Here is a 56483-nt window from a genome sequence, read left to right as displayed (position 1 = left end):
CCCGGTCGACGGGTGCGCGGCGGACCTGGGAGAGGAACTCCTCGGTCGTCTCCCCGCGCGTGACGAGGGCGGCGAGGCGGCGCAGGCCCGCCTGGGCGTTCTCGCCGGCACCGTCCAGCGCCTTCAGGCTGGCGCTGGTGGCGGGGTCGAGGCTGACCCGGACCTCGCTCCCGGCGAGCTCGGCCGCGAGGAGCACCCGGACCAGCTCGACGACGGACGCGCCCGGCACGGTGCGCACCGTCACCGCAGCGGGGCGGTACCGGAACCGGTTCGCCTCGACGCTCAGGCCGCTCTCGTCCTTCTCCACGCCCAGGTCCGCGGCCCACGCGGCGGCGTCGGAGGCGACGGCGGAGCGCAGCCAGGACCGGTCGGCCTGGGAGGTGACCAGGCCGGTGTAGTCGGCCAGGGCGGCCCGCACGGCAGCGGTGGCCTCCGCCTGCCGGGCGGGGACGCCGTCGGGCGCCCACGTGCCGAGCTGGGCGACGTAGTTGGGGCCGCCGGCCTTGGCGCCCGGGCCCACCGAGGAGGACTTCCAGCCGCCGAACGACTGGCGGCGCACGATCGCGCCGGTGATGTGGCGGTTGACGTACGCGTTGCCCACCTCGACGCGGGAGAGCCAGTGCTCGATCTCGCCCTCGTCCAGGGAGTGCAGGCCCCCCGTGAGGCCGAAGTCGGTGGCGTTCTGCAGCTCGATGGCCTCGTCCAGGTCGTCGGCGTACATGAGGCCCAGCACCGGGCCGAAGGCCTCGGTGCGATGGAAGAAGGAACCGGGGGCGACGTTGTCCTTCAGGCCCGGCGACCACAGCCGGCCGGTGTCGTCCAGCTGGCGGGGCTCGACGAGCCAGGTCTCGCCCGGCTCCAGGCGCGTGAGCGAGCGCTCGAGCTTGCCGGTCGGCGGCTCGATGACCGGACCCATCGTCGTCGTCAGGTCCGTGGGCCAGCCCACGCGCAGCGACCGCACGGCGTCGACGAGCTGGCGGCGCAGGCGCTCGGACCTCCCGGCCGAGCCCACCAGGATGGCCAGCGACGCGGCGGAGCACTTCTGCCCGGCGTGCCCGAAGGCGCTCTTGACCAGGTCGGCGACAGCGAGGTCGTAGTCGGCGGACGGGGTGATGACCAGGGCGTTCTTGCCCGAGGTCTCCCCCAGCACCCGCGGCCCGTGGGGGCGGCCGTGACGCCAGGAGATGAACAGCTCGGCCGTCTCGGCGGCGCCGGTGAGGATGACGGTGTCGACGCCCTCGTGGGAGACCAGCGCCCGTCCGGCCTCGCCCTCGTCGGAACGGACCACCTGGGCCACGTCGCCCGGGACACCGGCGGCGTGCAGTGCCGCCATGGCGATCTCGGTGCAGCCCGGCACGGCGGGGGCGGGCTTGATGACGACGGCGGAGCCTGCGGCGAGGGCGGCGAGGACGCCGCCGATCGGGATCGCGACCGGGAAGTTCCACGGCGGGGTGACGAGGGTGAGCACGTCCGGGGTGAAGCGGGCGCCGTCGGTGTGGAGGGAGGCACCCGGATCGAGCTCGAGCGCCCGGTCGGCGTAGTAGCGGGCGAAGTCGATCGCCTCGGAGACCTCCGGGTCGGCCTGGTCGATCGTCTTGCCGCCCTCGTGGATCATCTGCGTGATGAGCTCGCCGCGGCGTGCCTCGAGCTCGTCGGCGGCCCGGCGCAGCACGGCGGCGCGCTCGGCGGCCGGGCGGGCGGCCCACGCCGGCTGGGCGGCCCGGCCCGTCGCGACGACCTCGTCCACCTCTGCCACGGTGCCGAGCACCCGCGAGGTCAACGGCGCCGGCGAGGCCGCGACCACCTCGTGGGCCCACTCGCGCACCTGCGGCAGGGCGGGGTCGGAGTCGACGGCGTTGGTGAACGTCTCCCCCGCCGGCTCCCGCTCGTCCGAACGGCGCGGCGCGGTCGGCGTGGTCGGGATGTCTGCCACGGAGTCGCGGAAGCGGCGCTCCTGGTCGTTCATCGCCTCCTCGCCGCCGGCGAAGAGGCCGTGGAGGAAGTTCTGGGACTGGGCGTTCTCCTCCAGGCGGCGGATGAGGTAGGAGACCGCGACGTCGAAGTCCTCCGGTGCCACGACCGGGGTGTAGAGGATCACCGTGCCGACGGTGTCGCGCACCGCCCGGGCCTGGGAGGGGGCCATGCCCTGGAGCATCTCCACGTCCAGCGACGCCCCGACCCCGCGGTGCTCGGCCAGCAGGTGTGCCAGCGCCACGTCGTAGAGGTTGTGCGAGGCGACGCCGAGGCGCACGACCCCGGCCAGCTCCGGGCGCAGGACGCGCTCGACCAGGCGCAGGTAGTTCGCGTCGACCTCGGCCTTGGTGGTGTACGGGGCCTGCTCCCACGCGTGGAGCTCGGCCTCGACCTTCTCCATCGAGAGGTTCGCACCCTTGACCAGCCGGATCTTGACAGGCGCCCCGCCGTCGGCGACCCGCTGCCGGGCGAACTCGAGGAGCTCGTCCATCCCGCGGTTCGAGTCCGGGAGGTAGGCCTGGAGGACGATCCCCGCCTCGAGGTCCTTGAACTCCGGCTCGGAGAGCAGCGAGGTGAACACCGCGATGGTGAGGTCCAGGTCGCGGTACTCCTCCATGTCCATGTTCACGAAGGCGTGCGGCGACCGTGCCTTGGCCGCCCGGTAGATCGGCCGGAGCCGCTCGGTCACGCGGGCGACCGTGCCCTCGGTGTCCCAGGTGGAGATCTGGGAGACGAGCGAGGAGTCCTTGATCGAGACGTAGTCGACGTCGTCGCGCGCGAGCAGCGCCGTGGTCCGCTCCACCCGAGACCTCGCCTCGGCCTCGCCGAGCACCGCCTCGCCGAGCAGGTTGATGTTCAGCCGGAACCCCTCCTCGCGGGCCTTCGCGAGGTGCTGGGTCAGGGCGGCGTCGTGGGCGTCGACCACCAGGTGGCCCACCAGCTGGCGCAGCCGTCGGCGCGCCAGCGGCACGACGACACCCGGCGCGAGCGGCGCCACCTTCGCGCCCACGGCGAGCAGCGCACGGTCCGACGGCGAGAGGAAGCCGGCCGCACCGGCCGAGAGTCCGGCGAGCTCGCGCGCAGCGACCCGCGAGTCCTCCGGGCGGGCGACCCGGTCCACGAACCGCACCGCGAGGTCGAGCCCCTCCGGGTCCCCCACCAGGCCCGCGAGCTGCTGCGAGGTGGCGCGCTCCTTGTCCGACTGACCTGCCTCGGTGGCCCTGAGCCACGCGTCGGCGAGGGCCACCGCGTCGTCCACCAGGGCGGAGACGTCCTCGGGGACGCCGTTCCGGGCGGCGGGCTCGTCGCGGCGGTGGGTGGTGCTGGTGGCCATGGGGATCTCCTGACGCCGGCGGTCCGTCGGTCGTCGACGCGAGCAGGCGTCGGCGCCCGATGGGTGATTGATCACCTGTTACTTGTAGGGCGAACGTAGGCGTGCCGCCTGTCGCCGTCAAGCGGGGTCAGGCCGCGTGGCGCCCGGTCCACGACAGGAGCTCGTCGACCTCCATCGCGTTGACGATGCGCTCCCGCGACAGCCCCAGCTTCTCGGCCCGTTCGCAGCCGAGGTCGAGGAAGTCGAGCTGGCCCGGGGCGTGGGCGTCGGTGTCGATCGAGAACAGGCAGCCGGCGTCGTCGGCGAGCTCGAGCAGGCGGGTCGGCGGGTCCCGGCGCTCGGGCCGGGAGTTGATCTCGACGGCCACCCCCGCAGGCCGGCACGCCTCGAACACCTCCCCCGCGTCGAAGGTCGACTCGGGCCGGGTGCCGCGACCGCCGGTGATGAGCCGGCCCGTGCAGTGCCCGAGGACGTCCACGTGGGGGTTCTCGACGGCGGCGACCATCCGGCGGGTCATCTGCCGCGTCTCCATCCTCAGCTTCGAGTGGACGCTGGCGACGACGACGTCGAGGGAGGCCAGCAGCTCCTCCTCCTGGTCGAGCGAGCCGTCCTCGAGGATGTCGACCTCGATGCCGGTGAGGATCCGGAACGGTGCCAGCTCGGCGTTGAGGCGTGCCACGACGTCGAGCTGCTCGCGCAGCCGCTCGGGGCTGAGGCCGCGGGCGACGGTCAGCCGCGGGGAGTGGTCGGTGAGCGCCAGGTAGGAATGGCCGACGGCGACCGCGGTCTCGGCCATCTCGCGGACCGGGCTGCCGCCGTCGGACCAGTCGGAGTGGGAGTGCAGGTCCCCGCGGAGCCAGCCGCGGACGGTCTCGCCGCCGGCGACGAGCGGGAACGCGGCGCGGGCCTCGAGATCGGCGAGGTAATCGGGGACCCGCCCGTCGGCGGCCTGGGTGGCGACCGCGGCGGTCTTCGGGCCGACGTCGGGCAGCGCGGTCAGCGTGCCCGCGCGCAGCCGCTCCTCGAGCTCTCCGGCGGGCAGGGCCTCCAGGCGCCAGGCGGCCCTGCGGAAGGCGCGGACGCGATGGTTCTCGGCGAGCTCGCGCTCCAGCAGGAACGCTACGCGCTTGAGCGCCGCCACCGGGTCCACGACGCCGAGGCTACTGAGTCAGCCCCGCGGCGTCGCGCCGGCGTCGGCGAGCCAGCGCCGGGCGCGGGCGTCCCAGCCCTCGCCGGCGGCGTCCGGGGTGCCGAGGACCGCGGCGAGCAGGAGCCGCGCCTGCCAGTGGGAGAGGTCGCCGGCCATGACGGCGCCGGCCGCCGCGAGGTCGGCTCCTCCCCCGGCGTAGAGGCCCGCGACGGCGCCCGAGCCGGTCCGCGAGGTGACCATGACCGGCAGACCGCGTCCCAGGAGGTCGACGAGGGCCTCCGTCACGGGTGGGGTGGTGTTCCCGGCACCGAACCCGGCGACGACGAGCCCGCGGGCACCGGCGCGCACTGCGGCCTCGACGTCCGTGGCGTCGGCGCCGAGGTACTGGGGCACCACGGCGACCCGCGGCAGATCGGTCACGTCGGCCGCCAGGAGAGCCTCGGGGATCTCGGGGCGGGCGTGGCGGCGGACACCGGTCTCGTCGACGTGCCCGATGGGCCCGCGGGTCGGGGCGGCGAACGCCTCCAGGCCGAGCGTCCGGGCCTTGCGCACGCCGATCGCGGGCAGCACGGCGTCGGCGAAGGTGATGGTCACGCCGGTCCCGGCGGCCGCGGGAGCCGCGACCCACGCGAGGGCGGCGGCGAGGTTGCGTGGGCCGTCCGGTGCGGCGTCGTCGAACGGCCGTTGTGCGCCGGTCAGGGTGACCGGGGCGGAGGGGCCCAGGGCGAGCGCGAGGAGGAAGGCGGTCTCCTCCATCGTGTCGGTGCCGTGCGTGACGACGACACCGTCGGAGCCGGCCAGGGCCTCACGTACGGCCCGGGCGAGGCCGAGCGCCTTCGGCACCGTCAGGGCGGAGGAGACGAGGCCGGCCACGTCCACGACGTCGACCTCACCGTCGAAGCCCCAGACGTCCCGGGCGCGTGCGAGCAGCTCGGCGCCCGTGGCTCCCACGACGCGCCCCGCGGCGCCGGCCCGTGTGGCGATGGTGCCGCCGGTGGCGAGCAGGGTCAGGCGTGGCACGGGTCCTCCGATCCGGGCGCGACGGTCGCGCGCGTCCGGCCCATTATCCGGACGGAGCCGCCCCGCGCCCGGTGACCCGTCAGAACGAGCCCACCCGCACCTCCCCCGCCCTGCCGTAGGTGTTGAAGAGCGCACCCGAGCTGGTGCGCCGGGAGTCGGTCAGCCGCAGCGTGCGACCGGGGACGCCCTCCTCGAAGAGCCTCTTGCCGCGCCCCAGGACGACGGGGTAGATGCCGACCACGAGCTCGTCGACGAGATCGTGGGCGAACAGCGTCTGGAACAGCCGGCTGCTGCCCTGGACGAGGATGTCACCGCCGTCCTGCTCCTTCAGCTCGGCGACCCGCTCGGGCACGTGGTCGCGGATGACGGTGGTCGACCCCCAGGCCGGGTCGGTGAGGGTGGTGGAGACGACGTACTTCGGCAGCCTGTTCAGTCCTCCTGCCACCGGGCTGTCGGGGTCGTCATGGTCCGGCCAGTAGCCGGCGAAGATGTCGTACGTGCGCCGGCCGAGAAGGAAGGCGCCGGTTCGGGTGAACAGGGCGTCGACGATCTGCCCCAGCTCCACGTCGGCGAACGGGAACTGCCACCCGCCGTACGGGAACCCGTCCTCAGGGTCCTCCTCCGGACCGCCCGGCGCCTGCATCACGCCGTCGAGCGAGACGAACGCCCCCATCACGAGCTTGCGCATGAGTTTCTCCTCGGGCCGTGGGCGCGACCTCTCCGCGCCCCTCACCCGTTCAACGATCGACGACGGGCGTTCTCGACACCCGGAGAACCTGCCATGTCATGCCGTGCTCTGGCGCAGCCGGGACAATCTGGTCACACTGGGTCTGCTCATCCCTGCCCCCGGTGAGAAGGTCGTCCCGCTGTGCACCTGCACCTCAACCGCCTGTCCGGCCCCGACGCCGACGACATCGGCGAGATCGTCGAGGCCGACGGGCACTCGCTGACCTCGTCGCCCGAAGAGGCTGACCTCGTCGTGACCGGCTGCCCGGACGTCGCCGGAGCCGTCGCGCCCGGTGCCAGCATCGTGCAGCTCGGCGGGCCGGTGCGGCTCTCGTGCGGCAGCCACCGGCCCACCCCCGTGCTGGGTCGTTCCTCCTTCAGGACCACGGCAGCGGCCCGGGCACTCGGGGTAGACCTTCTCGCGACGGCGACCCTGCTCATCGACACGCCGCGGACCGCGATCGTGGGCGCGCGCAGCGGCGGTGTGGTGCCGCTCGTGACGAACGCGCACGACCAGCACCTCGCCCTGCTCTTCCCGCACGACCGGGACGGCTGGCACTGGTGGGTCCACGAGGACACCCTCGACCCCCTGCCGTGGATCGACGCCGCGATCGAGCACCACCTGACCGTCCAGCCGGCGCGCCAGCGCATCGGCGCCTGACGCCAGCCCCCCCCCAGCACCTCAGCCCACCCGGCACCTCAAGTACCGCGGCACGGTCCGCAGCGCCCGACACCCGGTGGCACGCCGGGGCGTCACCCACGCCCCCGCTGTCCGAGGAGGTCGGTGGCGTCCTCGGTGACCGGCACGGTGAGCTGCGGCCGGGTGGCGTCGCGCACCACGCGGTGCCCCAGCGGCGCCGCGAGGCGCACGGTCTGGAGCATCGGCACGCCCTCGTCGTCGCAGGAGGCGGTCAGGCGCGTGCCGTGACGCACCACGACATACGCCGCCAGGACCACCTCGTCCTCGCTCTCGCTGACCTCGACCCGGTGCGGGTCGCCGCACCCGGGGCTGCCCCCGACGTACTCGACCAGCAGGCCCCGGGGCGCGACCTCCGCCACGCGGGAGACCGGGGCCGGGTCGACCTTGTCGAACCCGACGACGAGGGCGTAGAGCCCGACGGCGACCCCCGCCAGCACGATCGCCGTCACGAGCCACAGACTCATGGCTCGTACCCGGTCCCGCGACTCGCCCGTCAGGCCGTCCATCCGAGCATCGTGGCCGTTCGCGGCGCCCCGCGCCAGGAGTCCCGCCCAGGGACCCGGGTGAAATATCGGCCGTACCACCGCCGTTGGCGATAGGTGATGGCCCTGCTCGACGTACCCCTGTCCCTGCTGGACCGCTCGCGCACGCGCGCCGGCGAGCCCGACGCCCTCGCGCTGCTCTCCACGATCGAGCGGGCGCGGCTGGCCGAGGAGCTCGGCTACCACCGGTTCTGGGTGGCCGAGCACCACGCCGTGCCCGGCATCGCCAGCGGCAGCCCCGCGGTGCTCGCGGCGGCCGTGGCTGCCCGGACCTCGCAGATCCGGGTCGGCTCGGGCGGGGTCATGCTGCCCAACCACGCGCCGATCGTCGTCGCGGAGCAGTTCGCGGTGCTCGAGAGCCTCCATCCCGGCCGCATCGATCTCGGGATCGGACGTTCGCTCGGCTTCAGCGCACCGATGCGTGAGGAGCTGCGCGCGCACGACGCCGACCCCGAGCGCTTCCTCGACGACGTCGCCGCGGTCCGCGCGTTCCTCGACGGCCGCGGGCGCGTCACCGCGACACCCCGCCTCGCCACGCCCCCGCCGGTCTTCCTGCTCGCCGGCGGTCGCGGGCTCTCCCTCGCCGCCCGGGCCGGTCTGCCGGTCGCCGTCGGCGGACCGGTGCTCGACGACCCGGGACCTCTGGACGAGTACCGCCGTGAGGTCGCGGCGGCCGGCGGCGAGCCCTACGTCATCGCCAGCGTGACGGTGATGATCGCGGACACCGAGGAGGCGGCGCGGGACCTGCTGCTGCCGGAGGCGTGGGCGCTGGCTGCCTCGAGGTCCACCGGTGCGTTCCCGCCGCTGGAGGACGTCGGGTCCGTCAGGGAGAGGACCCTGACGCCGAAGCAGCGCACCGCGGTCGAGCGGTTCCTCTCGAGCGCCGTGCACGGCACCGCCGAGCAGGTGGCGGAGCGGCTGACCGACCTGGTCCGACGGACGCGCGCCGACGAGGTCATGGCGACGACGGCGACCTTCGACCGCGCCGAGCAGTCCCGCGCCGACACCGCGCTGGCCTCGCTCTTCGCGCCCAGCTCGCGGAACCGGGTCCCGGTCCCCCGCTGACCCGGTGTGATTCGCCTCGACGGCCGGGGCGCCCGGGGGTGCCGTCACACGCCGGCGCGGGTGAGCAGCCCGCGCGCCGCCCGGGAGTGCTCCGCGATGAGGGCGGGCACGTCCAGCCCCTCGATCGCGCCGTCGACCACGCGCCACCGACCAGCCACCATGACGCGGTCGGCCCGGTCGGCACCGCACAGCAGCAACGCGGCCAGCGGGTCGTGGCTCCCGGAGAACCGCAGTTCGTCCAGGCGGAAGAGCGCGAGGTCTGCCTGCTTGCCGACGGCGATCTCACCGAGGTCCTCCCGGCCCAGCACACGGGCCGAGCCCGCCGTCGCCCACCGCAGCGCACGCTCGGGCGGGACCTCTGCCCCGTACCTCAGCCGCTGCAGGTAGAGCGCCTGCCGGGCCTCGAGCACGAGGTTGGAGCCGTCGTTCGACGCGGAGCCGTCCACGCCGAGACCGACGGCGGCACCCGCGTCCTCGAGCTCGACGGCACGGCACGTCCCCGACGCGAGCCGCATGTTCGACGTCGGGCAGTGCGCGACCCCGACACCGGCGGCACCGAGGCGGGCGACCTCGCCGTCGTCGAAGTGGATCCCGTGGGCGAGCCAGGCGCGCGGACCGAGCCAGCCGACCGACTCGAGGTAGTCCACGGTGCGCATCCCGAACCGCTCGAGGCAGAAGCGCTCCTCGTCGACGGTCTCGGCGAGGTGGGTGTGCAGGCGGACGTCGAGCTCCTCGGCGAGCGCGGCGCTGTCGCGCATCGCCTCGCGGGTGACCGAGAACGGTGAGCACGGGGCCAGGGCGATCTGGATCTGCGCGCCCGGCCCGCGCTCGTGGTACGACTCCACGAGACGGCGGCTGTCGCTGAGGATCGTGTCGAGGTCCTGGACAACGTCCTGGGGCGGGAGCCCGCCGTCGTCCGTCCCGAGAGTCATGGAGCCGCGGGTGAGGACGGCCCGCATGCCGAGGCGACGGGCGGCGTCGACCTGGATGTCGATCGCGTCCTCGAGCCCACCGGGGAAGAGGTAGTGGTGGTCGGCGGCAGTGGTGCAGCCGGACAGCAGCAGCTCGGCCAGCGCGGCGGTCGTCGCGAGCTCCAGGTCCCGCGGCGTCAGGCCCGCCCACACGGGGTAGAGGTTCACGAGCCAGGGGAAGAGTTCCGCGCTGGCCACCGGCGCCCAGGCGCGGGTGAGCGTCTGGTAGAAGTGGTGATGAGTGTTGATCAGGCCGGGCACGACCACGTGCTCCCGGGCGTCGAAGGTCGTCTCGTACGGGATGGTCGGCTCCTCGCCGGCCGCCAGCACCTCGACGATGCGGTCTCCCTCGACGACGACGCCGCCGGTCGCGTCGAGCCCCTCGGCGGCGAGGATCGCGAGGGGGTCCTTGATCCACGTGGTCGTGTGCGGGGTGGGCGCTGCAGCGCTCATCTGTCACCTTCTCGGTCGGCTGAACGGGTGGCAGGAGGGGGTCCTCCTGGGGGCCAGGGCGTGATGCGGGGAACCAGGGCGTGATGCGGGGAACCAGGGCGTCATGCGGCGAACCAGGGCGTGATGCGGGGAACCAGAGCGTGCTGCGGGGAACCGGGGCGTGATGCGGGCAACCGGGGCGTGCTGTGGCGGGGACCCAGGCGTTGCCGGACGCGGGTGGGATGGCGCGACCGGATCAGGCCCTGGATCCGCGCGGGATCCCGACGCCCGGGTCCGTCACGCTCGGGCCCGTCACGCTCGCGGGCTCACGCCGGCTGGTGCGGTGCGTCGGCCGAGCCACGCACGGCTGCCGGCGGGGGTGCTGCCGTGCCGTCCCCCGGGCCGGGCACCGACGTGCTCGCCGGCCCGCCCGCCGGGCCGGGCCCCGTCCTGCCCTGCGACGCTCTTGCCGCACGGAGGGCCGGTTGCCGCGCCGTGCCACCCGAGCCGACCGACGCCTGCTCCCGCTCAAGCAGCTGCACCAGCTCGGCGGCGGCGCTCACCGCGATCACGGCCGGCGTCTTCCCGATGATCCCCTCCACACCGATCGGGCTCGTGATGGTGGAGATCGCCGCGTCGTCGTGCCCCGCCTCGCCCAGCCGCTTCCGGAACCGCACCCACTTCGCGTGCGAGCCGATGAGGCCGACGTAGGCGAGGTCGCCACGGTTGAGGGCGGCGTCGCAGAGGATGAAGTCCTCAGCGTGGTCGTGGGTCATCACGAACACGTACGAGCCGGCGGGGAGGTTGCGCAGCACCACCTCGGGCGCGGGCGCGTGGTGGACGTGCACGTCGGCGGGACCGCTGACCTCGGTGAGCCGGTCGGGCGACACCTGGTCGGACCGGCTGTCGACCAGGTGGAGCGTGACGGGCAGCCGGGCGACGATGCGCCCGAGCTCCAGGCCGACGTGCCCGACCCCGAACACGGCGACCGTGGAGCGGGTGAGCAGCGGCTCCAGGAGCACGCTCACCTCTCCCCCGCAGCACTGGTTGCCGTGGCGGTTGGCGACGTGCTCGTTCAGCGCGAACGTCATCCGCTCGGGGACGTGGGCCCCGCCGGCCAGGAGCTCGCGGGCGCGGTCGACGACGGTGGCCTCCAGGTTGCCACCGCCGATGCTGTCCCACGTGCTCTCGGCACCGACGACCATCTTGGCGCCCGCGTCCCGCGGGGCGTGGCCCCGCACGTCGGTCACCGTGACCAGGACGCCCGGCAGGCCGTCGGCCCGCAGGTGGGTCAGGGCGGCGAGCCAGTCCATCAGATCCCCACCGTCTCCTCCGTGTCCGCGCCTGCCGACGCGGTCGGAGTCTCGCGCGACTCGCCGTTGCCGGCGGACGAGGCCCCGCCGTGGGCGGCGCCGCGGCGGATCGTCCCGTTCGCGGCGGCGACCTCCCGGGCGCCGTCGTGGGACGCGGCGACGTCCCGGGCGCCGTTCTGGGACGCAGCAACCTCCGGGGCGCCGTTCTCGGACGCGGCGACCTCCTGGTCGCCGTTGTGGGACGCCGCAACCCGCCGGGCCCCGTCGTCGTGGGACGCAGCAGTTTCCCGGGAGCCGTCGTCGGAGGCCGCAACCCGCCGGCCGCCGTCGCCGGAGGCGTCCACCTGCTCGGCCGGCGCGGCCGCGGACCGTGCGCCGTCGAGGGCCCAGAAGACCGCCTCGGGCGTGGCCGGGCTGGGGAGCTCGACGACCGTGCCCTCCGGCCCGAAGGCCGCGGCGGCGGCGCGCAGGGCCTCGCGGACGCTGAACGCCAGCATCAGCGGCGGCTCACCCACGGCCTTGGAGCCGTAGACGACGCCGGTCTCGGTGGCGCGCTCGTAGAGGTGGACGTTCAGCTCCTCCGGCATCTCGGAGAAGCTCGGCAGCTTGTAGGTGCTCGCCGCCTGGGTGGCGAGCCGGCCGCGCCCCTTGCCGTCGGAGGTGTCCCAGCGCAGCTCCTCGAGGGTGAGCCAGCCGGCGCCCTGCACGAAGCCGCCCTCGATCTGGCCCACGTCGATCAGCGGGGAGAGCGAGTCGCCGACGTCGTGGACGATGTCGGTGCGCAGGAACCGGTAGGCGCCGGTGAAGCCGTCCACCTCGACCTCGGAGACGGACGCCCCGTAGGAGAAGTACTTGAACGGCTCGCCCTGCATGCGGGCGGAGTCCCAGTGGAGGCCCGGGGTGCGGTAGTACCCGGCGGCGAACAGGGGGATGCGCTGGAAGTACGCGGCGCTGGCGACCTCCTCGAAGGACAGGTCGCTGTCGTGGAAGCCGATGCCGGTGACGCGCCCGTCGACGAACCGCACGTCGTCGGGGTGGATGTTCAGCTTCCGCGCGGCGACCTCGGCGAGCCGGGCACGGATCTGGTCGCAGGCGTTCTTAATGGCACCGCCGTTGAGGTCCGCCCCGGAGCTCGCGGCCGTGGCCGAGGTGTTCGGAACCTTGTCCGTGCGGGTCGGTGCCAGGCGCACGTGGTCGAGCGTCACCCCGAGGGCGGTGGCCGCGACCTGCCGCATCTTGGTGTGCAGGCCCTGGCCCATCTCCGTGCCGCCGTGGTTGATGAGGACGGATCCGTCCTTGTACACGTGCACGAGCGCGCCGGCCTGGTTGAAGGCGGTGAAGTTGAACGAGATGCCGAACTTCACCGGGGTGACCGCGATCCCCCGCTTCAGGTGGGGGTGGCGCGCGTTGAACTCGGCGACCGCCTTCCGACGGTCCTCGTAGTCCGACCTGGCGACGACCTGGTCCCACACGTCGCGCAGCCGTTCGGCGTGCCGCACCGGCTGCCCGTAGGGGGTGGTCTGGCCGGGCTCGTAGAAGTTCCGACGGCGCAGCTCGCCCGGGTCGATCCCCAGCACCGGCGCGCACCGCCCGAGGATGTCCTCGATGACGAGCATGCCCTGCGGTCCGCCGAACCCCCGGAAAGCGGTCTGGGAGGTCTTGTTGGTCCTGGCGATCCGCCCGTGCACCTCGACGTTCGGGATGAAGTACGCGTTGTCGATGTGGCACAGGGCGCGGGCCAGGACCGGCTCGGACAGGTCCAGGCTCCATCCGCCGTCGGCCGTGATGGTGGCCTGCAGGGCGAGAAGGTGACCGTCGTCGTCGAAGCCCACCTCCCAGCGCGCGTGGAAGGGGTGCCGTTTGCCCGTCATGGTCATGTCCTGCGTCCGGTTCAGGCGCATGCGCACCGGACGGCCGGTGAGGACCGCGCCGAGGGCGGCGACGGCCGCGAGGCCGTGCGGCTGCATCTCCTTGCCCCCGAAGCCGCCGCCCATGCGGAGGCACTGGACGGTGACGTCGTGGGAGTGCAGGCCGAGGACGTGGGCGACGATCTCCTGGGTCTCCGAGGGGTGCTGCGTGGACGACTGGATGAAGATCTGCCCGGACTCGTCCACGTGGGCGAGAGAGGCGTGGGTCTCGAGGTAGAAGTGCTCCTGCCCGCCCAGCTCGAACTCCCCGCTGAGCCGGCGCGGCGCGGCGGCGAGTGCGGCTGCGGCGTCGCCCCGGGAGACGGTGGGCTGGTTGCCCTGGAAGCTGTTGGCCTCGATCGCCTCGGTGAGGGTCAGGATCGAGGGCAGCGGCTCGTACTCGACCTCGACGGCCTCGGCACCGAGCCGCGCCGCCTCGAGCGTCTCACCCAGCACCCAGCACACGGCGTGGCCGTAGTACATGACCTCGGTGGGGAAGAGCGGCTCGTCGTGCTTGGTCCCGGCGTCGTTGACGCCGGGGACGTCGTCCGCGGTCAGCACCCGCACCACGCCGGGGACCTGCAGAGCGGGGGCGGGGCGCAGGGCGGTGACCCGGGCGTGCGCGTGCGGCGCCTGGACCGGCCAGGCGTGGAGCACCCCGGCGGCGCGGAAGGCGAGGTCGTCGGTGTAGAGCGCGGTGCCCGTGACGTGCGGGGCGGCGCTCTCGTGGGTGACGGACTCCCCGACCTTGGGGTTCACAGGGCGTTCGGCGAGCGAGGTCATCGGGCCATCTCCAGGGTCGGCTGGGGCTGGGTCTGGGCGAAGAACCGCACCAACGCCTGCTCGAGCATCGCGCGGCGGTACCGGGCGCTCGCCCGGTGGTCGTCGAGCGGGGTGCCCTCCTCGCCCATGACGGCGGCGGCTGCGGCGGCGGTCTCGTAGGTCCAGGGCCGGCCGCGCAGGGCGTCCTCCGTGGCACGTGCGCGGACGGGCGTGGCGGCCACACCGCCGAGACCGATGCGGACGTCCGCGACCACGCCGTCGTCGATGCGGGCTGCGACGGCGACCGCGACGGAGGAGATGTCGTCGAACCGGCGCTTGGCGATCTTGTAGAACGCGGTCGACTCCGCCAACGGCAGCGGGATGCGGACCGCGCGGATGATCTCGCCGGCCTCACGGACCGAGGTGCGGTAGCCGGTGAAGTACTCCGCGAGCGGGACCTGGCGCTCACCGCCGCGGGAGGCGAGGACGAGCGAGGCCTCCAGGGCGAGAAGGACCGGGGCGGCGTCGCCGATGGGGGACCCGGTCCCGAGGTTTCCGCCGAGGGTGGCGGAGTTGCGGATGAGGCGGGAGGCGAACTGCGGGAAGAGAGCCGCCAGCAGCGGCACCCGCCCGTCCAGCGCCGACTCGATCTCGGTGAGGGTCAGCGCCGCGCCGATCTCGATGCCGTCCTCGCCGGCGTGCAGGGTGCGCAGCGCGGACAGGCGGTCGATCGCGAGCACGAGCCGCGGACGGGTGTGCCGGATGTTGCGCTCGACACCGGTGTCGGTGGCGCCGGCGACGAGCACCGCGTCGGGGTGCTGCTCGAGCTCGTCGAAGAGCTCCTCCAGGCTGCCGGGGCGGACGAACTCGCCTGCATCGTCGTGGACGCGGGTGTGGCGGGGAGCGGGGGCGGGGTCCTCACGACGGCGGGCGAGCGGGTCCGTCTCCTCGGGCGTGCCGAGCGCGTAGGCGGCGTCGCGGATGGGACGGTAGCCCGTGCAGCGGCACAGGTTGCCGCTCAGGGCGTGCAGGTCGAACCCGTTGGGGCCCACCTCGTGGTCGGCCGCGTGCGCCTGACCGGCGGCAGACGTGCCGGTCTGGTCCGCCGGGCTGGCCTCGGCGGGCGTGCGCCCGGGCCGGTAGTACTCGGCGGCCATGGCGCAGACGAAGCCAGGCGTGCAGTAGCCGCACTGGGAGCCCCCGCGGTCCGCCATCTCCCGCTGGACGGGGTGGAGATCCTCGACGGCGCACGCACCGGAGGCGGTTCCGAGCCCTTCGGCGGTCATGATCTCCTGGCCGTCGAACGCCAGGGCAGGCGGCAGGCAGGCGTTCACCGCGGTCCAGCGGGTGCCGTCCGGGCCGTCCGGCCGGGCGACGAGCACCGCGCAGGCGCCGCACTCCCCCTCGGCGCATCCTTCCTTCGCGCCGGTCAGCCCTTGTCCCCGCAGCCAGTCGAGGAGACTGGTGTGGGGGCCGGCCGTCGCGCCGTCCAGGGTGCGGCCGTTGACGGTGACCTGGATGGGCTCCATCGCTCACGCTCCTCGACCCGCCGACGATGGCGGGTGCGGGTCATGGCATGGTTTCAATCTCGATCCGCGGTCGCAGGTTATCCATGCCGGAACAACGCCCACGGTGTGAGGAGGACTTTAGTCCTTGACGACGGTCGGGACAAGAAATCGGAACTGTGTTTCCGGCATGCGGACTATTGGGCCCTCTGGGCCACCGGCAGGTGCGTGCGTAGCGGCATGCGGGCGCCCCGTCTCGGGCGGCGGATCCCCGCGAGCTCGACGAGCCGCTGCACCCGGTAACGGTGCGGGCGGAACGGCTCGAGCAGCTCGGCGAGACCGTCGTCGTCGACGCCGTCCTTGCCCGTCAGGGCCCATCCGACGTCGCGGGCGACGTTGTAGTCGCCGAAGCTGACGGCGTCCGCGTCACCGTGGGATCGCATGCGAGTCTCCGCGCTGGTCCAGACCCCGATGCCGGGGAGCGACCGGAGACGGAGGTCCGCGTCGGCGGCGGACACGCCGGCGGCCCTCTCGAGGGACGGCGCGACGCGGGCCGCACCGACGATCGTGCGTGAGCGTGCGGGGTCGATGCCGAGGCGCAGCCACTGCCAGGAGGGGATCGCGGCCAACGTCTGAGGGGTCGGCGGCACCCACAGGCGAAGGTCCGCGCCGGGGCCAGGGGCCCGCTCGCCGTAGAAGTGGACCAGTCGCCGGTGGCCGGCGAACGCTTCCGTGCCGGTGACGCGCTGCTCGATGATCGCCGGGACGAGCGACTCCATGACGAGTCCGGTGCGCGGCAGCCGGAGGTGCGGGAAGTGGTGCGCCAGCCGGGCGACCTGCGGATGTCGGTCGGGCCGGAAGCCGGAGGGGTCGTCCTCGGCGCCGAGCATGGCGGGGACCGCGCCCACCGCCCACGCAGCACCCGCGCCCCAGGCCGCCGCGCGGATCCCACCGTCGGCTGCGCTCACCTCGAGACGGAGGGTGGCCGGCCCCGCCGGCGTGCGCATGCCGCGCCAGTAGACGCCGGCGCCGAACCGTACCGTCGGGTCCGCGGGGCCGTGGCGGAGGACCGCGAGCGTCTGGCCGACCGCGCACGGCCACGCCGGCACCCAGGTCCGCTCCACCACCTGCACCCCCTCAGCCTACGAGCCGCACCGGCCACTGCCCCCGCCCGAGGCAGACGGTGCAGGTCGCCGAGGACGTGCTTCCATTCGGCGGGCGGCGCCGTCGTGCGGCCACGTCATCGACGCGCGTCAGCGTGCGTGGTGCGCTCGATCTCGGTGCCGTCGCGGCGGAGAAAGACCCACCGCCGTCTCCGCCGCTCGATGCTGATGCGGTGCTGATGCACGTGGTCATGATGCTGCCAGCAGAGCAGGACGCCGAGCTTGACGCTGGTGGAACCGAAATGCTCCCACCACCAGACGCTGTGATGGACCTCGCCCTCCCCGGGCGGGGCGTCGCAGTTGGGGAACTGGCAGTGCTTGTCCCTCGCGATGATCGCCCTGGTCTGCGCGGCGGCGAAGATGCGCTGCTCACGGCCGACATCCAGAACCTCGGAATCAGGTCCGAAGACAACCCGATGGAGCCCGCTTGAACACGCGAGCCTGGCCAGCAACGTCGGCGGCAGCGGAGTGCCGTCCTCGAACGTCGCAGGGGGGACCGCGCCCATCGAGGCGGCGTCCAGGTCCGCCCCGATCACCGAGTCGGGCAGCTCCTGCCCGCAGTTGCACAGCCCGACGCCGGAGCCGCCGTCGACCGAATGATCACCATCAGGGAGTCCGACCTCTCCGACGTCGAGGCCGACGCCGGCGCGGTCACGACTGTTCGCCACCGGGCCGGTGAGGCCGAACGCCGAGCCGCGATGCTCTGCGGAACTGGGGGTGTCAGCGGAAGCGGATCTGGAGGTGTCACCGGAGAGTGAGCAGCCGGAGTGCCGGCGCGCGGGTGCTGAAGCGGCGATGAGCCGCTGAAGTGTCTCGAACGGCACGTGCACGCTGACATGGGGCCGGATGCGTGCTCCCGGTCGCAGCGTGCCTGAGTCCAGCCCGAGATGCGCGAGCCCAAGGAGGGACTTCGCGAGCCGCTGAGCCGGTGACCGTCGATCACCCTTGGCAGGCGTGCCGGTCCGGGCCTTCAGCGCGGTGAGAAGCACCTGACCGCTCGACCGGGACAGCCACCCGCCCGGCACGTAACCGTCGGTCGTCTCGGCGAGGTAGAACTCCTCGCGGTCGCTGTCCTCGACGTACGCCCGGTCGGAGGCCTCAGGGTCCGCCCGCAGCCCCCAGTGCTTCACCGCTGTGTCGAAGGCCGATGCGTCAAGCTCCTTGGCGTGCGTCAGCAGGAAGTCCTCACCGACCTCTTCGTCACGTAGCCGTTCGCGCCGCGCCTCCGTGTTGGTGGTGTGACGCACGATCGCAGCGACGTGGTCCGTGCTGATCTCGCCGGCCGCGAGCGCCTTGGCGGTTCCTGGCAGATGGTCGCGGAGCGCTCTTGCCTGCCGGACGTCCCGCGCGGCACTCGACCGGTGCCGCCCGGTCCGCGCCCGGTACCAAGCCGCCATTGAGCGCGCCCCGTCCACCGCCCACCGACCGTCCGCCTCTACGGTTGCCAGCACCCTGGCGGCGAGCGCGTCACCTCTCCGACGGATCTGCTCGACGCCGTCCAGCGCGCTCATCAGTGCGTCGCCCTCGAGCTCGTGCAGGTCGACGTCCGCCAGCGCGTCGAGCGCGTCCCGCATCTGCGCCAGCCGGGAGGCGACGATCTGCCCAGCGGTGGCGGCAGCAGAGCTCCCCGTCATCACACTCGCCCCCGTCGCTCGAATCGGCCCGTTCCAATACGGACAAACTATCGAACGCCCGTTCGACCTGCAAGAGTTATCAGCGAATTCCACCCAATCTGTGGATACGCAGGAAGCGAGTATCGACTGTGGATCGTCGAGTGTGGATAGGGTGGCATTTCAGACCCTGTGGAAGGCCGGCCACCTAGTCACATGGACCCTTCGTCAGCCGCGGGACGACGGGGATTGAGCCCTGCGGTGCCGGAGGATCTCAGCCCTGTGAAAGGCGCGGCATTTCAGGCCTGCGGAAGCCGCGGTCTTTCAGTGCTGTGGGAACCGTGGCAATTCAGCCTCTGTAGAAGCGGTGGCATTCCAGCCCCTGTGGAAGCGGTGACATTCCAGCCCCTGTGGAAGCGGTGACATTCCAGCCCCTGTGGAAGCGGTGGCATTCCAGCCCCTGTGGAAACCGCGGCAACTCGGCGTGCGAAAACCATGCCGATTCCGCCCCTGTGGAGGGCGGCAACTCAAACCGTGCAGACGACGGTCACCCTAGGTTCGCGAGGTGCGTCGTCCTGGTGGTCGAACTGACGGCATCCGGCCGCCCGGGAAGAGCCGCTCCAGCCTGGCGGCCCCGACGCACGGCAGCCCTCCGCGACGTCGCGCGGCACCGTGTGACAGGACGACTCATCCCCTCCCCGCCGAACTGACCGCGACGCACGGACCTGCCATCATCGTTGCGTGCTGCTCGCCGAGCTGGTCGACACCCATGCCGCCGTTGCGGCCACCCGCTCACGCCTGGAGAAGCGTGCGCTTCTTGCCGCAGCGCTGAAGGCGGCCGGCGAGGGCGAGGCCGAGGTCGTCGCCTCCTTCCTCTCCGGTCGACCGCGGCAGCGTCGGACCGGTGTCGGTTGGCGCAGCCTTGCCGAGCTCCCGGAGCCGGCACGGGAGCCGTCGCTCACGCCGACCCAGGTGGACCAGGCGCTCGAGGAGCTCGCCGCCCTCGCCGGAACCGGTTCCCAGGCAGCTCGCGGAGAAGCTGTCCGCACCCTGTTCTCCCGCGCGACGACGGCGGAGCAGCAGTTCCTTCGCGCGCTGATGCTGGGCGAGCTGCGGCAGGGCGCCCTGGACTCCGTCCTTCTCGACGCCATCGCCGCCGCTGCCGACGTGCCGGTCGCACTGGTCCGTCGCGCGGCGATGTTCTCCGCCCTCTCGGGGCCCATCGCCAGTGCCGCCCTCGCCGGCGGGGCCGAGGCGCTGGAGCAGTTCCGCCTCGAGGTGGGACGACCTGTCCGCCCCATGCTCGCGGCCTCGGCCCCCGACGTCCCGGCAGCCCTGGAGAAGGCGGGCTCCGCCGTCGTGGCGGACGGAAAGATCGACGGGATCCGCGTCCAGGTGCACCGGGCTGGTGAAGAGGTCACGGTCTTCACCCGCTCCCTCGACGACATCACCGACCGGTTGCCAGAGGTCGTGGAGGTCGCCCTCTCGCTCGAGACGGACGCCGTCGTCCTGGACGGTGAGGCGATCGCGCTGGGACCGGACGGACGGCCGCGGCCGTTCCAGGAGACCGGTTCCCGCACGATGAGCAGGGACGCCGTGGCGCTGCGTGAGCAGATCCCGCTGACCGTCTACTTCTTCGACGTCCTGCACCTCGACGGGCGCGACCTCATCGACTCTCCCGCCTCGGAACGGTTCAGGGCGCTCGGTGGACTCGTGCCCGAGGCGGCCACGGTCCCCCGGTGCCCCACCTCCGACCCCGCGGAGGTCCAGAACTTCTTCGCCGAGATGATCGCGCGCGGCCACGAGGGCGTCGTCGTCAAGAATCTCCAGGCGCCCTACGACGCAGGCCGACGGGGTTCGGCGTGGGTGAAGGTCAAGCCGAGGCACACGCTGGACCTCGTGGTGCTCGCCGTGGAGTGGGGCAGCGGGCGACGGCAGGGCACGCTGTCGAACATCCACCTCGGGGCCCGCGACGGCGACGGCTTCGTCATGCTCGGCAAGACTTTCAAGGGGATGACGGACGAGATGCTGGCCTGGCAGACGCGCCGGTTCCTCGAGCTCGAGACAGGCCGCAGCGGGCACGTCGTGCACGTCCGCCCGGAGCAGGTGGTGGAGGTAGCGTTCGACGGCATCCAGCGGTCGCCGCGCTATCCCGGCGGGATGGCGCTCCGCTTCGCCCGCGTCCTGCGCTACCGCGACGACAAGACCGCGGCGGAGGCGGACACCGTGGAGACCGTGCGATCGCTCGCGTGAGCGGTCGGCCCGCACCGTGCCGAAGTCAGACCGGGGTTGCGACCAACGGCCCACGCAGACAGCCGGGCCAGACTGACAATGGAGCATGGGATTCGACGCTGAACGTCAGGTGACGATGCTCGACGAGGACGAGTGCTGGCGGCTGCTCGAGGCCAAGGACCTCGGCCGCCTGGCCGTGAGCGTGCAGGACCAGCCGGACATCTTTCCCATCAACTACGCGACCTCACGCCGCCGGCTCTACCTGCGCACCGCCCAGGGCAGCAAGCTGCTGGAACTCACGATCAACAGCCACGTCGCGCTCGAGATCGACGACATCGGCACCGACTCCGCCGTCTCCGTCGTCGTCCAGGGGACGGCCCGACAGCTCGAGGCCGAGGCTGAGACGGAGGCCGCCGAGCAGCTGCACCTGCGCCCGCGGGTCGGCGACGGCAAGCCCGTGTTCGTCGAGATCACCCCGGTGAACGTCGAGGGCCGCAGGTTCCACCTCCCACCGGAGTCCGAGGAGCCCGAGTAGGCAGTCGGCCTCCCACCGGAGTCCGAGGAGCCCGAGCAGGCAGTCGGCGGCTGCAGGCGCGCGCCTATGAGTTGCGGGGTCCCGCACCCTCCGCCAGAGTCCGGGGACGTCGACGGCACAAAATCGTGACGTCGACCACCTCGGAGGGGGAGGCGATGACCGACACGGCTGTCGAGACGGCCAGGCCAGAGCTCAAACGAGTCATCGGCCCGAGGCTGCTCCTGCTGTTCATCGTCGGCGACATCCTCGGCACCGGCGTGTACGCCCTCACCGGCCAGGTGGCCGGCGAGGTCGGCGGCGCGGCCTGGGCGCCGATCCTCCTCGCCTTCGTCGTCGCCACGATCACCGCGTTCTCCTACCTGGAGCTCGTCACGAAGTACCCGCAGGCCGCGGGCGCGGCCCTGTACACGCACAAGGCGTTCGGCGTGCACTTCCTGACGTTCCTCGTCACCTTCGCCGTGCTGAGCTCCGGCATCACCTCCGCGTCCACAGCCGCGAAGTTCCTCGGTGAGAACTTCATCGTCGGCTTCGGCCTCGACTGGGGCCAGGGCGGCGTCACCGCCGTCGCCGTCACGTTCGTCGCGCTGCTCGCGGTCATCAACCTGCGCGGGGTCTCCGAGAGCCTGAAGCTCAACGTCGTGCTCACGCTCGTCGAGCTGACCGGCCTGCTCATCGTCATCGCCATCGGCCTCTGGGCCATGACGCAGGGCGGCGCCGACCTGGGCCGGGTCATGGTCTTCGAGTCCGCCGAGGACAAGACCACCTTCCTCGCCCTCACCTCCGCGACCTCGCTCGCGTTCTTCTCGATGGTCGGGTTCGAGGACTCCGTGAACATGGCCGAGGAGACCAAGGACCCTGTCCGCACCTTCCCGCGGGTCATGCTGACCGGCCTCGGCATCACCGTCACCGTCTACGTCCTCGTCTCGGTGGCGGCCGTGGCGGTGGTGCCCGTCGGCACCCTCTCCGAGAGCACCACACCGCTGCTCGAGGTGGTCCGCGCCGGCGCGCCGGGGCTGCCGGTGGACGTGATCTACCCGTTCCTGTCGATGTTCGCGGTGGCGAACACGGCCCTGATCAACATGCTCATGGCCTCGCGGCTGATCTACGGGATGGCCCGGCAGGACGTCCTCCCGCGCACGCTCGGGCTGGTCATGCGCAGCCGCCGCACCCCGTGGACGTCCATCGTCTTCACCACCCTCGTCGCTGCCGGACTCATCATCACGGTCACGAACTTCATGGGCGAGGAGGCGGTGACGGCGCTCGGCGGCACCACAGCCCTGCTGCTGCTCTGCGTCTTCGCGGTCGTCAACGTCGCCGTCCTGGTGCTGCGCCGCCGTCCGGTCGGGCACGAGCACTTCCGCTCACCGCGGGTGCTGCCCTACCTCGGCGCACTGACCTGCGCCTTCCTCGTGGGCCCGTGGGCACAGGACCCGATCGAGTACCGGATCGCCGGCGTGATGCTCGGTCTCGGCGTGGTGCTGTGGTTCCTGACGTTCCTGTGGAACCGGGCGGTGCGCGCCAAGAAGACCCGTTTCGGGGACCCGGCCGCGCTGGAAGGCTGATGGTCCCGACACCCCCCGCCCACGGCGGGCGAGCACAAGGAGGAACCGTGACCGTCGTCGTCGCCGCGCACACGCCGACCCCCGAGGGAGAGGCCGCGCTCGAGCATGCCGTCGGCGAGGCGCAGCTGCGGGCCGCCCGGCTCGTGGTGGTGAGCCGCGGCCCGCGACTGCACGAGCAGGACCATGCAGGCACCGACGTGGCCGCGCTCGAGCGCAGGCTGCAGGACGCCGGCATCGAGTTCGCGGTGCACCGCCCGACGGGCGACTACGACTACGCCGAGGAGGTGCTCGAGGCCACCCGGGACAACGCCGCCGTTCTCGTCGTGATCGGGATCAGGCACCGCACCCCGGTCGGCAAGCTGCTCATGGCGAGCGCGGCGCAACGCGTGCTGCTCGACGCCCCCTGCCCGGTCACCGCCGTGAAGGTGCCCGGCGCCGTCGGCTGAACCTCGGCCGGGAGACGGAGCCGTCAGGCCGCCTCGAAAGCGGCGAGCTCGGCGTAGACGACGTAGCGCTGGGCCACGGATCCGAGCGGGTGACACGCGACCAGGGTCATCAGCCGACCGACGGCGGGACCTCCCGGGTTCTGCGGGTCCGGCTCCACCACGCGCACCTGGTCCGGCTCGACGATCTCGTGCCCCGTCACGGCGTAGGTGTACTCGCCCTCGGCACCTGTCACGATGATCTCGTCACCGACCTCCAGCTCCTCGACGCCGTAGAGCGGTCGCGAGTGCAGCGTGCGATGGCCGGCCAGGGCGAAGTTGCCCTCCTCCCCCGGCATCTGGCTGTCCGGGAACCGGCCGAGGCCCAGCTCGTCCAGGACCGCGTCGGTGATGCCCTCGCTCACCGGCTCCTCGTAGTCGCCCCAGCGGGGCACCCGCATGGTCGCGAAGGTGGTTCCTTCCGCGGGCACCGGCGGCACGACGACGTCGGAGAACGGGTCCGCGGACTCGGTCGGGCGCTCCGTACGCCCGGACGGCACCTCACCACGGGCGTGGTCGGCGGCCGGCCGGGCGACGGCTGCGGGAACGCGGGCCACGTCGTCCGGTCCCATCGCCGTCGCGACGCCCACCCCCGCGATGCCGAGGACGACGGCGACAACCCCGATCAGCGCGTGAGGACCGCGGCGCGGCGTCGGTGTCGCGGGCATGGCTCCCCCAAGGACGTTTCGGGCGTCTGCCCTCCACTATGACGCCCGCAGAGCCGGAGCACCACAGCTCGCACGGACGACGGCGGAGCCGACCTTGCGGGGGCGGCTCCGCCGTCGGGAAGCCCGGTCAGGACCGCTGGATGGTGATCTTCCGGGCCGGCGGGACCTCCTCGGGCACCGGCAGGCGCACCTCGAGCACGCCGTCACGGTAGCTCGCGGAGATGTCGTCGGTGCCTGCACCCTTCGGCAGCCGGATCTGCCGCTCGAACCGCCCGTACCGGAACTCGGAGCGGAACCCGCGTGCCTGCTTCTCCTCCGTGCGCTCCTCCCGGTGCGCACTGATGGTCAGGACGCCCTCGTCGACGGTGACGTCGACGTCCTTCTCCGGGTCCACCCCCGGCAGCTCCGCGCGCACCACCAGCTCGCCGCCGTCGCGGAACTCCTCCACACGCATCGGTACGCCACCGCCACGGCCGACCTCGCGCAAGGGCCACGGCATGTCCCCGAAGGGAAAGGCGTCCCAGAGCTGCTCCGCGATGTCGCGCGGGGAGCGGCGGGCCGGCACGGAGGCGTGCTGCTCCTCCGAGTCGTTGGGCTGCGTCGTCATCTGGTGATCCTCCTCGATCAGGCCGGACCGGGGCGGCCCGGCGCCCGGTCCCATGGTGCTCCGCCCGAGCATCCGCCGCACCTCGTAAACGCTTTCCGCCCTGAGAGGGGCGGCGAGCCGGACCAACAGTCGACTTTGGGCTGAAATGCCCAGAGCGCCCCGGATAGCGCTTACTGTCGCCCCGCAGTACGCTGCAGCGACGCGATGCCCGCCGTACGTCGTCCGTGCGTGGCACCCCCCAGATTGGAGCAGCCGTGAGCCCGGACCGTAACGGGACGCGCCGTCGTCCGCCCGTGGCGGGGGCGGTGACACTCTCGGACGTCGCCCGCGCGGCGGGGGTGTCTCTGGCCACGGCCTCGCGCGCGATCAACGGCAGCGCCAACCGCGCCGTCGGGGGCGAGCTTCGCGAACGGGTCCTGGCGACGGCGGAGCGCCTCGGTTACTCCCCCAACGCCCACGCGCAGGCGATGGCCCGCGGGCAGACCGCGACGCTGGGCCTGATCGTCCATGACATCGCCGACCCCTACTTCTCTGCCATCGCCGCCGGCGTGACGGACGCTGCGGACGCGGCCGACCTCATCGTGACGCTCGCAAACACGCACCACGACGCCGACCGTGAGCTCCAGTACGTCCGCACCCTGCAGAACCAGCGCGCCCGGGCGATCATCCTGGTGGGCGCCCGGCAGAACGACGGCGAGGCGAACCTCCGGCTGCGGCGGGCGCTCGACGCCTACCAGGCGCGTGGCGGGACCGTGGCCATGGTGAGCCAGGCGATCCTCGGGGTGAACGTGCTGCGGGTGGACAACGAGCGCGCCGGCGCAGACCTGGCTCGCGCACTGCACGACATCGGCTACCGCCGGTTCGCCGTGCTCACCGGCCCGACAGAGAATCTCACCGCTCACGAGCGCTCCCGAGGCTTCCTCGCCGCCGCGGAGGAGCTGGGGTGCCCGGTCCCGGACGAGCGTCTCGTCCCGAGCCCTCTGACCCGCGACGGTGGGCACGAGGCGATGCGGGAGCTTCTCGCCCGGAGGACCGGCGCGGACCTGGTGTTCGCCGTCACGGACGTCATGGCTCTCGGGGCGCTCACCGCCGCACGGGAGGCCGGGGTCTCGGTGCCGGACGACCTGGGGCTGGCAGGGTTCGACGACATCGACACGCTCCAGGACGTCACGCCCGCGCTCAGCACGGTCCGCATCCCGCTGCGCGAGATGGGTCGCGAGGTGACGAGGCTGGCCCTGGCGCCCGCCGAGGACGGCCCGCTCGAGGAGCACGTGACCGGCCAGGTCGTGCTACGCGCCTCCACCCCGCCCCGCAGCTGATCGCGGAGCACCTCTCGGCCTGACCTGGCCCGGCCTGGCTGGCCGGGCGTGACTGGGCTGGCCGGGCGTGACTGGCCGGGCTGGCCGGGCTGGCCGGGCTGGCCGGGCTGGCCTGATTGACCCCGGCCGGCCTGGTGCCTGGTGCCTGGCCTGGCGCCTGGTGGCGCGAACGCTAGTGCGGAAAGGCTTTCCCCGGCCCGGGCGCACTGCCCTTGACACGATCGCACATCGGCGCCTACTTTGCCGGAAAGCGCATTCCCACCTTTGCCCCCAGCCTCGATGGAGAGTCCCCATGAGTTCCCAGGTCCTGCGTATCGCGATGAACGGCGTGACCGGCCGGATGGGCTATCGCCAGCACCTGGTGCGGTCCGTCCTGGCGATCCGGGACGCGGGCGGCGTGGAGCTGGAGGACGGCGGCCGGGTGCAGGTCGAGCCGGTTCTGGTGGGTCGCAACGAGGACAAGCTGCGCGAGCTGGCCGCGCGGCACGACGTGGACGCGTGGTCGACGGACCCGGACGCGGTGATCGCGGACCCGTCCGTCGACATCTACTTCGACGCCCAGGTCACGTCCCGGCGGGTCGCGGCGCTGACCGCCGCGATGCGGGCGGGCAAGCACGTCTTCACGGAGAAGCCCACGGCCGAGACGCTGGAGGAGGCGGTCGCCCTCGCGCGCCTGGGGCAGCAGACCGGGGTGACCGCGGGGGTCGTCCACGACAAGCTGTACCTCCCGGGCCTGGTGACGCTGCGCCGGCTCGTCGACGAGGGCTTCTTCGGGCGCATCCTCTCCCTGCGGGGAGAGTTCGGGTACTGGGTCTTCGAGGGCGACTCCCAGCCGGCGCAGCGTCCCTCGTGGAACTACCGCAAGGAGGACGGCGGCGGGATCACCACGGACATGTTCTGCCACTGGAACTACGTCCTGGAGGGCATCCTGGGCCGGGTGGACGCGGTGACCGCGAAGACGGTCACGCACATCCCGACCCGCTGGGACGAGAGCGGCCGGCCGTACGCGGCCACGGCCGACGACGCCGCGTACGGGATCTTCGAGGTCACGACCCCGGGGGGCGACCCCGTCGTCGCCCAGATCAACTCCTCCTGGGCCGTGCGGGTCTTCCGGGACGAGCTGGTGGAGTTCCAGGTGGACGGCACGCACGGCTCCGCGGTGGCGGGCCTGCGCCGGTGCGTGGCCCAGCAGCGCGGGCACACCCCCAAGCCGGTGTGGAACCCGGACCTGCCGGTCACCGAGCCCTTCCGCGACCAGTGGCTCGAGGTCCCCGCGAACGCCGACCTGGACAACGGCTTCCGGCTCCAGTGGGAGGAGTTCCTGCGCGACGTCGTCGCCGGCCGCCCGCACCGGTACGGCCTGCTCTCCGCGGCGCGCGGCGTCCAGCTCGCCGAGCTGGGTCTGCGGTCCTCCGCCGAGGGACGGCGCATCGAGATCCCGTCGATCACGCTCGACGACGCCACTGCCGCGGAGGGGCCTCGCGAGGACACCGTGGTGGAGCGGGCCGGGGCCCTCACGGAGGCGGCCCGATGACGACGACACCGGTCACGTCCGCGACGGTCTCCCTGCCCGGAGCCGACGGCGAGATCGCCACGCACCGTCTTCGGGCCCCGGGCTCGTGGACCCGGCCCACCGGGCCGATCACCACCCGGGTGGCGTACGCCGCCGCGCACGTGGTGCCCCAGCTCACCGCGGACAACACCCCCGGGGCGCCCGCCGCGCTGGACTGGGACGCGACCCTCGCGTTCCGCCACCACCTGTGGTCCTACGGGTTCGGCGTCGCCGAGGCCATGGACACGGCCCAGCGGGGCATGGGCCTCGACTGGCCCGCCGCCGCCGAGCTTATCCGACGCTCGGCCGCGGAGGCGCGCGCCGTGGGCGGGCAGATCGCGTGCGGCGCCGGCACGGACCAGCTCCACCTGCCCGACCTCGCGGGGACCGACCCGGACCAGGCTCTCGGGCGCGTGCTCGAGGCCTACCGGGACCAGCTCGAGGTCGTCACCGAGGCCGGTGCCCGGCCCATCCTCATGGCGTCCCGGGCGCTGGCCGCCGTCGCGCGCGACACCGCGGACTACCTGTCCGTCTACACCACCCTGCTGCACGAGGTCAGCCAGCCGGTCATCCTGCACTGGCTCGGTGACGTCTTCGACCCCGCCCTGGCCGGCTACTGGGGCACGACGGACCCCTACCGGGCCGCCGAGGTCGTGCTCGGCCTGATCCGCGACAACGCCGAGAAGGTCGACGGCATCAAGGTCTCGCTCCTCGACGCCGATCTGGAGATGTGGCTGCGGGAACGACTGCCGGCGGGTGTGCGCATGTACACCGGCGACGACAACAACTACCCCGACCTCGTCGTCGGCGACGCTCGCGGACACTCGGACGCCCTGCTCGGCATCTTCGCCGCGATCGCCCCCGCCGCCTCCACCGCCCTGCAGCTGCTCGACGCGGGCGAGACGGTACGGGCGCACGAGATCCTCGCCTCGACGCAGGCGCTCGGCCGGCACATCTTCGCGGCGCCGACGTACTACTACAAGACCGGCGTCGCGTTCCTCGCCTGGCTGAACGGCCACCAGCCCGGCTTCCAGATGGTCGGCGGGCTGCACTCCGGGCGCTCGGTGCCGCACCTCGTCGAGCTGTTCCGCCTGGCCGACGCCGCCGGGCTGCTCACCGCGCCTGACCTCGCAGCCCGCCGGATGGCCCAGTACCTCGCCGTGAACGGCCTGAGCCTGGAGGACGCCCTATGAGCAGCAGGTCCACCGCCACGCCGGCGGCCACCGCCCCGCACACCTCCGTCGGCAGCGGGACCGCCAGCAGCGTGACGGTCAGCAGCGGGACCGCCGTCGGCGCGACCGCCGGCGAGGCGGACCTCACCCGCCTGTCGCTGAACACCGCCACCACGAAGAGGTGGACTCTCGAGGAGGCTGTCGAGGGCAGTGTCCGCGCAGGTCTGTCCGCGGTCGGGCTCTGGCGCGACCGCGTCGCCGAGGCGGGGGTGGACCGCGCCGCCCGCCTCGTCCAGGAGGCGGGCCTGCGCGTGACGTCGCTGTGCCGGGGCGGCTTTCTCACCGCCGCGGACGACGGCGGCCGCCTGGCCGCTCTCGAGGACAACCGTGCCGCCGTCGTCGAGGCCGCGACCCTCGGCACCCGCGAGCTCATCATGGTCGTCGGCGGGCTGCCCGCGGCGACCGGTCCGAACGCACCGGCCCGGCCGGGCGGGGACAAGGACCTCGTCGCCGCCCGCCGGCGTGTGGCGGACCGGATCGGCGAGCTCGTCCCCTTCGCGAACGAGCACGACGTCCGCCTGGTCCTCGAGCCGCTGCACCCCCTCTTCGCCGCCGACCGTGCGGTGCTGTCCACCCTCGGTCAGTGCCTCGACCTGGCGGAGCCGTTCCCCGCCGAGTCGGTCGGCGTCGTCGTGGACACCTACCACGTGTGGTGGGACCCGCAGCTGCGCGAGCAGATCGCCCGTGCCGGCCGCACCGGCCGCCTGGCCTCCTACCAGGTGTGCGACTGGATCCAGCCGATCGCCGTCGACCCCCTCCTGTCCCGTGGCTACATGGGTGACGGATTCATCGACTTCCCGACGATCACGCGGTGGGTGGCCGAGGCCGGGTACACCGGCGACGTGGAGGTCGAGATCTTCAACCAGGACGTCTGGGACACCCCCGGCGACGAGGTGGTCGCCACCATCGCGCAGCGGTACGGCCGGCTCGTCCAGCCGCACCTCTGACCCGTCGACTCGTCCGGCCGGACCGCAGGTCGTGGTCCGGGTCAACCGGTACGGCCACAGCTGAACGCCCGACCCGACACACAAGGACGTGAGGACATGAGAGCAGCGACAGCACGAGCGTGCGCAGGGGCCGCGGGCCTCGCGCTGGCCCTGGGCGCGATCCCCGCCGCGGCCCAGGCCGGCGAGGCCACCGCGCCGTCGGACGGCTTCGCGCGCTGCGACATCGGTGACACGAGGATCACCGACGTCATGGCCGCGGAGAACTGGGCCCCGCTGACACCGGAGAAGTGGGAGTTCCCCGGCGACGAGGTCATCCTCGCCGAGGCCGGCGTGAACCCGGGAGGCTACCGGCGCCCGTTCGAGTACGCGATCCTGACCGAGGGCCGCGAGCTCGGGAACGTCCAGATCGAGGCCGAGGTGCGCCTCGACACCCCTGCCACGATCTCCAACCGCGACGTCATCATCGTGTTCGGCTACCAGTCGGACACGGAGTTCTACTACGCCCACCTCTCCCAGGACAACACCATCTACGCCCACAACGGGATCTTCCGGGTGGACAACGCCGACCGGTTCCGCATCGAGCACCAGTGGGACGGCACCACCGGGGCGCCGCCCGCGGTGACCGACGAGGACTGGCACGACGTCAAGGTCACCCACTGCGCGGACACGGGCGAGATCGCCGTCTACGTCGACGGGGCGGACACGCCGCTGATGACGGCCGTCGACACCACGTTCTCGTCGGGCCGCGTGGGATTCGGCTCGTTCGACAACGTCGGCCGCATCCGCGATCTCGTCGTCACCGGCACGGCGACCGGGCCGTGCGTCACGGACCCCTCGTCGACGGTCGTCCTCGGGGACGTCGACAGCGGCGTGGCCAACGTGCCGGCCGACGACCTGGGCTGCACGATCGACGACCTCATCCTCGACGAGCAGCAGTGGGACGACCACGGCGAGTTCGTCGAGCACGTGACCGCGGTGACCACGGAGCTGAGGGTCGCGGGTGTCATCACGGGTCAGGAACGGGGAGCTCTGACGGCGGCAGCCGCCCGGTCCTCCGTGGGGAAGGCGTGACCTCGAACCGCTGAGCGTCCGGCGGCGCGCTCCCGGGCAGCCACCAGGCCGCCCGGGAGCGCTTCGCAATGGCGTGCTTCCAGCGGACGTCACGTGCGAACGACCAGCACACCGCGCCGAGCGTGACGAGGAGGGTCACCGTCGGCCAGGCCGCCGCGGGCCCCGTGAGGTTCGGCGTCAGCAGCGGGGAGAGCAGCGCCACGACGAGCACCGCCACCTCGCAGACGCCGATCACCTTGCGGGCCCGGCTCGGGAACAGTGCCCCACGCAGCCACGCCCACCGCAAGGAGGCCGCGACGTAGACGTACCGCACGAGCCCGAGGGAGACGACCCACCACCCCGCCACGCCGAGCCCCACGACGGCGACGCTGAGGATCAGTGCGAGTGCGGCGTCGACCTCGATGTCGAACCGCGCGCCGAACGCACTGACGAGCCCGCGCCGGCGCGCCACGCGGCCGTCGACGCCGTCGAGCGCCAGGCAGCACAGCGCGGCCACGACCACCGGCACCCGCCAGACCCCGGGGTCGGGGACCGCGAGAAGTCCGGCGAGCCAGGACACGATCACGAGCCTCAGCAGCGTCACGGCGTTGGCCGCGCCGAGCACACGCCGGGGCCAGCGCACTGCGACGGCCGCCGCCCCGACGGCGTAGACCACGACCCCGAACACGGCGGCCTCTCCCCCGGCCACCTGGGCAGCTCCCCCGCCCGCTGTCGGTTCGCGCTCCGCCCACCCGGTGCACACCAGGGCAAGCGGGACGGCAAGGCTCCCGGCGAGCCCGGCCGCGAGCGCCGGCCAGGGCCACGGCCTCGGCGTCCGGTCCATCGGCGCACTCCTGACGTCGAACGGTTCTCACACGATCGACCCCACGTGCCGGGGTCGCAAGAAGATACGTCGGCCCCCGCCTGCGGGATTCCGTCACCGGCCGGGGGCGCCACCTGCGGGCCTCGTAGTCTGGTGTCGTCTCGAGGAGGAGGCGTCATGGACACCCGCGCCGGGGGCCTCGTCGCCCGCAGGCCGGGCGCGGTCGCCGTGGGCGCCGCCGGCCTCGCCGTGCTGCTCGCGGCGTGCACCGGTCCGCCGGGTCGCGACGTCGACCCGTCCCCGCCGCCGGACGGGCCGACCTCGACGGCGCCCCCGACGGCGACGGCTCAGCGACCCACGCTGTCCACGTCGCAGCTCGAGCTCGCCCGGTTCATCGCCGAGTCCGGCGACTTCGTCGCCTCCAACCACCCGGGTCTCCTCGTCGTCACGCGGGACGGCTTCCGGCAGGTGACGGACGACGGCACGGTCGACCGTGCCGGGCTGGTCCCGCCGTTGCCCGAGGACCACGAGTGGAGGTGCCTGACCGAGGACGGCGCGGGCACGGCCGTCTGTCTCGGCCTCGGTGACGCGGTCCGGTTCGAGCCGTCACCGGGTCCCGGGTGCGGCGCCGTGCAGCTGGAGCGGCACCGCGTCGGCCACTCGGTCGTCACCCACCGGACGTACGGGCCCGACGGGCGCCTGACGCAGCAGATCACCCACGAGACGTACGACGAGCACTACACCGTCCCGGGCTCCGACCTCAGCACCCGCGGCGGCACCGACGTCTACGTCGTCGACGACCTCGCTCCGGACGCCGCGACCGTCCGCACCCGGCGGATCGTCGGCACCGAGTCCTACCAGTACTCCCTCCCGGGTGAGCTGATCTGGGTCGACCACGGCGAGCTGCGCGTCGAGAACCCCGACGGTGACGCGGCAACGACCGTCGTGTCCGGCCGCTGGGACCGCGTGCAGGACCCGGCCGGCGCCCGCGAGCGGCTGTGCGCGGTGTTCGAGTGACGGCGTCACTCCGGGCGCGACGCCGAGGGCGACCGGACGAGGGACCGGCCGCGGGCCGCGTGGACGTAGCGCTCGTGGTCGGCGAAGACCTCGTCGTTCGACGACAGCGTCGCGCCGGGCACCGTGGGTGAGACGAAGGTCGGGACCGTGATGCCACGCTCGGCGAGCACGGTCGCAGTCCGGACGATGATCTCGTGGCTGACGACGGCCGCCACCACCGTCGAGGAGCCGCCGACCGGGCGGTCCCAGCCCGGCACGGGGACGACGGCGTCCTCCACCGGCACCCCGGTGTCGATCATGACGTCGGCGACGTCCGCGAGCCGGTTCCCGCTCGAGTGCGGGGTGGGCCGGGCGAGGCTCGCGCCCGACGTCACCGCCACCACGAACAGGCCACGCTCCCGGGCGTACAGGGCCGCGTCGATGCCGGCGGCGTTCAGCCCGCTGTGCGAGTACACGACCAGCACGTCGCCCGCGTCCAACGGCTCGTGCGCGAGGAACTTGTCGATGTAGCCCTCGGTGCGCTCCAGCCAGAGCAGCTCACGGACGCCGCCGGGGCCGAGCACGTTGTGCCACATCAGCCGCGGGTCGTTGAGCGGGTACAGGCCCACGAAGCTGCCGTAGCGCGGGAACGCCTCGAGGGTCGGGATGACCGAGTGGCCGCTGCCGAACAGGTGGATCAGGCCCCGGTGCTCCAGCGTGTCCGCACACCGGTGCGCGACCGTGTCCAGCGCCTCGTCCTGCGTGGCGGCCAGGTTCTCGAGCAGCTCGATCAGCCGCGCGGTGTAGGCGGACCTGTTCGACATGGTGGTTCCTCTCGGTTGCGCTACCTCGTGTTGCGCAGGGACAGCCGGATCTCGTACCGGTCCCCCCGCAGGTAGCTGGTGGTGTGCTCGAAGGCCTCGCGGCCGTCGTAGGTCACGCGCGTGGCGTGAAATCCGTGGGTGCCGCGGCCGACCTCGAGCAGCGGGGCGATCTCTCGCGGCATCCCGGTCACCCGGAACACCTCGGTGGCCTCGACCGGTGCGGTCCCGTACCGGGTGCGGAGCACCTCGTACAGCGACACGTCGTCGCCGAGGTGGGCCGCCAGCCCCGGGAAGCGCTCGGCGACCAGGAGGCTGCTCTGGACGCCGATCGGCAGCCCGTCCCCCAGCCGCACCCGGCGAAGCCGGATCAGGGTCGTGCCCGGCTCGCGGCCGAGGGCGGTCGCCACCTCCGCGGTGGCCGGGACCTCTCCGACGTCGAGCACGCGGGAGCCCGGACGCATCCCCCTCTCGCTCAGCTCTGCGGAGAACGACGAGACCGAGCGCGCCCCTGCCGTGAGCCGCGCGTCGCGGACGAAGGTGCCACGGCCGCGCCCCCGGCTGAGCAGCCCTCGCCTCGCCAGCCGGCCGAGCGCCTGGCGCACGGTCACGCGGCTGACGCCGTAGGCCTCGCAGAGCTGGGACTCCGTCGGGATCTGGGCGCCGGCGGGCCACTCCCCCGCCTCGACCCGCCGGAGCAGGACCTCCTCCAGCTGCGCGTACAGCGGCACCGCCGAGGCCGGGTCGAGGGCTGTCGCGCCCGGCACGGAGGTGGCGGGCCCGTGCACGGAGATGGCCGGCCCCGGGGTGGCCGGTCCCGGGGTGGTGCCCTGCACGCGGGCCGTCACCGGAGCACCTCCGGCTCGGTGGCGGCGCGCAGCGCCCCGACGACGCCGGCACCCGGGCCGAGCGCCGCGCGCACCACCGGCACGTCCCGTCCCGCGGGCGAGGCGTACGCGGCATGGGCACGCAGCGTCGGCCCCCGCAGCAGGTCGAGAGCGTCGCTGAGCCCCCCGGCGACGACGATCACCTCAGGGTCGAACAGGCTCGCGAGCGCCGCCGTCCCCCGGCCCAGCAGGGTGCCGAACCTCTGGATCACCGCGGTGGCGGCGTCGTCCCCCCGACGGGCCGCGGCCACGAGGCCCTCCGCACCGCCCCAGGGTCGCCCGGCTGCCTCGAGCGCGGCACCGGAGGCGTTCTGCTCCCAGCCGCCGTGCTGGTGGTCGGCGGCCGTCTCGCCGACGGGCAGCCACCCGAACGACCCCGCGCAGCCGCGGTGGCCCCGGACGATCCGCCCGTCCAGCAGCACGGCGCCGCCGATCCCGGTCCCCAGGGCCACGAGCACCGCCGCCGTCCGGCCCCGCAGCACCCCCTCGCTGCGTTCCGCCAGGAGGGTCGCCTGCGCGTCGTTGAGCAGGGTGCAGGTGGTGCCGAGCCGCTCCCCCACCGCGGCCGCGAGCGGGGCGCCGTCGAGGAAGGGCAGGTTGGGCACCCACCGCGGGACGCTGGCCGTGGTCCAGCCGGGCAGTCCCACCGCGACGGAGCGCACCGGCGCCCCGCCGGCGGCCTCGAGCCCGAGCTCGGTGATCGCGTCGACCAGCGCGTCGGTGCTGCGGGGCACGGGAATGTCATGCACACCGCCGCGGGCGCCGTCACCGCGCGCGGCGAGCACCCGCAGGTGGGTGCCGCCGACGTCGACCCCCAGGGTCACGCCGTCGCGGACAGAGCCGTCGCGGACAGAGCCGCCGCGAACGGACCCGCCCGGGACAGACGCCTGGGGACCGGGCGCCGTCCCTCCGGGGCGGCGCATCACTTCACCCCCGTGCGCGCGATGCCCTGCACGAACACCCGCTGGGCGAGGAGGAAGATCAGCAGGGTCGGCAGGCTCGCGACGAGCGCCCCCGCCATCACGACGTTCTGGTAGCCCACCCCCATCGTGTAGGACAGCAGACGCGAGAGCGTCAGCACCACGGGGTACTTCGCCTCGGACTGCAGGATCGAGAGCGGCCAGAGGAAGTTGTTCCAGTAGTAGACGATCGTGAAGACCAGGAGGGTGATGGTCGCCGGACGGAGCAGCGGCGCCACCACCTGCACGAGGATGCGCAGCTCGCTGGCGCCGTCGATGCGGGCCGCGTCGATGAGCTCGTCCGGGACGTCCGCGATGAACTGCCGCATGAGGAAGATGCCGAACGCGTTGACCAGCCAGGGCAGCATCACCCCGAGGTAGGAGTCCGACAGCCCGAGGCTGGAGACGACGTGGTAGAGCGGGACGAGCGTCACGATGGGCGGCAGGAACATCGTGGCGACGACGCCCCAGAAGATCGCGTCCCGGCCGGGGAAGCGGTACTTGGCGAAGACGTACCCCGCCATCGTCGAGGTCACGAGCACCGCGAGGCTGCTCACCCCGGCGATGAAGATGCTGTTGAGGATCGACCTGCCGAACGGGACGTCCTGGAACACCCGGGCGTAGGCCTCCAGCGTGGGAGCCTCCGGGAACCAGGTGGGCGGGATGCTGGCGAACTCCTGCGGCGTCTTCAGCGTCGAGATGATCAGCCAGTACAGCGGTGCGAACTGGATGACGGCGACGGCCACCAGGACGGCGTAGAGCGCGAGGCGGCGCCACCGCGACCGGCGAGGACGACGTCTGTCGGGGGCGTTTCGGTCCGTCCCGACGACTGGTGCGACGTCGTCCACCGGCGGCGGCACGCTCACGGGCGGCGGGAGGCTCACGACCGCCTCCGTCCTGCGCCCACGAGGATGCCTGCGACGGCGGCCAGCAGGACCAGGAGGCTGAACGCCATGGCGCTGGCCTCGCCCGCGAGGCCGAACTGGAACGCCGTGCGCTGGATGTCGAAGGACAGCACGTTCGTGGAGTCGACGGGGCCGCCCTGCGTGAGCAGGTAGACCGGGTCGAAGACCTGGATGGAGTTGATGACGGTCATCAGCAGCACGAAGACGAGGGTGTTGCGCAGGAGCGGCACGGTGATGCTCACGGTCTGCCGCACGGGACCGGCGCCGTCGAGGCGCGCCGCCTCGTAGATCTCCTCGGGGATCTGGGTCAGCCCGGCCACCAGCAGGACCACGTAGTACCCGAGCATCTGCCAGACGTTGAAGACGACGAGGGAGAGCAGGGCGGTGTCGGGGTTGCTGAGCCAGCCGGGCGAGGAGATGCCGGCGAGGGCGAGCACGTTGTCGATCGGCCCGTGGCCCGGCGCGTACAGGTTCGACCAGATGATGACGATCGCAACGGTCGGCACGACGTAGGTGGAGAACAGCAGCACCCGGACCAGGCCGCGCCCGTGCAGGCCGGGGAAGTAGAGCAGCAGGGCGAGCAGGAAGGCCAGCGGGATGGTGACCGCCGCGCTCAGGCCCACGTAGACGACCGTGTTGGTCAGCGCCGCCAGGTGGGAGGCGCTCGACAGCACGGACCGGTAGTTCTCCGTCCCCACGAACTCCATGTCCGTCAGCGGGGTGAACATCGACCAGCGGTGCAGACTGATCCAGAACGTCAGCACCATCGGGACGACGACGAAGGCACAGATGAGGAGCAGGGCGGGGCTGAGGAACCCGACCGCGGCCAGCCGGTACTTCTTCGTCCCCGCCTGCTTCGACGTCGGCGCGCCGCCGCCCCGGGCGGGGCGGGTGCCTCGCCCGGGTGCGTCGAGCGTCGTCGTCACGGCGGTGGTCCCGGCCGTGCCGCTACTTGCCGAGGGCGGCGTCGACCTCTGAGGCGGCCGCCTCCATGGCCTGCTGCGGGTCCTCGCGCCCGAAGATCAGGCTCTCGACGTGCTTCTGCACCGCCTGGCTCGCCGCGTCCCCGCCGACGACGGTGGGGAACGGGGTGGCGTCCGGCAGGCCGTCGACGTAGGTCTTGAGGAACGGGTCGGAGAGCGCGTCCTTGTGCGCGTCGATGTCGGAGGTGCGGGACGGCAGGATGCCCATGCCGACGAGGATGTCGCCCATCGCGGAGGAGCCGTTCTCGCCGGAGTCCGGGCCGTTGAGCCAGCTGAGGAACTTCCACGAGGCTTCCTGGGCCTTCTCGTCGGCGTTGCCGTTGACCATGGTGAGCCAGGAGTACGAGATCGACGACGATCTGTCACCGTCGGGGCCGACCGGGATGGGCGCCGTCGCGACGTCGGCGTAGGCGTCGCCCATGGTCTCCTTCAGGGAGCCCTGCCACCAGTTCGCCATGATGATCATCGCCGTCCTGCCGCCGGCGAAGTTGTCGAGGTAGGGGCCCGTGGTGTTGGCGTTGGCCGCACTCGCCTCGGGGTCGATCGAGCCGTCGTCCAGCATCTGCTTGTACAGCTCCGCGACGGCGACCACGCGGTCGTCCGTCAGCGCCGCCTTCCCCTGGTCGTCCAGCAGGTGGCCGCCGTTGGAGGCGGCGAGCGAGAGGAACGGGTGGACGGCACCCGAGGCCCAGTTGGTGATCACGCCGAACCCGTGCCGGCCCGCCGCCTCGTCGGTCAGCTTCTGCGCGTACGACCGCAGCTCCTCGAAAGTGGTGGGCGGGCCGTCGAGACCGGCCTCCTTCAGCAGGCGGGTGTTGTAGTTGAGGGCGTAGAGGTCGATCTCGTTCGGGAAGCCGTACACCTGGTCCTCGGCGCTGGAGGCCGAGACCACGTTCTGCGCCCAGGCGCCCTGGACGTCGTCGGCGACGTCCTTCGGTGCCGGGGCGGCGACGCCGTCACGGACCAGCTCGGGCAGCCAGGCGTCGTAGATGCTCGCCATGGTGGGACCGTTGGGCGAGCCGCCCTGGGTCCGCAGCGTGCTGAGCAGGTTGGCGAACGGGACGGCCTGCACCGTCACGGTGATGCCCGGCTCCTCCTGGGAGAACTTCTTCGCCGCGTCCTCGAGCTGCGACACCTGCTCCGGGCCCCAGTGGGTGAGGAAGGTGATCTTCTGCGGCTCGCCGCCCCCTCCGGCGCTCGCGCTCCCGGTGGGGGACGACTGCCCCCCGCCCGAGGAGCACGCCGCGAGCGTGAGCGCGAGAGCGGCCGCGACCGCGGCGAACGTGCCTCTCCTGGACCGGTTCCGGTTGACGTCCATCAGCGTCTCCTTCGACGGCGTCGCGGCATCGGCGTCGTTGCCTCCTGCACCGCGGCATTGGTCTTAATGTTGTGACAAAGTCCGGGGTTCGCGCGGCGTTTTCGCACCTGTTCCTGCGGCCGGGCACCCGCGTAGCATCGAGGGATCTCGACGAGGAGCCGCCGTGGCCGTCTCCGGAACCACCCCGCCCTGCAGGCCGCTGCCGCCGAGCCCTGCGAGAGCGGTCTGACCGATGCGCTCCCCGGCGGCGATCATCCGGATCTACCTGGTGCTGCAGCTCGGCAACACCCTGGCGGCGTCGCTGATCTGGGGCATCAACACGATCTTCCTGCTCGACGCCGGGCTGACCAACCTCGAGGCGTTCTCCGCCAACGCGTTCTTCACCCTCGGCATGGTGCTCTTCGAGGTGCCGACCGGGGTGGTGGCCGACACGATCGGCCGCCGCGCCTCGTACCTGCTCGGCACCGTGACGCTGAGCCTGACCACGCTCGTCTACGTCCTGCTGTGGTACCGGCACGGCCCGTTCTGGCAGTGGGCGATCGCCTCGGTGCTCATCGGGCTGGGCTTCACCTTCTTCTCCGGCGCCGTCGAGGCGTGGCTGGTCGACGCGCTCGGGGCGGCCGGCTACACCGGCGAGATGGAGCCCGTCTTCGGGCGGGGCCAGGTGGTCTCCGGCGCCGCCATGCTGGTGGGGTCCCTGGCCGGTGGGTACATCGCGTCCCGGACCAACCTCGGCGTCCCGTTCCTGGTCCGCGGGGCGATCCTCCTGGCCATGTTCGGCATCGCCCTGTGGCTCATGCGCGACCTCGGCTTCACCCCCCGCAAGGTCCGGCACCCGTGGCGGGAGATGACGCGCGTGCTGCGCGAGTCCGTCGACCACGGGTGGCGCAGGCCCGCGGTGAAGTGGCTCATGGTCGAGGCGTTCTTCACCGGCGGCGTAGGGTTCTACGTCTTCTACGCCCTCCAGCCCTACCTGCTGCAGCTGTACGGCAACCCGAAGGCGTACCAGATCGCCGGCCTCGTGGCCGCCATCGTCGCCGGCGCCCAGATCCTCGGCGGGCTCGCCGCCCCGTGGATCCGCCGGCTCTTCCGCCGTCGCACCTCGGCCCTGATCGCGACGACGGTGGGCAGCGCGGTCGCCCTGGTGGCGATCGGCGGGATCAGCAGCTTCCTCGCCGCCGTCGCCCTCATCGTCGTCTGGGCCCTGCTGTACGCCGCCGAGCTGCCGATCCGCCAGTCCTACCTCAACGGCCTCATCCCCTCGCAGCAGCGCGCGACGATCCTGTCCTTCGACTCCCTCGTCGGCTCCGCGGGCGGGGTGTGGTCGCAGCCCCTGCTCGGCCGGTCCGCCGACGCGTGGGGCTACGGCGGCTCGTTCGTGCTGAGCGGCGGCATCACCGTGCTGGCGCTGCCCTTCCTGGCGCTCTCGCGCCGCCAGCACGCCCCCGCCGACGTCCGGGTCAGCCCTACGGGTCCCGAGCCGCCGGCGCAGCCGCCGGGGACCGGCGCCGACCGCCCGTCGGCCGACGCCGCCACGTGAGAAGCCTCGGCGGTCCGCCGGCCCGGGCGGCCACCTGAGGTTCGCCGGCCTCCTGCCGTCAGGTGCTCAACCCGCCCCCGCCCGGCCCGCCGCCGGAGGACGATGGGACCACGGGGCACAGGGACGTACCACGGGAGCGCGCCATGAACGAGCAGCAGCTGACCAAGGTCCGCGACGGCGTCGGCTTCGTCGCGGCGCTCGACCAGAGCGGCGGCAGCACGCCGAAGACGCTCCGGCGGTACGGCATCGCGGAGGACGCCTACGCCGACGAGAACGAGATGTTCGACCTCGTCCACGAGATGCGCACGAGGATCATCACCTCCCCCGTCTTCGGCGGGGACCGGATCATCGGCACGATCCTGTTCGAGAACACCATGGACCGGGAGATCCTCGGCCGCCCGTCTGCGGACTACCTCTGGAACGTCAAGCACGTCGTCCCGTTCCTCAAGGTCGACAAGGGCCTGCAGAAGGAGGCCGACGGCGCCCGCCTGATGAAGCGCATCCCGTACCTCGACGGCCTGCTCGAGCGTGCGCTGGCCCAGGGAGTCTTCGCCACCAAGATGCGCTCGACCATCACCCTGCCCGGCCCCGGTCTGGCGGACGTCGTCACCCAGCAGCTCGACGTCGCCGAGCACATCCTCACCACCGGTCTGGTGCCCATCGTGGAGCCGGAGATCGACATCGGCAGCCCGCGCAAGGCCGAGGCGGAGGACCAGCTCCTCGAGGCGCTGACCGAGCGGCTCGACCGTCTCCCGCCCGAGCACCTCGTGATGCTCAAGCTGACGCCGCCGGAGACGGACAACCTCTACGCCCCGCTGGTCGCGCACCCGAACGTGCTTCGGGTGCTGTTCCTCTCCGGCGGCTACAGCCGCGAGGAGGCCAACGCGCGCCTGGCGCGCAACCACGGCGCGATCGCCAGCTTCTCGCGGGCGCTGACGGAAGGCCTCTCCGTCTCGCAGTCCCCGGAGGATTTCGACCGGGTGCTCGACCAGTCCATCGCGAGCATCGCCGCGGCGTCGGCCACCTGAGCCCGCCGTCCCGGAGCGCCGGCCGCCTCGTTCCCTACCGGTCCGGGCGAGCGCGGGCAAGGGACCGTAGCCTCCCGCGCCGCAGCGCCACGCGACTACGATCGGGCGCACAGCCCTGATCCGGGTGCGAGCTCGCTGGAGAGTGGTCATGGACGACGTCGTCACCTCAGCCATCCGCAACGTCGCCCTGGTCGGCCATGCCGCGGGCGGCAAGACCTCCCTCGCCGAGGCGCTGCTCCACCGGTCCGGCGCCACCCAGCGCCTCGGCCGGGTCGACGAGGGCACCTCCGTGCTGGACACGGACCCCGAGGAGGTCCGCCGACGGCAGACGCTCACGCTCGCCGTCGCCACGGTGCCCTGGACCACGGCCTCGGGGCAGACCTGCAAGCTCAATCTGCTCGACACCCCGGGCCACGACGAGTTCGGCCTGGTGGTCGACGCGGCCCTGTCGGTGGCGGACCTGGCGGTCGTCGTCGTCAGCGCGGTCGAGGGCGTCCAGCCGGGGGACGAGCGGGTCTGGGCGAGGTGCCGCGAGCTCGGCATCCCGCGGTTCATCTTCGTCACGAAGGAGGACAAGCCGAGCGCCGACTTCGAGAGCGTGCTGGCCGACCTGCGCGGACGGCTCGGCGACAGACTCTTCCCGCTCGAGCTGCCGATCGGCGAGAGGACCAAGTTCACCGGGGTCGCCGACGTGCTCTTCGACGTCGCCCACCTCTACGACGACGACGGGCGGGAGACCACCGGGCCCGTGCCGCCGGAGCTGGCCGACCTCGAGCGCAGCCGGCACACCGAGCTGGTCGAGGAGGTCGTCAGCGGCGACGACGACCAGCTCGAGCACTACCTCGCCGGGGAGGAGCCGCCGCCCGCCGAGCTGGAGCGGACGCTGCGGCGCGCCGTGGCGGAGAGCGCCATCTTCCCGGTCCTGGTCGGCTCGGGCGCCACGGGCGCCGCCGTCGACCGGCTCGGCGACTTCATCTGCGAGATCGGTCCCTCCCCCGACACCCGCCCCGCCACGGTCCTCGTCGACGGCGAACCGGTCGCGGTCCCGGCCGACCCGGACGGGGAGCCGCTCGTCCACGTCTTCCGCACCCTCGCGGACCAGTTCGTCGGGCAGGTCTCCCTTCTCAAGGTGCTCTCCGGGACCGTGCGGGAGGACGACCGCCTCGTCAACACCTCCACCGGCGCCGAGGAGCGGCTGCACGGCCTGTTCGGCCTGCGCGGCAAGACCCACCTCGAGGTGAGGCGGGTCGTCGCGGGCGACCTGGCCGCCGTCGCCAAGCTCACCGACTCCCCCACCCGGACCCTCCTGGCGCGGCCCGGCCGGCCGGTCAGGCTGCCCCAGCTGCCCGTCCCGCCCGGCGGCTACACCCAGGCGGTCAGGCCGCTCACCCAGTCCGACGACGACAAGCTCACCGACGCGCTGCGGCGTCTGTGCGCCGAGGACCCGGCGCTGACCGTCGTGCAGGACGACGAGTCCGGGCAGACGCTCGTCACCGCCGTCGGCGACACCCACCTCGCCGTCGCGCTCGAACGGCTCGAGCGGAAGTTCGGCGTCCGCGTCTCCACGGAGGAGGTCCGGCTGCCCTACCGCGAGACCGTCGCGGGCGAGGCCGAGGTGGAGGGGAAGGTGAAGAAGCAGTCGGGCGGGCACGGCCAGTTCGCCGTCGTCCGGCTCGTCGTCCGCCCCGCACCGCGGGGTGCGGGGCTGACGTTCGTCGACTCGATCGTCGGCGGGGCCATCCCGCGCCAGTACCTGCCGGCGGTGGAGAAGGGCGTCCAGGACGCGCTGCTGGCCGGGGGCCCGAACGGGCACCGCATCACCGACCTGCACGTGGAGTGCGTCGACGGGAAGTACCACTCGGTGGACTCCTCCGACATGGCGTTCCGCACGGCCGCCGCGCAGGCCGTCGCCGCCGCGCTGCAGCAGGCGGGCAGCGTGGTGCTCGAGCCGGTCTCCGCGGTGACCGTGACCGTGCCTGTCGAGGCGCAGGGCGACGTCCTGGGCGACCTCTCCGCCCGGCGCGGCCGCGTCGTCGACACCGGGACCGCGGACGACGGCTCGGGGATCATCGAGGCGCACGTGCCGACGGCGGAGCTGCGGCACTACACGGTGGACCTCCGGGCGATCACCGGGGGCCGCGGCACCGTGCGGGCGTCGCACGACCACTACGACCCCGTGCCCGAGCACCTCGTGGCCGCCACGCGCACCACGGTCCCCGCCGGAAGGTAGCGGCTTCCGGGCCCTGCGCCCGGCGGCGCGTCAGGAGAGCCCGTAGTGCGCGGCCACCCTGGCGCGGAAGTCCTCGTCGTCGAGCCGGACGCTGGTCCGGCGCCGGGGCGAGCTCTCGATCTGCTCCCGGGTGGCACCGACGTGGACGCGCCGGTGCTCGGGGTCCACCCGCTCGACCAGTCCGGCGGGCAGGAGCACCATGTGGCCGAGCAGGACCGGCCCCGTGGCGACGACGATCGCGCCCTCGCCCGCGTCGAGCGAGGCGTCGTCGACCTTGCCGACCTCCCCGTCCCGCGCCTCGACGGTCCAGCTGACGAGGCCCTCGATGTCGTGCGGCCCGTCGCGGAACGTCCAGGCCCCCGACGTCTGGCGCATGTCGCTCTCCACCGCTCCCTCTCCCTGCTCAGCCCTGCTCCGACCGCTCCCACCGTCGTCCGAGATGTCGGCGGGCGCAACAGGTGTGACCCCCGAGACGTCCCCCGGGCACACCCGGCCGACCGTGGCCCGGACGGCGCCTCCGCCAGTCCTTGAGTCCCGTGGGCTAAACTTTCGGACAGATCCCTTCCCGACGCCGCGGCGGCACGGACGTCCAGCCTGCCTGTCCGCCACCGCGGCCCCGCGGCGGGCCTGAGGCCCGGCGGACGTGTGCACCGGAGGTGGTTGATGACGCAGGCGTGGAACTTTGCCGGCTCGCCGGACGGCCTCGCGGCGGGCGCGGTGACCCTGATCGAGGGGTCGTCCTTCTGCATCTCCGACGCCGTCGGAGACATCTCGCCCGGCGGCGTGCACGGGCTCTTCGTCCGCGACACCCGTGTGCTCTCCCGGTGGGAGCTGCGCGTGGACGGCGAACCCGTCGAGCCGCTGACCGTGCTCGCCGACGAGACCTACCGGGCCACGTACGTCGGACGCGGCCGGCCGCGCGCCGGCCTGGCCGACTCGACCATCCTGGTGGAGCGCCACCGCTTCGTCTCCACCGGCATGCGCGAGGACCTCGTGGTGCGCAACCTCGGCCGCGAGACGGCGGCGTTCCTCCTGACGCTGCACGTGGGCTCCGACTTCGGCGACCTGTTCGAGGTCAAGCAGGGGCAGGTCACCAGCCGCGGCGACCACTCCATCCGCTACGACGACCACGAGCTGCGGCTGGGCCGGCGCTGGCAGGACCACACCCGGGAGGTCGTCGTCTCCGCCCCCGACGCCAGGATCTCCGCGGACACGCTGAGCTTCCGGGTGGTGGTCCCGCCACGCGGCACCTGGCGCACCTCCGTGCGCCTCACCCCGGTGGACGACGGCGAGGCCCTGCCGCAGGCGTTCCCCGAGGACCAGCCCGTCGAGCGCACGGCCCCGCAGGTCCGGCGCACCGCGTGGCGCGACGAGACACCCAGCCTCTCGCTGCCGGACCCGGTGCTGGCGCACACGCTGCGCACGAGCAGCCGCGACCTGGAGTCCCTGCGCATCGACGACCCCGCCCACCCGGACTCCGTGGCGGTGGCCGCGGGCGCGCCGTGGTTCATGGCCCTCTTCGGCCGCGACTCGATCCTCACGGCGTTGATGACGCTGGCCATCAACCCCTCGCTCGCCCTCGGCACGGCGGAGGCGCTGGCCCGTCACCAGGGCAGCGCCGTCGACCCGGTGACCGAGGAGCAGCCCGGCCGCATCCCCCACGAGCTGCGCTTCGGCGTCGACGCGGAGGACGCCCTCGGCGGCAACGTCTACTACGGCACGGCCGACGCCACCCCCCTCTTCGTCATGCTGGTCGGCGAGCTGGTCCGCTGGGGCGCCGACCCCTCACGCGTCCGGGCCCTGCTGCCGCACGTCGACCGCGCGCTGGAGTGGGTCGAGAGGTACGGCGACGGCGACGGCGACGGGTTCGTGGAGTACCGCCGCACCACCGACCGCGGCCTGGTCAACCAGGGCTGGAAGGACTCGTTCGACGGTGTCACCGACGCCGACGGCCGCATCCCCGAGGGGCCGATCGCCCTCGTCGAGGTGCAGGCCTACGTCTACGGCGCCTACCTGGCCCGAGCCCTGCTCGCCGAGGCGCTCGAGGACGACGAGCCGGCCGCCGCCCGGTGGCGCGCCCGCGCGGAGCGGTTCCGGCAGAGCTTCGACGAGACCTTCTGGCTGCCGGGGCGCGGGTGGTACGCCCTCGCGCTCGACGGCGAGAAGCGGCCGGTCGACTCCCTCGCCTCGAACATGGGCCACGCCCTGTGGACCGGCGTCGTCCCGCCGCACCGCGCCCGCCAGGTGGCCGACCACCTCCTCTCCCCCGACCTGTTCAGCGGCTGGGGGGTGCGCACCCTCGCGAGGTCGATGGGCGCGTACAACCCGATGAGCTACCACAACGGCTCCGTCTGGCCGCACGACAACGCCATCATCGCGGCCGGCCTGCGCCGTTACGGCTTCGTCGACCACGCCACGCAGGTGACCCGGGCCGTCCTCGACGCCGCCGCCGTCCTGGGCGGGCGCCTGCCCGAGCTGATGTGCGGGTTCGACCGCTCGGAGTACGGCCGCCCCGTGCCCTACCCGGCAGCCTGCTCCCCGCAGGCCTGGGCGTCGGCCGCCCCTGTCGAGCTGCTGCGCGTGCTCCTCGGGGCTGAGCCGTGCCTGCCCCACCACCACGTCGGCCTCGCGCCGACCCTGCCCGCGGAGCTGCAGCCCCTGAGCCTGCGCGGGCTCCCGTTCGCCGGCGGGGAGATCGACGTCGAGGTGCACGACGGCGTCGCCACCGTGAGTCCCCTTCCCGACGACGTGACGCTCAGCACCGGCACCTGCCCGCACTGCTACGCCGGGCTGGTCGACGACGACCCGCCCGCCGCAGCAGTCGCCGGCCCCGCCACCGAGACGACCCGACCCGCCAACGAGGCGGCCGGACCGGCCTGACGCCGGACTCCACGCCCTCTGCGGCCGGGCGTCCGGGGGCGACACCGTCGCCGAGCTTCGTCCCGGAGCCTCCGGTCGGTCCGCCCCCGGGCCGTCCTCGGCCCGGGCCGGGCACGGAGCGGCGACGCGGCGTCACCGCCAGGTGACGCCGCCCCCGACGGCACGTCCGCCGTCGTCCCGACGCAGCTGCGTCCTCGGCGCACCTCCGTCCATGACGTACCTGCGTCCCGACGCACCCGCGTCCCCACACACCTGCGTACCCGACGCGGCTGCCGCACTCCCGCGCGCCGCCCTACCGAAAGGAGCCCTCGTGCCCCAGTCCCCCCTTCGCATCGCCATGGTCGTCCCGCCGTTCTACGAGCTGCCCCCGCGCGGCTACGGCGGCATCGAGGTGGTGGTGGCCAAGCTCATCGACGCCCTGGTCGACCGCGGTCACGAGGTCACCATGATCGGCGCCGGCCGCAACGGCACCAAGGCCCGCTTCCGGCGGACCTACTCCGAGCCGCAGGCGGAGCGCCTGGGAGAGCCGCTGCCCGAGGCCGTCCACGCGGCGGCCGCGGCGGAGATCCTCGACCACCTGCACGTCGACGTGGTGCACGACCACACGCTGCTCGGACCGCTGCAGGCACGCGGCCGCGCGACGCCGACCGTGGCGACCGTCCACGGCCCGGTCATCGGCGAGCCCGGCACCTACTACCGCCGCCTCGGCGACACGGCCCACCTGGTCGCCATCTCGGAGGCGCAGCGCGGCTTCGCCCCGGATCTCGCCTGGGCGGGGACCGTGCACAACGCCGTCGACCCGGCGGACCTCGACTTCCGCGCGCAGAAGGAGGACTGGGTGCTGTTCCTCGGCCGGTGCACGCCCGACAAGGGCATGCACCTGGCGATCGACGCGGCCCGCGAGGCCGGACGCGGGATCAAGCTGGCGGCCAAGTGCAGCGAACCGTCGGAGAAGGCCTACTTCGAGCAGGAGATCCGGCCGCGTCTTGGCGCCGGCGTGGAGTGGCTGGGCGAGATCGGCGGGCAGGACAAGCGTGACGCCCTGGCCGCGGCACGCTGCCTCCTCTTCCCGCTGCAGTGGGAAGAGCCGTTCGGGATGGTGATGGTCGAGGCTCTGGCGTCCGGGACCCCGGTGGTCACGATGCCGCGGGGTGCGGCTCCGGAGATCGTGACCGACGGCGTCACGGGCCTCATCCGCGACCGGCTGGAGGACCTGCCCGCCGCGCTCGACGCCGTCGGCGACATCGACCCGTTCCGGTGCCGGCAGGAGGTGGTGGACCGCTTCACGCCGCAGGTGATGGCGGCACGCTACGAGGAGGTCTACCGCGACGTCACGGGCCGCACGGCGACCCACCGCGCTCCCGGCGCCCGCACCCGCACTCCGGTCGCCGCGGGCATGCGTCCGGTGACGGCGACGGACAAGACGATGGCCGCCGCGGCGCGCCAGAGCGCCGTCGAGCACGCCCGGGGCAGCGCTCGGCCGGTCCGGCTCACCCTCGAGCAGCAGGCCTGAGGCTCGCCAAGCAGCAGACCTGAGGCGCGGCGCGGGGTGGCCCGGCGGCTCGCCGGACCACCCCGCGCGGCTCGCGCGGCCGTCGTGGACGGTGCGGGCGTCAGCCGGTCAGACCCGCCCGCGCGACCACCACCGCGAGGCCGGTGGCTCGTACCTCTGCTGCTCGCCCTGCTGGGCCCCGAGCACGACGAGGGTCCCGGTGAGCACGGGGATCGCCCACTGCAGCGCCTTCAGCTGGGTCTGCGCCGCGCTCAGCTTCTTCGACGAGGTCGGCTGCGGCTCGGTGGCACCCTCCCCGCCCTCGCCCTCCTTGGCGAGCTTGCCGACCTTGGCCCCGAGCACTCCGCTGTAGGCGGTCACCCCGGCGGCGACAACCGTCAGGGCCGCTTTCACCATCGTGTTGACCTGCGCGCCCGGCTGGACCGCCAGCCTGCTCTTGTTCGCGGCGATGAGTCCGAGGCTGCCGACGACGTGGGCGCCGATCGCAGCAGCGTTGACAGGCGCCCACATGCCCCAGCCCTTCGAGGCGAGGGTGAGACGTTCCGTGGGGTCGGTCGCGTGGGACGCGGCACCGTTGAGGCCCACGGCTCCCATGAGCGAGCCGCCGAACCAGGCGGCGAGCCCGAGGTCGTGCATGCTTCGAACCACGGTGTTGCTGTTCTCCACAACTCTCTCCTTCGTCGTAGGAACGCCCCCGGGTTCAGGGGCGCCTTTCGGTGAGCACCGGTTCGGCGACCACCACGATGTTGTCGGTGTAGCGACCGGCATCGGCGTCGAACGTGCCTCCGCAGGTGATGAGCACGAGGCGGTGGCTCCCGTCTGTGGCGAACAGAGCGGGGTCCAGGCTCTGCCGGGGCGAGAGACGTCGCGCGACGACGCGGTACTCGTGGACGCGGCCGCGCAGGTCCTCGACGCGCACGACGTCGTTCTCCTCCACGCTCAGCAGGGCGCTCATCGCGCCGCTGCGTCGCAGGCCGTCCATGTGCCCGGCAAGCACCACCGTGCCCCGCGACTCGCCGGGCAGGGCGCCGCCGGCCCACCAGCCGACCCGCGCAGGGTCCTCCGGAAGCTGGAGGTCACCCGACGGGAGCACCCCGACGGGGACCACCTCGGCGTCCACGCCGACGGACGGGAACTCGAGCCTGCCGGGCGGGACCGGAGAGAGTGGAGCCACGGCGACGGCCGCCGGCACCTCGCCCGCCCGGTACTCGGCGTCGCCGACCAGGACCGCCGGACCGGCCGGCGAGGTCGGGGTCGCGACCTCGAACGGCCGCGCCCCCACCACCTGGGGCCGGACGAGGAGCAGCGTGCCGACGAGCACGAGGACTGCGCCCACCACTCCCAGGACCAGGCTCCAGCCTCGCCCCGACGAGACCGTCCGGCTGCCGCTCACCTCCGGCTCAGGCGCGCGCCCGGGCGGGCCTGCGCGCCGCCAGCAGCAGCGATCCGGCCAGCGCCGCGAGTCCCACCGTGATCAGGACCCCGGCGAGCGGACCGGGCGACTCGGCGATGCCACCGGGAACAGCGCCGGGGACGCCGTGCGCACCGGACAGCTGCATCAGATGGTCCAGGTGTCCCTGGACCACGGGTGTCGCCGCACGGGCCAGGCCGACGACCGTCGCGTCCTCGCCCTGGGCGATCTCCTGCTCGGTCGCTGCGATGGTCATCCGGTGACCCTCGACCTGGGAGGCGATCCATGCGGTGTCGAAGGCCTCCCCCTGCTTGGCCTTCACCTCCGCCAGCGCGGCCTGCTGCTCCGGCGACGGCGCGTCGGGCAGCTGCACGCCGAGCTGCTGCGCCGCCGCGGTCAGGTCGGCGTCCAGCTTCTGGTGGTCGGCGATGAGCATGGCACCCATCTGCCGGACGTCCTCGCTCGCCGCCTGTTCCTGGGCGGCCGTGCCCGCGGCGATCTCCGCGAGGTTGCTCTGGTGGGCAGCGACCATCCAGGTGGTGTCCTGCTCGGACGGTGCGGCCGAGGCCGGGGAGGCCGCCAGGAGGACGGCGGCGATCAGTGTTCCTGCGCCGGTTGCGGCGCGGCCAAGAAGAGACATCTCGGTTCCCCACATCGTCGTCGGGTGCGTGGCGGTCGCCGCGCGTCCGTCCACGCTAGGCAGCGGCTCCCACCGGCCGCGCGTCGACCGCAACCTCGGGTCCGGGCGCTGCCCCGGGCCCAGGAGTGCCGAGGCGCTCCACCCGCGATGGAATGGAGGCATGGTTTCCCCCGACACTCGCACCGGCGTCGTCGTCATCACGCACAACCGCCGCACGGAGCTCGACCGCACCCTCCACCGCCTCCGCCAGCTGCCCGAGGCCCCACGCGTGGTCGTCGTCGACAACGGCTCCGCAGACGGCACCGCCGAGACCGTCCGCCGCGACCACCCGTGGGTGGAGCTGGTCGCCAGCCGCACCAACCTCGGCGCCCTCGGCCGCAACGTGGGCGTCGCGCGGCTGGACACGCCGTACGTCGCGTTCTGCGACGACGACACCTGGTGGGAACCGGGCAGCCTCGCCCGCGCCGCCGACGTGCTGGACGCCCACCCGGACGTCGCGGTGCTCACCGCCCGGATCGTCGTCGAGCCGGGCGGGCGTGAGGACCCCATCGTCGCGGAGCTGCGCGACTCGCCCGTGCAGGGGCGGCCCGGGCTGCCCGGTCCGGCGCTCGGCAGCTTCCTCGCGGGGGCGTCCGTCCTGCGCCGCGACGCGTTCCAGGCAGTGGGCGGCTTCCACCCGCGGCTCTGGCTCGGCGGCGAGGAGGAGCTGCTGGCGGCCGATCTCGCCGCCGCCGGGTGGGAGCTGTGCTACCTCGAGGACCTGACGGTCCACCACGCCGCCTCCAGGGTCCGGGACTCCGCGAAACGCCTACGTGACGGCGTACGCAACACGCTGTGGTTCACCTGGCTCCGGCGCCCGCTGCCGGCTGCGCTGCGCCGGACCGCCGTCGTCCTGCGGCAGCTCCGCATCAGCCGGGCGACGGCCGCGGGCGTCCTGGCGGCCGCACGCGGGCTGCCGTGGGTCCTGCGGGAAAGACGGGTGCTGCCCGCCCACGCCGAGGCGCGCTTCCGGGCGCTGGAGACCGACCAGCGCCGGTCCACCGCGCGCCGGTACGAGTAGCGGGCCACCGCGGCGCGGGCGATCCCGGGCGCGATCCTCAGAACAGGGCCAGCTGCGCGGGCTCGAGCGCCGCGGGCGGAGCCGCCGTCGGCACCGGCTCCGGCGACCGGGCCCAGCGTCGAGGCGGCCGTCGGTCGAACCCGTGCCGACGGCGGACCCGCCCGGTGCGTTCGCCGAGCCACTTGCGGTAGTCGGCCGGCGCGTAGGAGCCACCCGCGTAGAGGCGCCGGTACCGCGGCAGGAGGGCGGGGTGCTCACGGCCCAGCCAGGCGAGGAACCACTCGCGCGCGCCGGGGCGGAGGTGGAGCGCACCCGCGGTGACGTCGGAGGCTCCGGCGTCGGCGAGAGCCGCGTAGAGGGAGTCCAGCTGCTCCTCCGAGTCGGTCAGCCACGGCAGGATCGGCATGGCGAGGACGGAGCACTCCAGCCCGGCGTCGGTGATGGCGCGGACGAGGTCCAGACGCGCCCGGGGCGTCGGGGTACCCGGCTCGAGGCGCTGCTGCAGCTCGGGGTCGACCAGCGCGAGCGAGACCGCGACGGACACGTCCACCGTGCGGGCGGCCTCGACGAGGAGCGGCAGGTCCCGCCTCAGCAGCGGCCCCTTGGTGAGGATGGAGAACGGCGTGCCGGACTCGGCCAGCGCCGCGATGATGCCGGGCATCAGCCGGTAGCGGCCCTCGGCCCGCATGTACGGGTCGGAGTTGGTGCCGAGCGCGACGTGCTCGTGCTTCCAGGACGCGCGGGCCAGCTCCTTGCGCAGCACCTCGGCGATGTTCGTCTTGACGACGATCTGGGTGTCGAAGTCCTTGCCCGGGTCCAGGTCGAGATACTCGTGGGTGCGTCGGGCGAAGCAGTAGGTGCAGCGGTGCAGGCACCCGCGGGTGGGGTTGATCGTCCAGGCGAACGGCATGGAGGAGGCGGCCGGCACGCGGTTCAGCGCACTGCGGCACAGCACCTCGTGGAACGTGACCCCGGCGAAGTCCGGCGTCCGGACGGTACGGACCAGGCCCGCCAGCGGCAGGAGCGCCGCCGGGTCGGTGCCACCGAGCTCGCGGGCCTCCCAACGCATGCGCTCATTCGAACAGACTTACGAACGATTGTCCAGCATGTCCGTGGCCCGGGCGGGGACCGGCGGGAGAGCTGGGGAGAGGGAGGTGACCGGGGGTGGTCGGCTAGGCCGTCGCGCGGTCGCGCTCGACGAGCTCGGCCACGAAGTCCAGCTCGTCGACCAGCGCGCCGGGGGTCCGGCGCAGCGCCACCCGGGCGCTGACGTACTCGTCCCACTGGGCGGCGGTGAGCTCTCGGAAGAAGAAGGCGCCGGCGACCAGCCGGTCGACGTCGACCGGCGCGGTGCTGTCCCCGAGACTCGTCTCGGCGTCGGAGACAGGTGTTTCGTTGTTCTTCACGCCCCGAAGGCTAGGTGGGGCCGGCAGTTGTCGCGACCCGGGTCCACGGCGCGGTCCCGGACGGCGGCCCTACGCATCGGACGACGCTGACTTCGACGTCCCGTCGTCGGCGTGGCGCCGGACCCCCCGGCGGGCCCGGCGCACATCATTTCCCATGGACGCGCCGACGCCCGAGCAGCAGCGCAACCCTGCCCGCCCGGCCAACCACGGCCCGGTGTTCGCGGCCATCGCCGTCGTGACGAGCGTGCTGTCGTTCGTCTTCGTCGTGGCCGGGACCCGGGCCGACCAGCCCGGCTCCGGCGCGGACGTCCCCGGGCCGGTCTGGTACCTGGCGGCGGCACTGACGGTCGCGGCGGGGGTCGTCGCGTCCTGGTGGCTCCTCTTTCCCGGCGGCTGGTGGGTGCGCCCCGCCAAGGTCATCGCCGCCCTTGCCGTGCTCGCCCTGATCGCGGGCATCCTCCTGTGACGAGCGGCGAGGGGTGCGGTCAGGCCAGCTGCAGCGTGGTGACGCAGGTCGGGCTGTCCTCCCGGGTGGAGAAGTCCACCTCGCCGACCTTGCCGTCGTAGGAGACCGTCAGCGTGCCGTCGATGTCACGCGGCAGCCAGAAACCGACGAACCCGTTGTCGTAGGTGGTGGTCTGCTCGTCGACGAGCACCTCGCCCGCGTCGTCCACGATCGTCACCTCGACGTCCTTGCCCCCGAGCTCGCCCTTGCAGGTGGTGAGCGAGTGGTAGAAGCACTCGTGCGTCTGGTCCACGAACGGCGCCACGGACAGGTAGAACTGGTCCTCGGGCAGCTCGAGCGCAGCCTCCTCCTGCCCGGTGGAGACCACGAGCTGGTCGACGCGGACGGACGCCATGAGGTCCGCGGGGCGCTCGGCCACCGGCAGGCGGTCGAGCTCGTCGATGACGTCCTTCGCCGGCCGACCGTCGAGGTCGTAGGCCGCGAGGCTGGCGTCGACGCCCGACGCCGGAGCCTCGCTCGCGGTCGCCGCCCCGTTCCCGGCCGCCTGCGGTGCCGGTTCCGTGGAGCAGCCCGCCAGCAGCAGCGCCGCTCCGGCCACCGCCACGGTCAGTCGTCGCACCATCGTCTCTCCTCCGTTCCCGAACCCCGCGGGTTCATCACCGTCCGTAACAATGGCATTGTCCGATGCGCCCGGTATGGGCCGAAGGTCACGTCCACGGAGCGTCGAACCGGCTGCCGGCGCGGCAGAGCGCTCCTCGCCGACGCGTTCCAGCGTGCCCGTGAGCAGGGCGCGACCCGCTCGGAGCTGGCCACGGACTCCCGCACCGGTGCGCTCGGGCTCTACCAGCGCGTCGGCATGGAGGTCACGGCGGTGTGGGTCAACCGCGCCGTGAGGAGTCACTCCCTGAGGTAGGCGTCGAACGTCCCGGGCCGCGGCTGTCGCCACGCGTCCACCGAGTAGCCCGGGTCCCACGGGAAGTTGCCGAGGACGTCGTCCGTGGTCAGCTGCAGCACGGGGACGGAGTGCTCCGCCGGCCGCTGGTAGTGAAGGTTGGCGGCGAAGACGATCTCGCCGGGGTTGGGAGACTCCTCGACGAAGACCCGGTGCTGCCAGTGCTCGAACGTCACCACCTCGCCGGGGACCAGCTGGCGCCCCTCGTAGACCTGGCGGGACAGGTCGTTCAGCAGGCCCTGCGCGTTGTGCATGTTCAGCCCTGTGGCCAGCAGCTCGGGGTGGCCGACGCCGAACAGTCCGATCGTGTAGCACAACGACGTCCGCCCGGCCTCGAAGTCCCCGATGACGTACTCCAGGTGGACCCCGGTCTCCCGGATGTGCTGCCCCACGAGCTGGGCCTGCTGGTCCAGCCACGCCGCGATCCTGGCCTCTTCCGTTCCCGACATCGCCCTCTCCTTTCGTCCCCGTGGACGCTACGGCTGGGGCGCGGCCACCGTTCGGCGCGATCCACAACGTCATGGCGGCGGCCCGGGTCGTCCACAGTGCACGGCTGGAGGGACCGGCGACTCCGCGCGGCGGGAGGAGCCCGCCGTTCGGACGTGACGTCCAGGCGGGCGGGCGAGCCGCGGTCCGGGACGGGGTGGCGCGCCACCCCGTCCCCGCTCGGCCGCCCGCGGTGGCCTCACGTGACCGGGCGGGTCACGTCGCACTTCCGCGGGTGAGCGTGCTCCCCCGGGGCGGCCGTCCGCAGCACGAGGACGGCCTGGCCCCGAGCCCCGTTTCCGTCCGCAAGCGTGCCACCGGTTTTGGACGGATGGTGGGACAAAAGCCACTGCCGAGGATAGGGCGGAGGGTGTACCGGGCGCAGGGAAATGGGGGTTCGACTTCCTGCCGGCCGGGCATGATGAGACCCATGGCCGACTTCACCGGCTTCCCCGCCTGGGGCCCGCAGTTCTACGCCGAGCTCGAGCGTCACAACACCCGCGACTTCTGGGCGGCCAACAAGGAGCGCTGGGAGCACGACGTGCAGGGCCCCATGCGCGCGCTCGTCGCTGCGCTCGAGCCCGAGTTCGGCCCCGCCGTGGTCTTCCGTCCCTATCGCGACCTGCGGTTCGCCCGGGACAGGTCGCCGTACAAGACCCACCAGGGGGCGACCGCCGGTCCCGCGCCCGCCCTCGGCTACTACGTCGCGCTCGACGCCGACGGGCTCACCGTCGGCGGCGGCTTCCGCGCGCACTCCCCCGCCCAGACCGACCGCTTCCGCAATGCGGTCGCCTCCGACGCCGGAGCCGCGCTGGAGGGCATCGTCTCCTCCCTCGTCGGCCGGGGATACGTCATCGAGGGCGCCGCACTGAAGACCCGGCCCCGCGGCTACCCGGCCGACCACCCCCGCATCGACCTGCTGCGACGGAAGGAGCTGATGGCGGTCACCAACGTCGGCACGCCGGAGTGGCTGCCCACCCCCGAGGCTCTGGACCACGTGCAGCAGATGTGGGGGGAGCTCCGGCCGCTCGCCGATTGGGTGGTCGCCCACGTGGGGCCGGACTGACCTCGGGCCTCTGCCGGCGCGGCAGGACGAGGAGGCGGAGCCACGGCGGGGCGGCCCCCCGGTGGCGCGGGCGCCGCTCCGGCTGCGTAGCATCGACGGGACTTTCGTCGAGCCCAGCGGTCGCACGATGCGGCGACCCGAATTCATGAGGAGCACACATGATCCCTGCAGGCGCCGGTGAGATCCCGGTCGATGGTGACGACCTCGCCCGGCGGGTCGCCGGGTCGCTCCGCGACTCCCTGCACCTGCGCGAGAGCGACGTCACCGTCACCGCGGAGATGACCTCCCCGGACGCGGTCGACGTCCTCAACGTCGACCTCTCCGGCAGCGTCATCGACAACCGTTACCTCTCCCGCACGTCGATCAGCCTGCGCCCGCCGCGGTCCACCGCCGGCGGCACGCCCGCCGAGCTGCAGTCGTTCACCCTCGTCGGGCAGCCGGTGACCGCCTTCGGCGCCCCGGTCTCCGTGCAGGTGGAGGCGAACCACGTGCCCGCCACGTGGCTGCACGACGACTCGGCCCAGCTCTGGCTCGCGTTCCGTGACGAGCGGTCCACCACCGGTTCGACCTCCGGCCGCGCGGTGGTCGAGGGAGAGGTCGCCGCCGTCAGCGCCGCCGCCACGACCGTGGCCGCCGAGGTGGGGAAGAAGAAGGGCGTCACGATCAAGGACGTCAAGGTCACCCCGCGGACCACGGGCCCGAACCGCTGGAGCGTGGACCTCGAGGCCAAGGTGACGAAGGGGATCGCCTCCGCCAACGTCACCGGGCACGCCCAGCTCCGGCTGGACGAGGACATGGTCGTCCACGTCGAGGAGCTGACGGCGAAGGCGGGCGGCATGATCGGCAAGCTCGCCGGCGGCATCATCGAGTCGATGCTGGGTCGGTACCGCAACCGGACGATCGACCTGAAGAAGCAGACCTTCGCCGGCGCCCACGTCACCGCGGTCGACGTCGAGCTCGCCGAGCGCTTCAAGGTCACGGCGACGCTCGGGTCGTAGCGACCCTCGCGGTCCTCGGCGACCGCTGAGACGACGGCGCCCGTGCGCGCGGACCGCACGGGCGCCGTCGGGCCGCGACGGGGTGGCCAGGGGCGGCGGACGACGGACATGCGCGTCCGCCGTCGGGGCGCGGGACCGGAGCGGGCTCGGCGGTGCCGCCATCGCCCGGGGTAGCGCACCGCCGGTACGCGTGCGACTCTCGTCTGGTGGACCGCGACGCACCCGCACCCACGACCCCCCTGCCGGACCCCGGCGCCCCGCAGGGAAAGCCCCGCTCGTTCTTCGGTCACCCGCCCGGCCTGGCGAACCTCGCCGGCGTGGAGATGTGGGAGCGGTTCAGCTTCTACGGGATGCAGGGCATCCTCATCTTCTACCTGTACTACTCCGCCACCCAGGGCGGGCTGGGCCTCTCCGAGGCGGCAGCGACCTCGATCGTCGGTGCGTACGGCGGGCTGGTGTACCTCTCGGCCATCCTCGGCGCCTGGGTGTCCGACCGGCTCTTCGGCGCCGAGCACACGCTGCTGGGCGCCGCCGTCCTCATCATGTGCGGGCACATCTCGCTGGCCGTCGTTCCCGGCTTCCTGGGGGTGGGGATCGGCCTGGTCTGCATCGCGTTCGGCTCCGGGACACTCAAGGCGACGACCAGCTCCGTGCTCGGCGACATGTACGAGCCGGACGACACACGGCGCGACGCCGGGTTCTCCATCTACTACATGGGCGTCAACCTCGGTGCCCTCATCGGTCCGCTGCTCACCG

The 56483-nt window shown here is 73.1% G+C and carries 50 protein-coding genes (2 of these 50 cut by a window edge); 22 read left to right on the top strand and 28 right to left on the bottom strand.

Annotated features, from left to right (window positions below; all coding sequences use genetic code 11):
- From ATJ97_RS18305 to ATJ97_RS18290, 4 genes are all read right to left on the bottom strand, one after another.
- On the bottom strand, positions 1-3307 hold the 5' portion of the coding sequence (locus ATJ97_RS18305; protein ID WP_098484977.1) for a proline dehydrogenase family protein. The gene continues 182 nt to the left of window position 1, outside the view; the window shows 3307 of its 3489 coding nt (coding positions 1-3307); it begins with the start codon at positions 3305-3307; its stop codon lies beyond the left edge, outside the window.
- Between the two features lie 127 nt (positions 3308-3434).
- The gene (locus ATJ97_RS18300; protein WP_098484976.1) at positions 3435-4457 is read right to left on the bottom strand and encodes a PHP domain-containing protein; all 1023 of its coding nucleotides are present in this window, start codon (positions 4455-4457) and stop codon (positions 3435-3437) included.
- Between the two features lie 18 nt (positions 4458-4475).
- A complete protein-coding gene (locus ATJ97_RS18295) occupies positions 4476-5477 on the bottom strand; it encodes an asparaginase (RefSeq protein WP_098484975.1) in 1002 nt (333 codons plus the stop codon).
- 79 nt (positions 5478-5556) lie between these two features.
- The gene (locus ATJ97_RS18290) at positions 5557-6165 is read right to left on the bottom strand and encodes a dihydrofolate reductase family protein (protein WP_098484974.1); all 609 of its coding nucleotides are present in this window, start codon (positions 6163-6165) and stop codon (positions 5557-5559) included.
- A 180-nt stretch (positions 6166-6345) separates the two neighbouring features.
- On the opposite strand from ATJ97_RS18290, the gene ATJ97_RS18285 reads away from it, so the two are divergent.
- Positions 6346-6864 (top strand): hypothetical protein, encoded by a 519-nt coding sequence (locus ATJ97_RS18285; protein WP_098484973.1) that lies wholly within the window; start codon positions 6346-6348, stop codon positions 6862-6864.
- A gap of 92 nt (positions 6865-6956) precedes the next feature.
- Here ATJ97_RS18285 and ATJ97_RS18280 read toward each other — a convergent pair whose 3' ends face one another.
- A complete protein-coding gene (locus ATJ97_RS18280) occupies positions 6957-7409 on the bottom strand; it encodes a hypothetical protein (RefSeq protein WP_098484972.1) in 453 nt (150 codons plus the stop codon).
- A gap of 96 nt (positions 7410-7505) precedes the next feature.
- Between ATJ97_RS18280 and ATJ97_RS18275 the strand changes: the two genes are divergently transcribed.
- Positions 7506-8510, top strand: a complete 1005-nt coding sequence (locus ATJ97_RS18275; protein WP_098484971.1) for an MsnO8 family LLM class oxidoreductase — start codon at positions 7506-7508, stop codon at positions 8508-8510.
- 44 nt (positions 8511-8554) lie between these two features.
- On the opposite strand, the gene ATJ97_RS18270 is transcribed toward ATJ97_RS18275, so the two are convergent.
- From ATJ97_RS18270 to ATJ97_RS18245, 6 genes are all read right to left on the bottom strand, one after another.
- Complete coding sequence (locus tag ATJ97_RS18270) at positions 8555-9934, bottom strand: 8-oxoguanine deaminase (RefSeq protein ID WP_098484970.1); 1380 nt, start codon at positions 9932-9934, stop codon at positions 8555-8557.
- A gap of 305 nt (positions 9935-10239) precedes the next feature.
- Complete coding sequence (gene xdhC, locus ATJ97_RS18265; RefSeq protein WP_098484969.1) at positions 10240-11226, bottom strand: xanthine dehydrogenase accessory protein XdhC; 987 nt, start codon at positions 11224-11226, stop codon at positions 10240-10242.
- The gene (gene xdhB, locus ATJ97_RS18260; RefSeq protein WP_098484968.1) at positions 11226-13916 is read right to left on the bottom strand and encodes a xanthine dehydrogenase molybdopterin binding subunit; all 2691 of its coding nucleotides are present in this window, start codon (positions 13914-13916) and stop codon (positions 11226-11228) included. Before xdhB ends, xdhC begins: the two co-directional genes overlap by 1 nt.
- Entirely contained in the window at positions 13913-15424 is a 1512-nt protein-coding gene (locus ATJ97_RS18255; RefSeq protein WP_098484967.1) for a xanthine dehydrogenase small subunit, read from the bottom strand. Before ATJ97_RS18255 ends, xdhB begins: the two co-directional genes overlap by 4 nt.
- Before the next feature lie 173 nt (positions 15425-15597).
- Positions 15598-16533, bottom strand: coding sequence for a DNA-3-methyladenine glycosylase family protein (locus tag ATJ97_RS18250; RefSeq protein WP_098484966.1), 936 nt, complete (start codon positions 16531-16533; stop codon positions 15598-15600).
- Positions 16534-16640: 107 nt separating this feature from the next.
- Positions 16641-18197: an HNH endonuclease signature motif containing protein gene (locus tag ATJ97_RS18245; protein ID WP_098484965.1), complete on the bottom strand. Its 1557-nt coding sequence runs from the start codon at positions 18195-18197 to the stop codon at positions 16641-16643.
- A gap of 717 nt (positions 18198-18914) precedes the next feature.
- Here ATJ97_RS18245 and ATJ97_RS18240 point away from each other — a divergent pair.
- From ATJ97_RS18240 to ATJ97_RS18225, 4 genes are all read left to right on the top strand, one after another.
- Positions 18915-20426, top strand: coding sequence for an ATP-dependent DNA ligase (locus ATJ97_RS18240; RefSeq protein ID WP_098484964.1), 1512 nt, complete (start codon positions 18915-18917; stop codon positions 20424-20426).
- Positions 20427-20511: 85 nt separating this feature from the next.
- A complete protein-coding gene (locus ATJ97_RS18235; RefSeq protein WP_098484963.1) occupies positions 20512-20940 on the top strand; it encodes a pyridoxamine 5'-phosphate oxidase family protein in 429 nt (142 codons plus the stop codon).
- A 155-nt stretch (positions 20941-21095) separates the two neighbouring features.
- Positions 21096-22502 carry an APC family permease gene (locus ATJ97_RS18230; RefSeq protein ID WP_098485592.1) on the top strand — a complete coding sequence of 469 codons (1407 nt, stop codon included), beginning with the start codon at positions 21096-21098 and terminating at the stop codon, positions 22500-22502.
- Between the two features lie 47 nt (positions 22503-22549).
- Entirely contained in the window at positions 22550-22948 is a 399-nt protein-coding gene (locus ATJ97_RS18225; protein WP_245862719.1) for a universal stress protein, read from the top strand.
- A gap of 23 nt (positions 22949-22971) precedes the next feature.
- On the opposite strand, the gene ATJ97_RS18220 is transcribed toward ATJ97_RS18225, so the two are convergent.
- Both ATJ97_RS18220 and ATJ97_RS18215 read right to left on the bottom strand, forming a co-directional pair.
- Positions 22972-23652 carry a class E sortase gene (locus ATJ97_RS18220; RefSeq protein ID WP_098484961.1) on the bottom strand — a complete coding sequence of 227 codons (681 nt, stop codon included), beginning with the start codon at positions 23650-23652 and terminating at the stop codon, positions 22972-22974.
- 127 nt (positions 23653-23779) lie between these two features.
- Positions 23780-24259 (bottom strand): Hsp20/alpha crystallin family protein, encoded by a 480-nt coding sequence (locus ATJ97_RS18215; protein ID WP_342746921.1) that lies wholly within the window; start codon positions 24257-24259, stop codon positions 23780-23782.
- A 254-nt stretch (positions 24260-24513) separates the two neighbouring features.
- On the opposite strand from ATJ97_RS18215, the gene ATJ97_RS18210 reads away from it, so the two are divergent.
- The 5 genes from ATJ97_RS18210 (at position 24514) to ATJ97_RS20140 (ending at position 30380) form a co-directional block, all read left to right on the top strand.
- The gene (locus ATJ97_RS18210; protein ID WP_245862717.1) at positions 24514-25578 is read left to right on the top strand and encodes a LacI family DNA-binding transcriptional regulator; all 1065 of its coding nucleotides are present in this window, start codon (positions 24514-24516) and stop codon (positions 25576-25578) included.
- A 292-nt stretch (positions 25579-25870) separates the two neighbouring features.
- Positions 25871-27112 carry a Gfo/Idh/MocA family protein gene (locus ATJ97_RS18205; RefSeq protein WP_098484959.1) on the top strand — a complete coding sequence of 414 codons (1242 nt, stop codon included), beginning with the start codon at positions 25871-25873 and terminating at the stop codon, positions 27110-27112.
- Positions 27109-28323: a dihydrodipicolinate synthase family protein gene (locus ATJ97_RS18200; protein WP_098484958.1), complete on the top strand. Its 1215-nt coding sequence runs from the start codon at positions 27109-27111 to the stop codon at positions 28321-28323. Before ATJ97_RS18205 ends, ATJ97_RS18200 begins: the two co-directional genes overlap by 4 nt.
- Positions 28320-29309: a sugar phosphate isomerase/epimerase family protein gene (locus ATJ97_RS18195; protein WP_098484957.1), complete on the top strand. Its 990-nt coding sequence runs from the start codon at positions 28320-28322 to the stop codon at positions 29307-29309. Before ATJ97_RS18200 ends, ATJ97_RS18195 begins: the two co-directional genes overlap by 4 nt.
- A 96-nt stretch (positions 29310-29405) precedes the next feature.
- Positions 29406-30380, top strand: coding sequence for a hypothetical protein (locus tag ATJ97_RS20140; protein WP_211287282.1), 975 nt, complete (start codon positions 29406-29408; stop codon positions 30378-30380).
- Here ATJ97_RS20140 and ATJ97_RS18185 read toward each other — a convergent pair.
- Entirely contained in the window at positions 30316-31203 is an 888-nt protein-coding gene (locus ATJ97_RS18185) for a CDP-alcohol phosphatidyltransferase family protein (protein WP_098484956.1), read from the bottom strand. The two genes, ATJ97_RS20140 and ATJ97_RS18185, sit on opposite strands and share 65 nt — an antisense overlap.
- A gap of 156 nt (positions 31204-31359) precedes the next feature.
- Here ATJ97_RS18185 and ATJ97_RS18180 point away from each other — a divergent pair, with 156 nt between their 5' ends.
- Entirely contained in the window at positions 31360-32199 is an 840-nt protein-coding gene (locus tag ATJ97_RS18180; protein WP_098484955.1) for a hypothetical protein, read from the top strand.
- A gap of 5 nt (positions 32200-32204) precedes the next feature.
- Here the strand turns inward: ATJ97_RS18180 and ATJ97_RS18175 are convergent, their stop codons facing one another.
- The 6 genes from ATJ97_RS18175 to ATJ97_RS18150 all read right to left on the bottom strand — a co-directional run bounded on the left by ATJ97_RS18175 (position 32205) and on the right by ATJ97_RS18150 (position 38051).
- A complete protein-coding gene (locus ATJ97_RS18175) occupies positions 32205-33002 on the bottom strand; it encodes a sugar isomerase domain-containing protein (protein WP_098484954.1) in 798 nt (265 codons plus the stop codon).
- Between the two features lie 20 nt (positions 33003-33022).
- A complete protein-coding gene (locus tag ATJ97_RS18170; protein ID WP_211287281.1) occupies positions 33023-33847 on the bottom strand; it encodes a GntR family transcriptional regulator in 825 nt (274 codons plus the stop codon).
- Entirely contained in the window at positions 33844-34710 is an 867-nt protein-coding gene (locus tag ATJ97_RS18165) for an ROK family protein (RefSeq protein ID WP_170037570.1), read from the bottom strand. Before ATJ97_RS18165 ends, ATJ97_RS18170 begins: the two co-directional genes overlap by 4 nt.
- Before the next feature lie 98 nt (positions 34711-34808).
- The gene (locus ATJ97_RS18160; RefSeq protein WP_211287280.1) at positions 34809-35729 is read right to left on the bottom strand and encodes a carbohydrate ABC transporter permease; all 921 of its coding nucleotides are present in this window, start codon (positions 35727-35729) and stop codon (positions 34809-34811) included.
- Positions 35726-36676 carry a carbohydrate ABC transporter permease gene (locus ATJ97_RS18155; RefSeq protein ID WP_098484952.1) on the bottom strand — a complete coding sequence of 317 codons (951 nt, stop codon included), beginning with the start codon at positions 36674-36676 and terminating at the stop codon, positions 35726-35728. The genes ATJ97_RS18160 and ATJ97_RS18155 overlap by 4 nt, the downstream gene beginning before the upstream one ends.
- Before the next feature lie 22 nt (positions 36677-36698).
- Positions 36699-38051: an extracellular solute-binding protein gene (locus ATJ97_RS18150; RefSeq protein ID WP_098484951.1), complete on the bottom strand. Its 1353-nt coding sequence runs from the start codon at positions 38049-38051 to the stop codon at positions 36699-36701.
- A gap of 232 nt (positions 38052-38283) precedes the next feature.
- Here ATJ97_RS18150 and ATJ97_RS18145 point away from each other — a divergent pair, with 232 nt between their 5' ends.
- From ATJ97_RS18145 to ATJ97_RS18135, 3 genes are all read left to right on the top strand, one after another.
- The gene (locus tag ATJ97_RS18145; RefSeq protein WP_098484950.1) at positions 38284-39591 is read left to right on the top strand and encodes an MFS transporter; all 1308 of its coding nucleotides are present in this window, start codon (positions 38284-38286) and stop codon (positions 39589-39591) included.
- A 143-nt stretch (positions 39592-39734) separates the two neighbouring features.
- Positions 39735-40619, top strand: coding sequence for a fructose bisphosphate aldolase (locus ATJ97_RS18140; protein ID WP_098484949.1), 885 nt, complete (start codon positions 39735-39737; stop codon positions 40617-40619).
- 148 nt (positions 40620-40767) lie between these two features.
- Positions 40768-42849 (top strand): elongation factor G, encoded by a 2082-nt coding sequence (locus tag ATJ97_RS18135; RefSeq protein ID WP_098484948.1) that lies wholly within the window; start codon positions 40768-40770, stop codon positions 42847-42849.
- Between the two features lie 30 nt (positions 42850-42879).
- On the opposite strand, the gene ATJ97_RS18130 is transcribed toward ATJ97_RS18135, so the two are convergent.
- Entirely contained in the window at positions 42880-43224 is a 345-nt protein-coding gene (locus tag ATJ97_RS18130) for a PRC-barrel domain-containing protein (protein ID WP_143427074.1), read from the bottom strand.
- A 288-nt stretch (positions 43225-43512) separates the two neighbouring features.
- Between ATJ97_RS18130 and ATJ97_RS18125 the strand changes: the two genes are divergently transcribed.
- Together ATJ97_RS18125 and ATJ97_RS18120 are read left to right on the top strand one after the other, a co-directional pair.
- Positions 43513-45729: an amylo-alpha-1,6-glucosidase gene (locus ATJ97_RS18125; protein WP_098484946.1), complete on the top strand. Its 2217-nt coding sequence runs from the start codon at positions 43513-43515 to the stop codon at positions 45727-45729.
- Between the two features lie 310 nt (positions 45730-46039).
- Entirely contained in the window at positions 46040-47242 is a 1203-nt protein-coding gene (locus ATJ97_RS18120) for a glycosyltransferase family 4 protein (RefSeq protein ID WP_211287279.1), read from the top strand.
- Between the two features lie 108 nt (positions 47243-47350).
- On the opposite strand, the gene ATJ97_RS18115 is transcribed toward ATJ97_RS18120, so the two are convergent.
- Genes ATJ97_RS18115 through ATJ97_RS18105 form a run of 3 tightly spaced genes read right to left on the bottom strand, consistent with a single transcriptional unit; the run spans position 47351 to position 49293 of the window.
- Entirely contained in the window at positions 47351-47908 is a 558-nt protein-coding gene (locus ATJ97_RS18115; RefSeq protein WP_098484944.1) for a hypothetical protein, read from the bottom strand.
- A gap of 34 nt (positions 47909-47942) precedes the next feature.
- Complete coding sequence (locus ATJ97_RS18110; RefSeq protein WP_098484943.1) at positions 47943-48635, bottom strand: class F sortase; 693 nt, start codon at positions 48633-48635, stop codon at positions 47943-47945.
- Between the two features lie 7 nt (positions 48636-48642).
- Positions 48643-49293 carry a DUF4142 domain-containing protein gene (locus tag ATJ97_RS18105; protein WP_170037567.1) on the bottom strand — a complete coding sequence of 217 codons (651 nt, stop codon included), beginning with the start codon at positions 49291-49293 and terminating at the stop codon, positions 48643-48645.
- A gap of 160 nt (positions 49294-49453) precedes the next feature.
- Between ATJ97_RS18105 and ATJ97_RS18100 the strand changes: the two genes are divergently transcribed.
- A complete protein-coding gene (locus tag ATJ97_RS18100; RefSeq protein WP_098484941.1) occupies positions 49454-50353 on the top strand; it encodes a glycosyltransferase family 2 protein in 900 nt (299 codons plus the stop codon).
- Between the two features lie 37 nt (positions 50354-50390).
- Here ATJ97_RS18100 and ATJ97_RS18095 read toward each other — a convergent pair whose 3' ends face one another.
- Together ATJ97_RS18095 and ATJ97_RS18090 are read right to left on the bottom strand one after the other, a co-directional pair.
- The gene (locus ATJ97_RS18095) at positions 50391-51422 is read right to left on the bottom strand and encodes an Rv2578c family radical SAM protein (protein ID WP_098484940.1); all 1032 of its coding nucleotides are present in this window, start codon (positions 51420-51422) and stop codon (positions 50391-50393) included.
- Positions 51423-51525: 103 nt separating this feature from the next.
- Complete coding sequence (locus ATJ97_RS18090; protein ID WP_098484939.1) at positions 51526-51759, bottom strand: hypothetical protein; 234 nt, start codon at positions 51757-51759, stop codon at positions 51526-51528.
- A gap of 154 nt (positions 51760-51913) precedes the next feature.
- On the opposite strand from ATJ97_RS18090, the gene ATJ97_RS18085 reads away from it, so the two are divergent.
- Positions 51914-52225, top strand: coding sequence for a hypothetical protein (locus tag ATJ97_RS18085; RefSeq protein WP_098484938.1), 312 nt, complete (start codon positions 51914-51916; stop codon positions 52223-52225).
- A gap of 19 nt (positions 52226-52244) precedes the next feature.
- On the opposite strand, the gene ATJ97_RS18080 is transcribed toward ATJ97_RS18085, so the two are convergent.
- A complete protein-coding gene (locus ATJ97_RS18080; protein ID WP_483866859.1) occupies positions 52245-52844 on the bottom strand; it encodes a CueP family metal-binding protein in 600 nt (199 codons plus the stop codon).
- Between the two features lie 278 nt (positions 52845-53122).
- The gene (locus ATJ97_RS18070; protein WP_098484936.1) at positions 53123-53626 is read right to left on the bottom strand and encodes a DUF4262 domain-containing protein; all 504 of its coding nucleotides are present in this window, start codon (positions 53624-53626) and stop codon (positions 53123-53125) included.
- A gap of 467 nt (positions 53627-54093) precedes the next feature.
- Here ATJ97_RS18070 and ATJ97_RS18065 point away from each other — a divergent pair, with 467 nt between their 5' ends.
- The 3 genes from ATJ97_RS18065 to ATJ97_RS18055 form a co-directional block, all read left to right on the top strand.
- Positions 54094-54729: a DUF2461 domain-containing protein gene (locus tag ATJ97_RS18065; RefSeq protein WP_098484935.1), complete on the top strand. Its 636-nt coding sequence runs from the start codon at positions 54094-54096 to the stop codon at positions 54727-54729.
- A gap of 158 nt (positions 54730-54887) precedes the next feature.
- Positions 54888-55727, top strand: coding sequence for a hypothetical protein (locus ATJ97_RS18060; RefSeq protein WP_098484934.1), 840 nt, complete (start codon positions 54888-54890; stop codon positions 55725-55727).
- Positions 55728-55966: 239 nt separating this feature from the next.
- Positions 55967-56483 carry the 5' portion of a peptide MFS transporter gene (locus ATJ97_RS18055; RefSeq protein ID WP_098485588.1) on the top strand. Its footprint extends 947 nt past the window's final position, so the window shows 517 of its 1464 coding nt (coding positions 1-517); it begins with the start codon at positions 55967-55969; its stop codon lies off the right edge, out of view.

Origin of the sequence: Georgenia soli (assembly GCF_002563695.1) — a bacterium.
Classification (GTDB): domain Bacteria; phylum Actinomycetota; class Actinomycetes; order Actinomycetales; family Actinomycetaceae; genus Georgenia; species Georgenia soli.
This window is presented reverse-complemented; position numbering and strand designations above follow the sequence as displayed.

Coding starts and splice junctions, on each gene's coding strand:
- ATJ97_RS18065 (WP_098484935.1), top strand. CDS start 54,094: ATGGCCGACTTCACCGGCTTCCCCGCCTGGGGCCCGCAGTTCTACGCC.
- ATJ97_RS20140 (WP_211287282.1), top strand. CDS start 29,406: ATGAGAGCAGCGACAGCACGAGCGTGCGCAGGGGCCGCGGGCCTCGCG.
- ATJ97_RS18245 (WP_098484965.1), bottom strand. CDS start 18,197: ATGACGGGGAGCTCTGCTGCCGCCACCGCTGGGCAGATCGTCGCCTCC.
- ATJ97_RS18150 (WP_098484951.1), bottom strand. CDS start 38,051: ATGGACGTCAACCGGAACCGGTCCAGGAGAGGCACGTTCGCCGCGGTC.
- ATJ97_RS18230 (WP_098485592.1), top strand. CDS start 21,096: ATGACCGACACGGCTGTCGAGACGGCCAGGCCAGAGCTCAAACGAGTC.
- ATJ97_RS18140 (WP_098484949.1), top strand. CDS start 39,735: ATGAACGAGCAGCAGCTGACCAAGGTCCGCGACGGCGTCGGCTTCGTC.
- ATJ97_RS18200 (WP_098484958.1), top strand. CDS start 27,109: ATGACGACGACACCGGTCACGTCCGCGACGGTCTCCCTGCCCGGAGCC.
- ATJ97_RS18175 (WP_098484954.1), bottom strand. CDS start 33,002: ATGTCGAACAGGTCCGCCTACACCGCGCGGCTGATCGAGCTGCTCGAG.
- ATJ97_RS18280 (WP_098484972.1), bottom strand. CDS start 7,409: ATGGACGGCCTGACGGGCGAGTCGCGGGACCGGGTACGAGCCATGAGT.
- ATJ97_RS18185 (WP_098484956.1), bottom strand. CDS start 31,203: ATGGACCGGACGCCGAGGCCGTGGCCCTGGCCGGCGCTCGCGGCCGGG.
- xdhC (WP_098484969.1), bottom strand. CDS start 11,226: ATGGACTGGCTCGCCGCCCTGACCCACCTGCGGGCCGACGGCCTGCCG.
- ATJ97_RS18220 (WP_098484961.1), bottom strand. CDS start 23,652: ATGCCCGCGACACCGACGCCGCGCCGCGGTCCTCACGCGCTGATCGGG.
- ATJ97_RS18105 (WP_170037567.1), bottom strand. CDS start 49,293: ATGTCTCTTCTTGGCCGCGCCGCAACCGGCGCAGGAACACTGATCGCC.
- ATJ97_RS18085 (WP_098484938.1), top strand. CDS start 51,914: ATGGACGCGCCGACGCCCGAGCAGCAGCGCAACCCTGCCCGCCCGGCC.
- ATJ97_RS18180 (WP_098484955.1), top strand. CDS start 31,360: ATGGACACCCGCGCCGGGGGCCTCGTCGCCCGCAGGCCGGGCGCGGTC.
- xdhB (WP_098484968.1), bottom strand. CDS start 13,916: ATGACCTCGCTCGCCGAACGCCCTGTGAACCCCAAGGTCGGGGAGTCC.
- ATJ97_RS18130 (WP_143427074.1), bottom strand. CDS start 43,224: ATGCGCCAGACGTCGGGGGCCTGGACGTTCCGCGACGGGCCGCACGAC.
- ATJ97_RS18290 (WP_098484974.1), bottom strand. CDS start 6,165: ATGCGCAAGCTCGTGATGGGGGCGTTCGTCTCGCTCGACGGCGTGATG.
- ATJ97_RS18235 (WP_098484963.1), top strand. CDS start 20,512: ATGGGATTCGACGCTGAACGTCAGGTGACGATGCTCGACGAGGACGAG.
- ATJ97_RS18145 (WP_098484950.1), top strand. CDS start 38,284: ATGCGCTCCCCGGCGGCGATCATCCGGATCTACCTGGTGCTGCAGCTC.
- ATJ97_RS18205 (WP_098484959.1), top strand. CDS start 25,871: ATGAGTTCCCAGGTCCTGCGTATCGCGATGAACGGCGTGACCGGCCGG.
- ATJ97_RS18100 (WP_098484941.1), top strand. CDS start 49,454: ATGGTTTCCCCCGACACTCGCACCGGCGTCGTCGTCATCACGCACAAC.
- ATJ97_RS18215 (WP_342746921.1), bottom strand. CDS start 24,259: ATGACGACGCAGCCCAACGACTCGGAGGAGCAGCACGCCTCCGTGCCG.
- ATJ97_RS18125 (WP_098484946.1), top strand. CDS start 43,513: ATGACGCAGGCGTGGAACTTTGCCGGCTCGCCGGACGGCCTCGCGGCG.
- ATJ97_RS18095 (WP_098484940.1), bottom strand. CDS start 51,422: ATGCGTTGGGAGGCCCGCGAGCTCGGTGGCACCGACCCGGCGGCGCTC.
- ATJ97_RS18270 (WP_098484970.1), bottom strand. CDS start 9,934: ATGAGCGCTGCAGCGCCCACCCCGCACACGACCACGTGGATCAAGGAC.
- ATJ97_RS18070 (WP_098484936.1), bottom strand. CDS start 53,626: ATGTCGGGAACGGAAGAGGCCAGGATCGCGGCGTGGCTGGACCAGCAG.
- ATJ97_RS18255 (WP_098484967.1), bottom strand. CDS start 15,424: ATGGAGCCCATCCAGGTCACCGTCAACGGCCGCACCCTGGACGGCGCG.
- ATJ97_RS18275 (WP_098484971.1), top strand. CDS start 7,506: ATGGCCCTGCTCGACGTACCCCTGTCCCTGCTGGACCGCTCGCGCACG.
- ATJ97_RS18135 (WP_098484948.1), top strand. CDS start 40,768: ATGGACGACGTCGTCACCTCAGCCATCCGCAACGTCGCCCTGGTCGGC.
- ATJ97_RS18195 (WP_098484957.1), top strand. CDS start 28,320: ATGAGCAGCAGGTCCACCGCCACGCCGGCGGCCACCGCCCCGCACACC.
- ATJ97_RS18060 (WP_098484934.1), top strand. CDS start 54,888: ATGATCCCTGCAGGCGCCGGTGAGATCCCGGTCGATGGTGACGACCTC.